General features: G+C 40.5%; 54 protein-coding genes, 1 tRNA gene and 1 pseudogene (2 of these 56 running past the window's edge). 20 read left to right on the top strand and 36 right to left on the bottom strand.

The window, feature by feature from the left end; genetic code table 11:
• The 3 genes from C2M33_RS07570 to C2M33_RS07580 form a co-directional block, all read right to left on the bottom strand.
• On the bottom strand, positions 1–173 hold the 5' end (the start) of the coding sequence (locus C2M33_RS07570) for a GFA family protein (RefSeq protein ID WP_105174149.1). Its footprint begins 238 nt before the window's first position; the window shows 173 of its 411 coding nt (coding positions 1–173); its start codon is at positions 171–173; the stop codon falls past the left edge of the window.
• 21 nt (positions 174–194) lie between these two features.
• Positions 195–626, bottom strand: a complete 432-nt coding sequence (locus tag C2M33_RS07575; protein WP_105174150.1) for a DUF3859 domain-containing protein — start codon at positions 624–626, stop codon at positions 195–197.
• An 82-nt stretch (positions 627–708) separates the two neighbouring features.
• Positions 709–1188 carry a GNAT family N-acetyltransferase gene (locus tag C2M33_RS07580; RefSeq protein WP_158685575.1) on the bottom strand — a complete coding sequence of 160 codons (480 nt, stop codon included), beginning with the start codon at positions 1186–1188 and terminating at the stop codon, positions 709–711.
• Between the two features lie 80 nt (positions 1189–1268).
• Here C2M33_RS07580 and C2M33_RS07585 point away from each other — a divergent pair, with 80 nt between their 5' ends.
• Positions 1269–1472, top strand: coding sequence for a hypothetical protein (locus C2M33_RS07585; protein ID WP_105174152.1), 204 nt, complete (start codon positions 1269–1271; stop codon positions 1470–1472).
• A 38-nt stretch (positions 1473–1510) separates the two neighbouring features.
• On the opposite strand, the gene htpX is transcribed toward C2M33_RS07585, so the two are convergent.
• The 5 genes from htpX to bioB form a co-directional block, all read right to left on the bottom strand.
• The gene (gene htpX, locus C2M33_RS07590; RefSeq protein ID WP_054561446.1) at positions 1511–2371 is read right to left on the bottom strand and encodes a protease HtpX; all 861 of its coding nucleotides are present in this window, start codon (positions 2369–2371) and stop codon (positions 1511–1513) included.
• Between the two features lie 174 nt (positions 2372–2545).
• Complete coding sequence (bioD, locus tag C2M33_RS07595) at positions 2546–3229, bottom strand: dethiobiotin synthase (RefSeq protein ID WP_105174153.1); 684 nt, start codon at positions 3227–3229, stop codon at positions 2546–2548.
• A gap of 13 nt (positions 3230–3242) precedes the next feature.
• Complete coding sequence (locus tag C2M33_RS07600) at positions 3243–4034, bottom strand: methyltransferase domain-containing protein (protein WP_105174154.1); 792 nt, start codon at positions 4032–4034, stop codon at positions 3243–3245.
• Positions 4031–5164 (bottom strand): aminotransferase class I/II-fold pyridoxal phosphate-dependent enzyme, encoded by a 1134-nt coding sequence (locus C2M33_RS07605; protein ID WP_105174155.1) that lies wholly within the window; start codon positions 5162–5164, stop codon positions 4031–4033. The genes C2M33_RS07600 and C2M33_RS07605 overlap by 4 nt, the downstream gene beginning before the upstream one ends.
• 7 nt (positions 5165–5171) lie before the next feature.
• Positions 5172–6212: a biotin synthase BioB gene (gene bioB / locus C2M33_RS07610; RefSeq protein WP_105174156.1), complete on the bottom strand. Its 1041-nt coding sequence runs from the start codon at positions 6210–6212 to the stop codon at positions 5172–5174.
• Positions 6213–6310: 98 nt separating this feature from the next.
• On the opposite strand from bioB, the gene bioA reads away from it, so the two are divergent.
• On the top strand, positions 6311–7606 hold the full coding sequence (gene bioA, locus C2M33_RS07615; protein ID WP_105174157.1) for an adenosylmethionine--8-amino-7-oxononanoate transaminase: 1296 nt from the start codon (positions 6311–6313) through the stop codon (positions 7604–7606).
• A 33-nt stretch (positions 7607–7639) separates the two neighbouring features.
• Here bioA and C2M33_RS07620 read toward each other — a convergent pair whose 3' ends face one another.
• The gene (locus C2M33_RS07620; protein WP_054553905.1) at positions 7640–8074 is read right to left on the bottom strand and encodes an ATP-binding protein; all 435 of its coding nucleotides are present in this window, start codon (positions 8072–8074) and stop codon (positions 7640–7642) included.
• Positions 8075–8345: 271 nt separating this feature from the next.
• Here C2M33_RS07620 and asnS point away from each other — a divergent pair, with 271 nt between their 5' ends.
• Positions 8346–9743, top strand: a complete 1398-nt coding sequence (asnS, locus tag C2M33_RS07625) for an asparagine--tRNA ligase (protein ID WP_105174158.1) — start codon at positions 8346–8348, stop codon at positions 9741–9743.
• Positions 9744–9888: 145 nt separating this feature from the next.
• Positions 9889–10821, top strand: a complete 933-nt coding sequence (locus tag C2M33_RS07630) for a PstS family phosphate ABC transporter substrate-binding protein (protein WP_105174159.1) — start codon at positions 9889–9891, stop codon at positions 10819–10821.
• A 73-nt stretch (positions 10822–10894) separates the two neighbouring features.
• Here the strand turns inward: C2M33_RS07630 and C2M33_RS07635 are convergent, their stop codons facing one another.
• Both C2M33_RS07635 and C2M33_RS07640 read right to left on the bottom strand, forming a co-directional pair.
• Positions 10895–11821 (bottom strand): electron transfer flavoprotein subunit alpha/FixB family protein, encoded by a 927-nt coding sequence (locus C2M33_RS07635; RefSeq protein ID WP_105174160.1) that lies wholly within the window; start codon positions 11819–11821, stop codon positions 10895–10897.
• The gene (locus C2M33_RS07640) at positions 11822–12571 is read right to left on the bottom strand and encodes an electron transfer flavoprotein subunit beta/FixA family protein (RefSeq protein WP_063705098.1); all 750 of its coding nucleotides are present in this window, start codon (positions 12569–12571) and stop codon (positions 11822–11824) included.
• Positions 12572–12764: 193 nt separating this feature from the next.
• On the opposite strand from C2M33_RS07640, the gene C2M33_RS07645 reads away from it, so the two are divergent.
• The 6 genes and pseudogenes from C2M33_RS07645 to C2M33_RS07670 all read left to right on the top strand — a co-directional run bounded on the left by C2M33_RS07645 (position 12765) and on the right by C2M33_RS07670 (position 19427).
• Positions 12765–14411: an electron transfer flavoprotein-ubiquinone oxidoreductase gene (locus C2M33_RS07645; protein WP_105174161.1), complete on the top strand. Its 1647-nt coding sequence runs from the start codon at positions 12765–12767 to the stop codon at positions 14409–14411.
• A gap of 102 nt (positions 14412–14513) precedes the next feature.
• Entirely contained in the window at positions 14514–14978 is a 465-nt protein-coding gene (locus C2M33_RS07650; protein ID WP_054561436.1) for an acyl-CoA thioesterase, read from the top strand.
• A 238-nt stretch (positions 14979–15216) separates the two neighbouring features.
• The gene (locus C2M33_RS07655) at positions 15217–15789 is read left to right on the top strand and encodes an outer membrane beta-barrel protein (protein WP_105174162.1); all 573 of its coding nucleotides are present in this window, start codon (positions 15217–15219) and stop codon (positions 15787–15789) included.
• Between the two features lie 108 nt (positions 15790–15897).
• Positions 15898–16601 (top strand): annotated as a pseudogene (gene tsaA / locus C2M33_RS07660) (tRNA (N6-threonylcarbamoyladenosine(37)-N6)-methyltransferase TrmO).
• Positions 16602–16727: 126 nt separating this feature from the next.
• Positions 16728–18452 (top strand): proline--tRNA ligase, encoded by a 1725-nt coding sequence (locus tag C2M33_RS07665; RefSeq protein WP_105174163.1) that lies wholly within the window; start codon positions 16728–16730, stop codon positions 18450–18452.
• 141 nt (positions 18453–18593) lie between these two features.
• The gene (locus tag C2M33_RS07670) at positions 18594–19427 is read left to right on the top strand and encodes a UDP-2,3-diacylglucosamine diphosphatase (RefSeq protein WP_105174164.1); all 834 of its coding nucleotides are present in this window, start codon (positions 18594–18596) and stop codon (positions 19425–19427) included.
• On the opposite strand, the gene C2M33_RS07675 is transcribed toward C2M33_RS07670, so the two are convergent.
• The 4 genes from C2M33_RS07675 to C2M33_RS07690 all read right to left on the bottom strand — a co-directional run bounded on the left by C2M33_RS07675 (position 19424) and on the right by C2M33_RS07690 (position 25435).
• Positions 19424–22462, bottom strand: coding sequence for an ATP-binding protein (locus tag C2M33_RS07675; protein WP_105174165.1), 3039 nt, complete (start codon positions 22460–22462; stop codon positions 19424–19426). The two genes, C2M33_RS07670 and C2M33_RS07675, sit on opposite strands and share 4 nt — an antisense overlap.
• Positions 22463–22636: 174 nt before the next feature.
• Positions 22637–23845 (bottom strand): ABC transporter permease, encoded by a 1209-nt coding sequence (locus C2M33_RS07680; protein WP_063705085.1) that lies wholly within the window; start codon positions 23843–23845, stop codon positions 22637–22639.
• Positions 23838–24626 (bottom strand): ABC transporter ATP-binding protein, encoded by a 789-nt coding sequence (locus tag C2M33_RS07685; RefSeq protein WP_063705083.1) that lies wholly within the window; start codon positions 24624–24626, stop codon positions 23838–23840. The genes C2M33_RS07680 and C2M33_RS07685 overlap by 8 nt, the downstream gene beginning before the upstream one ends.
• Complete coding sequence (locus tag C2M33_RS07690; protein WP_105174166.1) at positions 24623–25435, bottom strand: DUF3025 domain-containing protein; 813 nt, start codon at positions 25433–25435, stop codon at positions 24623–24625. Before C2M33_RS07690 ends, C2M33_RS07685 begins: the two co-directional genes overlap by 4 nt.
• Before the next feature lie 110 nt (positions 25436–25545).
• On the opposite strand from C2M33_RS07690, the gene C2M33_RS07695 reads away from it, so the two are divergent.
• Positions 25546–27171 (top strand): M28 family metallopeptidase, encoded by a 1626-nt coding sequence (locus tag C2M33_RS07695; RefSeq protein WP_105174167.1) that lies wholly within the window; start codon positions 25546–25548, stop codon positions 27169–27171.
• Between the two features lie 71 nt (positions 27172–27242).
• Entirely contained in the window at positions 27243–28415 is a 1173-nt protein-coding gene (locus C2M33_RS07700) for a putative manganese transporter (RefSeq protein ID WP_105174168.1), read from the top strand.
• Positions 28416–28465: 50 nt separating this feature from the next.
• Here C2M33_RS07700 and C2M33_RS07705 read toward each other — a convergent pair whose 3' ends face one another.
• From C2M33_RS07705 to seqA, 6 genes are all read right to left on the bottom strand, one after another.
• The gene (locus tag C2M33_RS07705; protein WP_105174169.1) at positions 28466–30025 is read right to left on the bottom strand and encodes a dihydrolipoyllysine-residue acetyltransferase; all 1560 of its coding nucleotides are present in this window, start codon (positions 30023–30025) and stop codon (positions 28466–28468) included.
• 8 nt (positions 30026–30033) lie between these two features.
• Positions 30034–31011, bottom strand: a complete 978-nt coding sequence (locus tag C2M33_RS07710) for an alpha-ketoacid dehydrogenase subunit beta (RefSeq protein WP_063705073.1) — start codon at positions 31009–31011, stop codon at positions 30034–30036.
• On the bottom strand, positions 31011–32225 hold the full coding sequence (locus C2M33_RS07715; RefSeq protein WP_063705072.1) for a thiamine pyrophosphate-dependent dehydrogenase E1 component subunit alpha: 1215 nt from the start codon (positions 32223–32225) through the stop codon (positions 31011–31013). Before C2M33_RS07715 ends, C2M33_RS07710 begins: the two co-directional genes overlap by 1 nt.
• Positions 32226–32494: 269 nt before the next feature.
• Entirely contained in the window at positions 32495–33550 is a 1056-nt protein-coding gene (gene astE / locus C2M33_RS07720; protein WP_105174170.1) for a succinylglutamate desuccinylase, read from the bottom strand.
• A gap of 77 nt (positions 33551–33627) precedes the next feature.
• A complete protein-coding gene (gene pgm, locus C2M33_RS07725) occupies positions 33628–35265 on the bottom strand; it encodes a phosphoglucomutase (alpha-D-glucose-1,6-bisphosphate-dependent) (RefSeq protein WP_063705070.1) in 1638 nt (545 codons plus the stop codon).
• A 16-nt stretch (positions 35266–35281) separates the two neighbouring features.
• Positions 35282–35887: a replication initiation negative regulator SeqA gene (seqA, locus tag C2M33_RS07730; protein ID WP_063705069.1), complete on the bottom strand. Its 606-nt coding sequence runs from the start codon at positions 35885–35887 to the stop codon at positions 35282–35284.
• A gap of 131 nt (positions 35888–36018) precedes the next feature.
• Here seqA and C2M33_RS07735 point away from each other — a divergent pair, with 131 nt between their 5' ends.
• From C2M33_RS07735 to fur, 5 genes are all read left to right on the top strand, one after another.
• Positions 36019–36783, top strand: coding sequence for an alpha/beta fold hydrolase (locus tag C2M33_RS07735; RefSeq protein ID WP_063705066.1), 765 nt, complete (start codon positions 36019–36021; stop codon positions 36781–36783).
• A gap of 99 nt (positions 36784–36882) precedes the next feature.
• A complete protein-coding gene (locus C2M33_RS07740) occupies positions 36883–37104 on the top strand; it encodes a DUF2788 domain-containing protein (RefSeq protein WP_036968243.1) in 222 nt (73 codons plus the stop codon).
• A 2-nt stretch (positions 37105–37106) separates the two neighbouring features.
• Positions 37107–37385 carry a LexA regulated protein gene (ybfE, locus tag C2M33_RS07745; RefSeq protein WP_004586673.1) on the top strand — a complete coding sequence of 93 codons (279 nt, stop codon included), beginning with the start codon at positions 37107–37109 and terminating at the stop codon, positions 37383–37385.
• 14 nt (positions 37386–37399) lie between these two features.
• Positions 37400–37927, top strand: coding sequence for a flavodoxin FldA (fldA, locus tag C2M33_RS07750; RefSeq protein ID WP_063705064.1), 528 nt, complete (start codon positions 37400–37402; stop codon positions 37925–37927).
• A gap of 190 nt (positions 37928–38117) precedes the next feature.
• A complete protein-coding gene (fur, locus tag C2M33_RS07755; protein WP_063705061.1) occupies positions 38118–38561 on the top strand; it encodes a ferric iron uptake transcriptional regulator in 444 nt (147 codons plus the stop codon).
• 67 nt (positions 38562–38628) lie between these two features.
• On the opposite strand, the gene C2M33_RS07760 is transcribed toward fur, so the two are convergent.
• The 7 genes from C2M33_RS07760 to C2M33_RS07790 all read right to left on the bottom strand — a co-directional run bounded on the left by C2M33_RS07760 (position 38629) and on the right by C2M33_RS07790 (position 43861).
• Positions 38629–39246, bottom strand: coding sequence for an FKBP-type peptidyl-prolyl cis-trans isomerase (locus tag C2M33_RS07760; RefSeq protein ID WP_063705059.1), 618 nt, complete (start codon positions 39244–39246; stop codon positions 38629–38631).
• Between the two features lie 74 nt (positions 39247–39320).
• Positions 39321–39722, bottom strand: coding sequence for a hypothetical protein (locus C2M33_RS07765; protein ID WP_105174171.1), 402 nt, complete (start codon positions 39720–39722; stop codon positions 39321–39323).
• A gap of 51 nt (positions 39723–39773) precedes the next feature.
• Positions 39774–39864 (bottom strand) — tRNA-Ser (locus C2M33_RS07770).
• Positions 39865–39938: 74 nt separating this feature from the next.
• Positions 39939–40316: a hypothetical protein gene (locus C2M33_RS07775; protein WP_063705056.1), complete on the bottom strand. Its 378-nt coding sequence runs from the start codon at positions 40314–40316 to the stop codon at positions 39939–39941.
• Between the two features lie 199 nt (positions 40317–40515).
• Positions 40516–41064 (bottom strand): NAD(P)H nitroreductase, encoded by a 549-nt coding sequence (locus tag C2M33_RS07780; protein ID WP_105174172.1) that lies wholly within the window; start codon positions 41062–41064, stop codon positions 40516–40518.
• Positions 41065–41127: 63 nt separating this feature from the next.
• Entirely contained in the window at positions 41128–41838 is a 711-nt protein-coding gene (locus C2M33_RS07785) for an HvfX family Cu-binding RiPP maturation protein (RefSeq protein ID WP_105174173.1), read from the bottom strand.
• Positions 41839–41899: 61 nt separating this feature from the next.
• The gene (locus tag C2M33_RS07790) at positions 41900–43861 is read right to left on the bottom strand and encodes an oxidoreductase (protein ID WP_105174174.1); all 1962 of its coding nucleotides are present in this window, start codon (positions 43859–43861) and stop codon (positions 41900–41902) included.
• 199 nt (positions 43862–44060) lie between these two features.
• Here C2M33_RS07790 and sppA point away from each other — a divergent pair, with 199 nt between their 5' ends.
• Both sppA and ansA read left to right on the top strand, forming a co-directional pair.
• On the top strand, positions 44061–45926 hold the full coding sequence (gene sppA / locus C2M33_RS07795) for a signal peptide peptidase SppA (RefSeq protein WP_105174175.1): 1866 nt from the start codon (positions 44061–44063) through the stop codon (positions 45924–45926).
• 60 nt (positions 45927–45986) lie between these two features.
• A complete protein-coding gene (ansA, locus tag C2M33_RS07800; RefSeq protein WP_063705045.1) occupies positions 45987–46997 on the top strand; it encodes an asparaginase in 1011 nt (336 codons plus the stop codon).
• A gap of 53 nt (positions 46998–47050) precedes the next feature.
• Here ansA and gndA read toward each other — a convergent pair whose 3' ends face one another.
• Positions 47051–48424 carry an NADP-dependent phosphogluconate dehydrogenase gene (gene gndA / locus C2M33_RS07805; RefSeq protein WP_054553937.1) on the bottom strand — a complete coding sequence of 458 codons (1374 nt, stop codon included), beginning with the start codon at positions 48422–48424 and terminating at the stop codon, positions 47051–47053.
• Positions 48425–48845: 421 nt separating this feature from the next.
• Here gndA and pyk point away from each other — a divergent pair, with 421 nt between their 5' ends.
• Complete coding sequence (pyk, locus tag C2M33_RS07810) at positions 48846–50279, top strand: pyruvate kinase (protein ID WP_063705043.1); 1434 nt, start codon at positions 48846–48848, stop codon at positions 50277–50279.
• Positions 50280–50358: 79 nt separating this feature from the next.
• Here pyk and C2M33_RS07815 read toward each other — a convergent pair whose 3' ends face one another.
• The 7 genes from C2M33_RS07815 to rplT form a co-directional block, all read right to left on the bottom strand.
• Entirely contained in the window at positions 50359–51183 is an 825-nt protein-coding gene (locus tag C2M33_RS07815) for a LytR/AlgR family response regulator transcription factor (protein ID WP_063705040.1), read from the bottom strand.
• Positions 51180–52253, bottom strand: a complete 1074-nt coding sequence (locus tag C2M33_RS07820) for a sensor histidine kinase (protein WP_063705038.1) — start codon at positions 52251–52253, stop codon at positions 51180–51182. The genes C2M33_RS07815 and C2M33_RS07820 overlap by 4 nt, the downstream gene beginning before the upstream one ends.
• 154 nt (positions 52254–52407) lie before the next feature.
• On the bottom strand, positions 52408–53964 hold the full coding sequence (locus tag C2M33_RS07825) for a SulP family inorganic anion transporter (RefSeq protein WP_105174176.1): 1557 nt from the start codon (positions 53962–53964) through the stop codon (positions 52408–52410).
• A 144-nt stretch (positions 53965–54108) separates the two neighbouring features.
• On the bottom strand, positions 54109–54567 hold the full coding sequence (locus tag C2M33_RS07830) for an Lrp/AsnC family transcriptional regulator (protein WP_036968198.1): 459 nt from the start codon (positions 54565–54567) through the stop codon (positions 54109–54111).
• 146 nt (positions 54568–54713) lie between these two features.
• Positions 54714–55355, bottom strand: coding sequence for an MBL fold metallo-hydrolase (locus C2M33_RS07835; protein ID WP_105174177.1), 642 nt, complete (start codon positions 55353–55355; stop codon positions 54714–54716).
• Between the two features lies 1 nt (position 55356).
• On the bottom strand, positions 55357–57153 hold the full coding sequence (locus C2M33_RS07840; RefSeq protein WP_105174178.1) for a M14 family metallopeptidase: 1797 nt from the start codon (positions 57151–57153) through the stop codon (positions 55357–55359).
• A 198-nt stretch (positions 57154–57351) separates the two neighbouring features.
• A protein-coding gene (rplT, locus tag C2M33_RS07845) for a 50S ribosomal protein L20 (protein WP_036968189.1) crosses the window boundary here: on the bottom strand, positions 57352–57671 show its 3' portion. Its footprint extends 40 nt past the window's final position; the window shows 320 of its 360 coding nt (coding positions 41–360); its start codon lies beyond the right edge, outside the window — the gene reads right to left on this strand; it ends in the stop codon at positions 57352–57354.

A 57671-nucleotide genomic window follows, 5' to 3' on the forward strand; every position in this document is an offset into this window, starting at 1 on the left:
AAATGCTGCTTACCTTCTGAGAGGTTAAAACCATCTCGTTGAATAAAGCCATTGGTTGCGTAGGCTGTGCCTGAGTTTTTACGACATAAAGAGCAATGGCAATGAATAATTGAGTCTATGCCACCAGCAACCGTTACTTTTACTTTGCCGCACAAACAACTTCCTTGATACATAGTCCCTCTCAAGTTTAAAGATTAATAACCGCGATGCTTCCAAAACTCAGTGGCAGAACCTTCGGCTTCCTTTAATAAGTTAAAGGATTTATCAGCAATTATATGGCCATTTAACTCAATAGTCATGCGCCAAATACCGACTTTATTATCAACAGGCGCCCATATCGTATCACCTAAATAAAACTGCCAATCGTTTGTTTTAACGTACTGTTCTCCCTCAAACGGTGGCATGATCTCGCCATCCTCATCGGGGATATCTGGGTGGTAAACGCAAAATTTAATTTTTTGTCCTTTGGCCTTTTTAATATTAACAATAAAGCCAAATTCAATATCTAACTGTGCAGGAACGTCTGTTGTAAATTCGGTGATTTGAGGCAGGTCTTTTTCTTTTGCATCCCAATGACTGTAAATACCGTAACTTTCAATACTGGTAATTGGTTTGGCCTTTGCCATAGTTGCTGGCGCTCCTTTGTGAAAATAAGGCGCTATTTTATAGTAGCAACTCTAGCAGAACAAGATTGTACTATTATAGTAATTAGCAAACGTACTTTACCCAGTGCGCGTCATGTTGTTGAAAGCCGCATTTAGTCAAAAGTTTAATACTGGCGCTGTTATTTGGGTTAATTAAGGCGACCACACTGTTTAGTGGTGTCGTTACAAAGGTCGTCAGATTTTCAAATAGCATATCTAATACCTTTTGCATTATTCCTTTGCCAAAGTATTGCGATGCCAATTCAAAGCCCAACATGCCCTGCCCGTCAATTATGTTAAATAAGCCCACGCTACCAATAACTTGCCCACTAGTTCGTAAAACAATAACTAAACGAATGCCTTGTTGAGTATAAAAACGTTCTATGTCGCCTTGAATAAAATCATACACGTCACCTTTCGTTATATCAGTGCCGTAATCATTAAACGATTGTACTTGCGGATCTTTTAAAATATCCCAAATTGCTTGGCAATCTTTATGACGAATGGGGCGTAAGTCAAAGGCTAAGTCATCGTGGCTAGACACGTTAATTTCTTCTTTTTGCTTTATGAGCAGGCATTATTGTCTTACTATAAACGCAATTTCAAGCAATTAGATTAAGTTCGATGAGTAAAGAATTTAAAGTAATTCAACCTACCACCACAGTGTACTGTAAAGAGCGCGGCGAAGGCTGGACCTTAACAGGGATCACCAGTATTGATGAACACACATCTGTGATGTTCGATGGTGTAAGGTATACCTTACCGGCCCGTGAAATTGTTGAGGTATTGTTGCCACAACAACTCGAGCGAGAGAAAAACCAAGAATAAAAAAAGCCAGCATCAAGCTGGCTTTTTCGTGTTTTAAATTAACGTAATGCGTTAATACGCTCATCAAGTGGTGGGTGTGATGAGAATAACTCAGCAACACCTTTACCGCTTGCAATACCAAATGCCATCATTGAACCTTCTAGTTGTGATGGGTGGTTTTGTTTTAAACGCTCAAGGGCGCTTCGCATTTTATCTGCACCTACTAGCTTAGCTGCACCGGCATCCGCAGAGAATTCGCGTTTACGGCTATAGTAAGCAACTATCACACTTGCTAGAACACCAAATAACATTTGGAAAATCATATCGAACAAGAAGTATGTCCAGCTACTACCGCCCTCTTCTTCATCACTATTAAGGAAGTTATCAACAATACCTGCTAATACTTTCGCCATAAAGATAACAAAGGTATTCACTACACCTTGGATAAGTGTCAGCGTTACCATGTCACCATTTGCAATGTGTGACACCTCATGAGCCAATACCGCCTCAGCTTGATCTTGATTCATGTTATGTAATAAACCTGTGCTCACAGCCACCAGCGAGTTGTTCTTACTTGGGCCGGTCGCAAATGCGTTCATTTCAGGGCTATCGTAAATAGCCACTTCTGGCATCGCGATACCTGCTTTTTTCGCTTGCGCTGCTACCGTCGAAACTAACCATTGTTCTGTTTCAGAACGAGGTTGTTCAATAACATGTGCACCGGTTGATTTTTTTGCCATCCATTTCGACATAAATAACGAAATAAACGAGCCACCAAAACCAAACACCGTTGAAATAACTAAAATGCCGCCTAGACTGCGATGGCTAATACCCAGTACGCTCATCACAATAGACAACACAATACCTAACACTAGCATTACCGCTAAGTTAGTCAGTAGAAACAAAAATACACGCTTCATAAAAACCTCAGAATAAACATACCAATTGTATTAACTAACGACATGGTTAAAAATCGTTAGTTAATAAAATTATCTGGGTGTTCTACCAACTCAGTTTAGGGCTTATGCAATTGGTTGCAAGGAACTAATTGCAACCAATTGTGACAGAGTATGTCAAAAGTAACAACTCAATTATTATGGGTTGATAGATAAAATTTCAAGTAAGGTTTTGTAAATTTTTAATTTAGGGGTGCCGTCTGTATACGGACTAATCGCCAAAAGCGGGAAAGGTAATGCTGATTTTAGTGTTTCTAAATTGGCCTCTTGTTCACGCATATTTGGGTCGACATGATTTGCAATCCAACCCACACAATTTACACCGAGCGCTTTAAAATGAGCTGCTGTCAGTAATGCGTGATTTAGGCAACCTAGTTTCATACCCACAACTAAAATTACATCCAGCTGCTGTGATTTAACCCAATCACTGAGCAAATCGGTTTCGTTGATAGGTAAACACCAACCGCCGGCACCTTCTGTAAGAATATAATCGGTATTGAGGGCTTTTACATTCGCATAAGCAGCATCGAGCTTGTCAAATGTCAGTCTGTCACCTACTTGGGCAGCTGCAATATGCGGTGCAATAGGCGGCTCATAGGTAAAGGGGTTAACTATGTTATATTTAACCCCAATTGATGAGCTTTCCATTAAGGTTAATGCATCATCATTCACTAGCTGACCAAATGCTTCTTCTGCACCTGCTGCAATGGGTTTAAAACCCACCGCACGCTGTTTATGTTGCGCTAGTAAGTTTAGTAATAAACTGGTGACATGGGTTTTTCCGGCATCGGTGTCTGTACCCGTAATAAAAAATTCTTTCATTTTTGAGTTAATTCTATTTTTCTAGTTCTAAAAGGACAACTTGATAGCTCACTCTAGCATGCCCATCAACCAGAGGGTATGCCTTACAAACACTATTAAGTGCCTGCCTTGTTAATAACCCATGGCGCTTTTGCTTAGTTTGCAATGAGGTAGCACCAATCGCTTTTATCGAGCGCAGTGCTTCTAATGGAGAGTTATAGGCGTCTATATAACATCTATCGGCTGCAAAATTCAGTTTAAACCCCGCCAATTTTGCATACTCAATAATGTGACTAGCACAATGAAACTGATTAATATGGCTTTGCTCGTCTAAACAAGCAAATGCCTGTTTGATCTCTTTGAGCGATCCATCTACCACGCAGCTTAAATAAACCTTACCGCCCGCTTTTAGTGAATAAAAAAGACTTTTAAGTAGTGCTTCTAAATCAGCAGACCATTGCATTGCAAAATTACTAAACACACAATCAAGGGAGTTTTGCTGTAATGGTAGGTTATCCATATCAGCACAGACTTTTAAACAACGCGGGTTTTGCTCTGTGCTTAGCATGGAATGACTTAAATCCATTGCCAATACCGTATCAAAATGTGTTTTAAGCATTGCCGTGTTAACTAAAGGTCCAGCCCCTAAATCAAGGCAAGTACCCTGCTGATGCTTACTTGCCATCATTTTAAATAAGTGCGCAGCCGCTTGTTTTTGAACATTAGCATGGCTCGCGTAATTTGCAGCCGCTTTAGAGAACTTAGTTTGTGTTGTTAGCTTATTACTGTGTAGAAAGCTTAAAGGCGCTTGCAGTTGAACACTCATAAACACTCCACTAGCGAATCAACCAGTTTTTTTATATCGTAAGCTTGATGCGCGCTACTTAGGGTTACCCTAAGTCGTGCCGTATTAAAAGGCACCGTGGGCGGTCTAATAGCGGTTAACCACACGCCTTTATCTTTAAGTTTATTAGCAACGGCAAGCGTGTGTTCTGCATCGCCCAATACCAAAGGCTGAATAGCCGTTGTTGATTCCATTAATGCTAAGTTATGCTCTTTGGCAAGCGCTCGAAAGTAGGCAATATTCTCTGTCAGCTTAGCCCGTCTCTTATCCGCCTTTAATAACTTTTCGAGTCGCTCTAGAGTACAACTTGCCATCAGTGGTGACATCGCCGTTGAATAAATGTATTCGCGATTAAACTGCAGCATGTAATCAATCATTTGTTTTGATGCAAGCAGGCAAGCACCACTACTTGCTAGTGCCTTGCCAAAGGTGATGATCAGTAAATCAGGCTTGATTGCCTCACAACTTCCTAAACCTTGCTCGCCCAATACGCCAAAGCCATGAGCATCGTCAATCATCAGCCACGCGTTGTATTGTTTAGCGAGTTTACAGAGTGCTTCAATGGGGGCTTGATCGCCATCCATCGAAAACACCCCTTCACTTACTATGAGCTTATGCTTTGCTTTTGACTTTTGTAACCGAGATTCTAAATGCTTAAGGTCGTTATGATTAAAGCGCACCATGGCAGCGGCACAATGAAGTCCGCCATCAATTAAGCTGGCATGATTGAGCTTATCTTGAAATATTGCCGATGATTGCGAAACGGTTTTATCTTGAAACAATGCTTTTAATACGCTGCTATTAGCACTAAATCCGCTATTAAATAACATGGCGCTTTCATAGCCTAATAACTCGCATAAACGCTGCTCAAGCGTTTGCTGCGCTTGATTATAACCATTTACTAGCGCTGAACTGTGGCTACCTAGTTGCTGCGCTTGTATTTCAATAAAATCATCCGCAAAGCCAAGGTAGTCATTACTGGCAAAATTTAAATACTGTTTGCCTGCAACCTGAATAAAGCGCCCGCTTGATTGCTCAACAAGTTGACGCTTTCTCAGTAATGCATCTGCTTGTCGCTCAACAAGATGCTCGGCAATAAAATCAAAAGCCATTTAATTGCTACGCTTCGTAAAATAATTCAGATGTTGCTTTATCGGCAACCTTTGATGAAAGTGATGCTTCTACTGCTTCATCTGAGTAATCTTCACGTGTTTCTGGGTTCATGCCTAATTTTTTAATTAGCATCATATCTGCGTCTGCTTCAGGGTTTTCTGTAGTCAGTAGTTTATCACCGTAGAAAATTGAATTAGCACCAGCAAAGAAACACAGAGATTGCATTTGTTCATTCATCGCCGTACGACCAGCTGATAAACGAACATAACTTTTCGGCATCATAATACGTGCAACTGCGATAGTACGAATAAACTCAAAGTGGTCTAAGTCTTCGACATCTTCAAGTGGCGTGCCTTTCACTTTAACCAACATATTAATTGGCACACTCTCTGGCTGTTGCGGCAAATTAGCTAATTGCATTAATAAACCAAAACGGTCAGCAGCTTGCTCGCCCATACCAACAATACCGCCAGAGCATACTTTCATGCCGGCATCGCGCACGTTATCAATGGTATTTAAACGGTCTTGGTAAGTACGTGTTGTAATGATCTGTTGGTAATACTCAGGTGATGTATCTAGGTTATGGTTGTAGTAGTCAAGACCCGCGTTTTTTAATGCATGAGCTTTGTCATTATCTAACATGCCAAGGGTCATACAGGTCTCAAGCCCAAGCTCTTTCACTTCTTTGACCATTTTTTCGATGTATGGCATGTCACGTTCTTTCGGATCAGACCACGCAGCACCCATACAAAAACGAGTTGCGCCTTTTTCTTTGGCAACACGCGCTTGCTCAACCACTTTTTCTACTTCCATAAGGCGTTCACGGTCTAAGTCTGTTTTATAATGACCTGACTGAGGACAATATTTGCAATCTTCTGGGCAAGCACCGGTTTTAATCGATAACAAAGTAGAAATTTGTACTTCATTTGGGTTGAAGTTTTCACGATGCACACTGGCCGCTTTAAATAACAAATCATTGAACGGCATTTCGAATAATGCTTTTACTTCTTGGTGAGTCCAATCGTGACGGACAACTGCGTGCTCCATAATAGTCTCTTTTTTTAAATTATTGGGACGGTAAGATTGGCTTAGTCTACGACTTGACGTAACATTGTCAACGAATCGAAGCGATATAAAGTTTACATATGATTAATAAACAACCAATAGATTTAGATTTTGATCGTGAGCATATTTGGCATCCTTATACTTCTATGACTCAGCCCCTTCCCGTGTACCCAGTCAGTCATGCCAATGCAAATCGTATTTTCTTAGAAACAGGCGAAAGCCTAATAGATGGTATGGCCTCTTGGTGGAGTGCTATCCATGGTTACTGCCATCCTGTTTTAAATGAAGCGATCACCAAGCAAGTTAGCAAAATGAGTCATGTCATGTTTGGTGGCCTAACTCATGAGCCCGCTGTTGAGCTGTGTAAAAAGCTAGTCAGTATCACACCTAAGTCTCTCGATAAGGTGTTCTTAGCCGACAGTGGCTCTGTGAGTGTTGAAGTTGCCATAAAAATGGCCTTGCAGTACTGGCTTAGCCAAGGTTATACCGGCAAACAAAAACTAATGACACCGCTTAAGGGCTACCATGGCGATACCTTTGCAGCCATGAGCGTTTGCGACCCGGTTAATTCAATGCACAGCATGTACTCAGGCTTTTTACCTGAACATGTTTTTGTGCCTGCGCCGAGTGCTAAATATAATGGCGAGTTTAGCCCTGCTGAAGCTGATACACTTGAAAGCTACTTTGCCGCTCACCATCAAGATGTTGCGGCATTTATCATTGAACCCATTGTGCAAAATGCTGGGGGCATGAATTTTTACCATCCCGATTACTTAAAACACCTGCGCATTCTTTGTGATAAGTATGATGTTTTACTTGTTTGTGATGAAATCGCCACAGGCTTTGGCCGCACTGGCACCTTGTTCGCTGTTGAGCACGCCTCCATAGAACCTGATATTTTATGTATTGGTAAAGCATTAACGGGTGGCATGATGACGCTCTCAGCGACATTAACCACCAGCAAAGTCGCTGTGGGTATTAGTGAAGGTGAAGCCGGCGTATTAATGCATGGCCCAACTTTTATGGGTAACCCGCTTGCCTGTGCTACAGCCTGTGCGAGTATTGATTTACTGCTCGAGCAACCGTGGCAAGAGCAAATTGAACACATAAATGATGTACTGACAGCGCAACTTGCAAAGTGTAAGCAGCTCGATGCAGTCGTTGATGTGCGAACATTGGGGGCAATTGGTGTTGTAGAGCTTAATCAAGCTGTTGATGTAGCAAAAATTCAACGCTTTTTTATCGAGCAAGGTGTGTGGATCCGCCCGTTTGGCAAGTTAATTTATTTGATGCCGCCTTACATAAGCGACGAACAAAGCTTAACTAAGCTGTGTAACGCTATTTATGAAGCCATAGAACAGCAGGCGTATTGCTAAAAAGGAAGCTAACGCTTCCTTTTCCTTTAAACTTTACCATTCAAACATATAAGCCATTTTGCTTATCATGCGAAGTGGCACTTTATGTTCACAGCGCTTGGCATAAAGGTGCTGTAATGATTTATCTTTAATTTCACCTACGATCACTTCTTTTACTTGATAACCCAGTGCAGTAGCCGCTTGCGCATAGGCAATGAATTCCCATTTTTTGATATTGGTGTTATCGACAATCACTAACGGGATTTCTTCAGCTAGCGCATTAATAAAACGGGCTAAGTTTAAGTTGTGATATTCAGGCAGCTTGTACTTATCAAATTGATACTCACCTTCGCTATTGTAAAAATAATCATCTGTTGCGCACACTACATAATCACTTTCATTGCCAGCCACCAGCTCATCAGCTAGGCTTTGCGCATAATATGATTTACCCGAGCCGGGTAAGCCGCGAAGAATAAAAACTTGTTTCATAGCACCTGATATACAAATTAATTAAAGATTAAAGGACCATTATCCTATTGAGAATTGTTAATAATGCCACAAAATAACCGATTAGCGCAGCGAGAATTTAAATAAACGCAAATTTTACGCAAAATATTGCTGCTATTTTACTCAATTGAAGAAAAACTACTAAAGAGTATGCCTGAATAGTTTTTTTATTTGATTTACGAGGGTAAGATAGTCGATTCAAGTGCAATGCACAGCATTATTATATTAGGCAACTTATATCATTGGAGTGAAGATGAGCCATTTAGCGATTTCAGAGCTATTAGAAGGCAAGGTTGCGGTAGACAGCCAAGTAACAGTAAAAGGCTGGATCCGTACACGCCGCGATTCAAAAGCAGGAATTTCATTTTTAGCCGTTCATGACGGTTCGTGTTTTGATCCTATTCAAGCGGTAGTACCTAATTCACTCAATAATTATGATGAAGTAACACGTTTAACAGCAGGTTGTTCTGTATCTGTAACGGGTGTTCTTGTGCCTTCTGCGGGTCAAGGTCAATCTTTCGAAATTCAAGCTAACTCTGTTGAAGTGTTAGGTTGGGTTGAGAATCCAGATACTTACCCTATGGCTGCGAAGCGTCACAGCATTGAATATTTACGCGAACACGCTCACCTTCGTCCTCGTACTAACATCATGGGCGCAGTAACACGTGTACGTAACTGTTTAGCACAAGCTATTCACCGTTTTTACCACGAGCAAGGTTTCTATTGGATCAGCACACCTATCATCACAGCAAGTGACTGTGAAGGCGCTGGTGAAATGTTCCGTGTATCTACATTAGATATGGAAAACTTACCACGCACAGATAAAGGCGACATCGATTACAGTGAAGATTTCTTCGGTAAAGAAGCATTCTTAACAGTATCTGGTCAGTTAAACGGTGAGACATACGCATCTGCAATGTCAAAAATCTATACCTTTGGCCCGACGTTCCGTGCTGAGAACTCAAATACATCTCGTCACTTAGCTGAGTTTTGGATGGTTGAACCTGAAGTTGCATTCGCAGATTTAGAAGATATCGCAAAACTTGCTGAAAACATGCTGAAATATGTTTTCAATGCAGTATTAACTGAGCGTCGCGATGATATGGAATTCTTTGCACAACGTGTTGAGAAAACAGCTATTTCTCGCTTAGAAGAGTTCGTAACTAAAGATTTCGCACAAGTTGATTACACCGATGCTATCGAAATCTTAAAAGCATGTGGCAAGAAGTTCGAATTCCCTGTTGAATGGGGTGTGGATTTACAATCTGAGCACGAACGTTACCTTGCTGAAGTACACTTTAACGCACCAGTTGTAATCAAAAACTACCCGCGTGATATTAAAGCCTTCTACATGCGTCAAAACGAAGACGGCAAAACAGTGGCAGCGATGGACGTAGTTGCACCAGGTATTGGTGAAATCATCGGTGGCTCTCAACGTGAAGAACGTCTAGATGTATTAGATAAACGTCTAGAAGAAATGGGCTTAAACAAAGAAGATTACAGCTGGTACCGTGACCTACGTAAATACGGTACGGTTCCACATTCTGGTTTTGGTCTAGGTTTTGAGCGTTTAGTTGCTTATGTAACAGGTATGGGCAACGTACGTGACGTAATCGCCTTCCCACGTACAAAAGGCAGCGCGACGTACTAATAAGTAACGTCACATAATCTAAAAGCCGCTCACGAGCGGCTTTTTTGTGTCTAAATCATTCAATATTTTATAAATTTTCATTAGCAAAGCCAGACATATTGCCTATATTGATAGGTAGCTAACTATTAAGGAGTTTGTGTCTACTATGCTATTTCGCTCTATGAAAGCCCTTTTGCTATCTACAACCCTTATCTCTGCACATAGTGCGTATGCAATAGAAGAAAATATTAATTCGAAGCCAATATTTATTGCAGGCTCAACCACAGTGACAGAATTATTAGTCGATATAAAAGACGACTTAAGCCAAGAGTTTGGCAATAGCATACAAATTAGACCAATGGGCAGTGACAAAGGGATTAAAGCCATTGCTGATAATGTAATTGATATTGGTACCAGCTCTCGTTACTTAACAAAAGAAGAGCAGCAACGTTGGCCCTTTTTACGGCAAATAATCATAGCCCAAGACGCAATTGCATTTTTTGTAAATAAAAACTTAAACATCACTGAGCTAACGACTAAAATGCTAAGCGAGATTTACCAAGGTAAACTAAACAAATGGTCGGCGGTGTCGCCTTATACTCCCGAGCTCAGTACAAAAAATGATGAGATCCTGCTATTTAGTAAAGGCACTAGTCATGGTAGTTTTGATGTATTTTTGGAATATTTAAACTTAGATTATATTCAAGAGCCAGGCAGTAATTACATACGCCTAAAAATGGCAGGTAACAGAGGCTTATTTTCAGAACAAAAAGTGGAACTTTACGATCAGTTCAATCAAGCGCTGGGTATAGTGCAGCGTATTCCAAATGCCATTGCCTACGATTCATATGGCGCTATTAGTAAATTAGAAAATGACAGACGAATTAATAAAGTGACATTACTTGAGATTGATGGTGTAAGCCCTTCAGTTGAATCAATTCAAAATGGTGACTATGCCTTTGTAAGGCCGCTGGTACTTATCGTAAATACTCAATCCCCCCGCTCTAAAAAGATTGGCGACAAGCTAGCCGTGTTCATCAAATCAACTAAATTACAACAAAAAATGCTTGAGTTTGGTTACCTTCCTGTAAAACAGTAATCTCTAGCTATAAACGAAAAAAAGCTGCGCACCTAAAAGGTGAACAGCTTTTAACAACCAGAATCGTTATGAATTACAGAGCGGTTTCTAGCTCTGGTAATACATCAAATAAATCAGCAACTAAACCATAGTCTGCGACTTGGAAAATTGGCGCATCAGGGTCTTTATTGATGGCAACAATCACTTTAGAGTCTTTCATACCCGCTAAGTGTTGAATTGCACCACTGATACCTACAGCAATATATAAATCTGGCGCAACAATTTTACCGGTTTGACCCACTTGCATATCGTTTGGTACAAAGCCAGCATCAACAGCAGCACGTGAAGCACCAATGGCTGCGCCTAGTTTGTCGGCAATCCCATTTAATAACGCAAAGTTTTCACCATTTTGCATACCACGACCACCTGAAATAACCACAGGTGCAGCAGTAAGCTCTGGACGCTCAGATTCAGTTTGTTCTTCTGATACAAACTCACTCAGACCAACAGAACCTTTACCAGCAACACTTGTTACAGCTACTGGCGCTTGCTCTTGTGCAACATCAAAGCTACTTGCACGAACAGTAATAACCTTTTTGCTATCCAATGATTTAACTGTCGCAATTGCATTACCTGCATAAATAGGACGCTTAAAGGTATCTGCATCAATAACGTCGATGATTTCAGAGATTTGCGCTACATCTAAAAGTGCTGCAACACGTGGCATAAAGTTTTTACCCGTTGTTGTTGCACTTGCGACAATGTGTGAATAGTTATCAGCTAAAGATAAAACCAAATCAGCTAGGTTTTCTGCAAGTTGATTTGCATAAGCTGCATCATCAGCAATAAGTACGTTACTAACACCTGCAATTGACGCTGCTTGCTCGCTCATTGCTGATAAGTTTTCGCCTGCAAGTAGTAAATCTACATCAAAGCCTAGTTTAACAGCAGCTGTAATCGTTTTATTGGTTTCAGGCTTTAGAACACCTTTATCGTGTTCGGCTATCACTAATGTTTTCATTTAGATCACCTTCGCTTCTGTTTTTAACTTTTCTACCAATGTTGCTACATCTTCTACGATGATGCCGCCACTGCGTTTTTCTGGCTCGTTTACTTCTACCAGCTGTACGCGAGGCGCAAGATCTACACCTAGGCTATCAGCAGCAATTACATCAAGAGGTTTACGCTTTGCCTTCATAATGTTTGGTAATGAAGCATAGCGTGGTTCATTTAAACGTAAGTCTGTGGTTACGATAGCAGGTAGTTTAAGAGCAACTGTTTGTAAGCCACCGTCTACTTCACGCGTTACATTAACGGTACCTGCTTGAACATCGACTTTAGATGCAAAGGTACCTTGGCCACGACCCGTTAAAGCAGCAAGCATTTGACCAGTTTGATTGTTGTCAGAGTCAATCGATTGCTTACCTAAAATAACCAGCTCAGGTGATTCTTGCTCTACAATCTTGCTAAGTAATTTAGCAACATGTAAAGATTCAAGCTTTTCTTCTGTTTCAATATGAATGGCTTTATCAGCACCGAGTGCTAAAGCCGTGCGTAATTGCTCTTGAGATGATTTATTACCAATAGTTACAGCAACAACCTCAGTGGCCGTCCCTGCTTCTTTTAAACGAATAGCTTCTTCAATTGCAATTTCACAAAACGGGTTCATCGCCATTTTTACATTAGCTAGATCAACATCCGTTTTATCGGCTTTAACGCGTGCTTTGACGTTGTAGTCAATTACTCTTTTAATTGGAACGAGGACTTTCATCGTGACTCCATCAATTGTGTGTTCTCAAAGTTGACCTAAACGTCAACTTATTTATTTTATGAATTCAGACTACTTCCTGTTGACGTAAACGTCAACCTAAAATAACCTTAAAGTATTCACAGCCTGTAACGTTTCATTTGCAAGTATGAAATAAGGTTCTTTATAGCAGGTCCGTCACCGAGAAGAGGTTTATATGGTCGAACGCGAAACCATGGAATTTGATGTAGTCATCGTAGGCGCAGGCCCAGCAGGTTTATCAACTGCGATTAGATTGGCTCAACAAGCACAAGAAAAACAACAAGAATTAATGATCTGTGTGGTAGAAAAAGGCTCGGAGGTGGGCGCACACATTTTATCGGGCGCGGTTTTTGAAACCAAAGCACTGGATGAGTTATTACCCGATTGGCAATCATTAGGCGCTCCAGTTACCACTAAAGTAACGCAAGATGATATTTACTGGTTCAATAACAGTGAAAAAGCCACTACCATCCCCCACTTTGCTAGCCCTAAAACATTCCATAACGAGGGCAATTATATTGTCTCTATGGGTAATGTATGTCGCTTTTTAGCAGAGCAAGCGGAAAACTTAGGGGTAGAAATATTCCCTGGTTTTAGTGCTCACTCTTTGATTATTGAAGACGAAACAGTGAAAGGCATTATCACTGGCGATATGGGTCTTGATAAAGACGGCAACGAAAAAGATGGGTACATGCCGGGTATGGAGCTTAGAGCAAAATATACGGTATTTGCTGAAGGCTGCCGCGGTCATTTAGGTAAAGAGCTAATCAAACACTTTGCCCTTGATAAAGATGCGTCACCACAGCATTACGGTTTAGGGTTCAAAGAAATTTGGCAAATCGACCCGAGTAAACACAAAGAAGGCACTGTAGTACATGGTACAGGCTGGCCTTTAACTGGTGATACCAGTGGTGGTGCATTTATGTATCACAGCGATAATAATCAAGTTGTGGTTGGCTTAATTGTCGATCTTAACTATTCAAACCCCCATTTAAGCCCGTTTGATGAATTCCAGCGCATGAAACATCACCCTGTTTTTAAAGATGTTTTAGAAGGCGGTGAGCGTATAGCCTATGGTGCAAGAGCAATCGCCAAAGGTGGCCTGCGCTCATTACCAAAAATGCACTTCCCGGGTGGTTTACTTGTTGGTTGTGATGCCGGCACATTAAACTTTGCCAAGATCAAAGGTAACCATACCGCAATGAAATCAGGCATGGTCGCTGCTGATGTGATTGTAGCAGCCCTTAGCGACGGAAAAGAAAATACCGATTTAGCAGAATATAAAACGGCCTTTGAACAAAGCTGGGCGTATAAAGAGCTCTATCAATCGCGTAATTTTGGACCTGTTATGCACAAATTGGGTAAGTTCTTAGGTGGTGCTTATAACACACTAGACCAAAACCTATTTGGTGGCAGCTTACCGTTTAACTTTGAAGATAACATGCCAGATCATGCCACCTTAGTTTCTGCTGATCAGGCCGAAAAAATCGACTACCCAAAAGCAGATGGCAAACTAAGCTTCGATAAACTTTCATCGGTGTTTTTATCAAATACCAATCATGAAGAATCGCAACCATGCCATTTAAAGCTAAAAGATAACTCGATTCCAATTACAGTGAATTTGGTGCAATTTGATGAACCAGCGCAACGCTACTGCCCTGCTGGTGTATACGAAATACAAGAAGTCGAAGGTGAAAAACAGTTTGTGATTAATTCGCAAAACTGTGTGCATTGTAAAACCTGTGACATAAAAGACCCAAGTCAAAACATTACTTGGGTAACACCTGAAGGCGCTGGCGGGCCAAACTACCCTAATATGTAACGCACGTTACTCATTTAATTAAAATTTATCCTAAATTGCAGGGGCTTCGGCCCCTTTTTTAGGCTATGCTGAAACTGTCGTGAATTAATAAGTGAGTAAAGTATGCCGTCTTCAAGTGTAACCTTTCGTTTTTTAGCTGAACCTACCGATGTCAATTTTGGCGGTAAGGTTCATGGTGGTGTAGTAATGAAGTGGATTGACCAAGCTGGTTACGCCTGTGCTGCAGGTTGGAGCGGTCATTACTGCGTTACTGTGTCTGTTGCGGGTGTAAAGTTTCAGCGCCCTATTCTGGTTGGCCAAATAGTCGAAGTGAAAGCCAGTATCGCCCACACGGGTAAAACCAGCATGCAAATCTTTATTCAAGTACGCTGCGGAGACCCAAAAACGCAAAATCTGGTTGAAACCAATCATTGTGTTATTAGTTTTATAGCAATGGATGAAGCAGGTTACCCAATCGAAGTACCTTCATATACTGCCGTGACAGACGAAGAAAAGAAAATTGAAAACTATGCGATAAAAATGAAAGAGATCGCGATAGAAACAGAAACCCTTTTACAAAAAGCCTAAAAACTTAAAGCAACAAAAAATTATAAACTGTACCTAGTAACTTCTACAGAGCACCCTGAAATTGTTACGACTGCCAAACTGAATGGCTGATTACAGTTTCAACAAACTGCGCAAAATCCGCTGATTAAAGCCTAAAAACAATACTTTAGGCTTTAATTTTGTATTGGCATTGCCATTGCAATACTCCTTGTGAATGACGCGAAACATTCGTTTATTTATTTTATAAAGGAGCTATTAAATGATTAAAGCAATTTCACTTTCTGCACTTTCTTTAGCACTGCTAGGTTTTAACAATGCTGCACATGCAGATATTACCGAAATGGATTCTCCGCGTATTTATACCGGTATCGGCTACGGCCAATATTCTTTCCAATTTGAAGACAGCGAAAATGACACTGACTTCGATGATGATTCACAAATGCTTAAAGGCTATATCGGTACTCAGTTTAACAAGTACTTAAGCCTGGAACTTGCCTATCAAAATTTTGATGAAGTAAGTGATATCGATTCAAAAGCTGAAATTGACGGTGTTTCACTTGCAGCACGTTTGGCAGCACCAATTACAGATAGCTTTTCTGTATATGCCAAAGGTGGCTGGCTAGAATGGGATGCTGAAATCGAGCAAGATTTAGGTGAGCTTGGTAGCATTAGTGCTGACTCAGACGGTGGTGATGTGTTTTATGGTGCAGGTATTGAATATGCTTTCACAACAAACATGCAAGTTCGTTTAGAGTATGAACGCTATGAACTAGAAGATGACATTGACCCAGATATGGATGTAGCGTCTGTATCATTCCAATACATGTTTTAATTTAGACTACACAGTCTAAATATTTAAAAGGCAGTCTCGACTGCCTTTTTTTGCGCTTACATGTAATGCATGTAAAATGTCGGCAGATTTTCTTAACGACAATGCACAATGAGCGAATACCAATTAACTGCCGTCGGCCACATTCAATCTCCTTACAAACAAAAGTTTGCCATACCTCGCCAACCTCGTTTGGTTCCTGAAGCGAAAGCAAAGCTGGTATTTAGTAGCGATTTTAATCGTGAAGAGTTTGTACGCGGCCTCGATGAATTAGCCATATTTGGCTACTATTCAGATTTCATGAAACCGCTGATAAGGGGTATTCAGCGATGGTGAGACCCCCTCGCCTAGGCGGTAATGAACGTAAAGGTGTATTTGCGACACGTGCCACCTTTCGCCCCAATGCAATTGGCATGAGTGCCGTAAAATTAGAGGGCATCGAATATAAAAATGGTCAGTTAAGCTTGTTGTTATCCGGTATCGATTTACTTGATGGCACACCAATTTTAGATATTAAGCCTTACTTACCCTATTCAGATGCCATGACGGATGCCAGTGCTGGTTTTGCCGATACCCGACCAGAAACCGATATGAGTGTCGAGTTTAGCGATGAAGCCCTTGCGTTTATCGAAAAACAGACCGAACAACCTGAATTAAAAGCGTTTATCACCAATGTATTAAAGCAAGATCCTCGCCCAGCTTATAAAAAACAACGCGAGTCTGATCAAAGCTATGGCATGACCCTATATGATTTTAATATTAGGTGGCATGTTCAAGATAATCATAATACAGTGACCAGCATTGAAAAATGCTAGCTTTTTTGCACTTTTTTTAACACATAGCGCTTTAGTGTCAGTGCGTCCACTGGTAAACTTAGCGCCTTGTTACTACTCAAACGTCTTGAGTAAACGATAATAATTTTAACACTACTTGGAATAGAGATGCGTACCAGTCAATATATACTCGCAACACTTAAAGAAACTCCGTCTGATGCAGAAATTGTTTCTCATCAATTAATGCTACGAGCAGGCATGATCCGCCGCGTTGCGTCGGGTTTGTATACATGGTTGCCCTCTGGTTTACGCGTACTTAAAAAAGTAGAAAACATTGTACGTGAAGAGATGGATAAAGCAGGCGCTATCGAAATGTTAATGCCAATTATCCAACCAGCTGATCTGTGGGAAGAGTCAGGTCGTTGGGAGCAATTCGGTCCTGAATTACTGCGTATCAATGACCGTCACAACCGCCCATTTGCCCTTGGTCCAACTCACGAAGAAGTGATCACTGATTTTGTGCGTAAAGAAGTGAGCTCTTATAAGCAATTACCACTTACTTTATATCAAGTACAAACAAAAGTACGTGACGAAGTTCGCCCTCGCTTTGGTGTAATGCGTGCCCGTGAATTCACCATGAAAGATGCTTACTCATTCCACTTAAGTGATGAGTGTTTAGAGAAAACTTACCAAGTAATGCACAAAGCTTACTGTAATATCTTCGAGCGTCTTGGTCTTGATTACCGCCCTGTTATCGCGGATACCGGCTCTATCGGTGGTAGCGTTTCACATGAGTTCCATGTACTTGCAGAGTCAGGTGAAGATGCAATCGCATTTAGTGATGCAAGTGAATACGCTGCAAACATCGAAAAAGCAGAAGCATTAGCACCGGCTGAAGAACGCCCAGCAGCAAGCAAAGAGCTAAAATCGTTCCCAACGCCTGATGCAAAAACCATAGCTGAGCTGAAAGAACATTATGGTGTTAAACCTCATCGCGGTGTTAAGACATTAATCGTGTATGGTGCGCCAGATGAAAACGAACAACGTGGTTTAGTTGCCCTTGTATTACGTGGCGACCATGAGTTAAACGAGCTAAAAGCTGAAAAACACCCACTAATAGACTCACCGCTTGAAATGGCGAAAGAAGAAGATATCGTTGCTGCTATTGGTGCAAAACCAGGTTCATTAGGTCCAGTAGGTCTTACAATGCCAATCATTGTTGACCGCTCTGCTAATGTTTTAGCTGACTTTGTTGCGGGTGCAAACAAAGATGGCGAACACTTCAGTGGTATCAACTGGGATCGCGATGTAGAAAACTACGAAGTAGCCGATATTCGTAACATCGTTGAAGGTGACCCAAGCCCTTGTGGTCAAGGTACACTGCAAATCAAACGTGGTATTGAAGTGGGTCATATTTTCCAACTAGGCACTAAATACTCAGAAGCAATGAAAGCTGGCGTACTGAGTGAGTCTGGTAAAAACCAAATAATGACAATGGGTTGTTATGGTATTGGTGTTTCACGTATCGTCGCGGCGGCAATTGAGCAAAACAACGACCAATACGGTATTAAATGGCCACAACCAATCGCACCATTTGACTTAGCAATTGTACCAATGAACATGCATAAGTCTCATCGTATTCCTGATATCGCTGAAAACCTATACAAAGGCTTGAAAGAAGCCGGTTTAGACGTGTTGTTTGATGACCGTAAAGAGCGCCCTGGTGTAATGTTTAACGATATGGAACTGCTAGGTGTACCTTTCACACTCGTTATTGGTGAGCGTAACCTAGACGAAAACAAGGTTGAACTTAAAAACCGTCGTACTGGTGAAAAGTTAATGCTTGATTTAGACACTGCAGTGGCAGAGATCGCAGCATTGACTAAAGGCTAATTTAGTCAGCTCTACAAAATATAAAAAACCGCTTCGGCGGTTTTTTTGTTTTATTAATTGTCATAGATGTTTCGTTAAAGCGTCTTTTAACTGTCATCGTTCCTGCCTAGCATTTACTTTATTACACCATGAGTAAATGCCATGAATAACACCACTTGCAGTAGTAAAACCCACTATCCTGCCGTTTGGATTTCCGACGTTCACTTAGGCTACAAAGACTGCCAAGCTCAGTACTTACTAGACTTTTTAAATGCTATTGAATGCGATGTACTGTATTTGGTCGGTGATATTGTTGATTTATGGTCAATGAAACGGCAATTTTTCTGGCACCCAAGCCATTACGATGTGCTGGCGCTTATTCAACAAAAAGCGAAAGATGGCACGCGCGTCATTTATATACCGGGAAACCATGACGAAACCTTTCGCCATTATGCTAATGATTCATTATTCGGTATCGAAGTACATAAGCAATATATCCATACCACAAAAGCCAATAAACGGTTTTTACTTCTACATGGCGACGATTTTGACTCAGCAACGCGTTACAACAAATTAATCAGTATTGCAGGCGATGCAGGATACGACTTTTTACTATTTTTAAATCGCTGGACTAATCGCATTCGCCGTTTATTTGGTGGTAATTATTGGTCATTGGCCTCTTGGATCAAAGCGCGAGTGCATAAAGCGCGCGAAGCGATTGATGCATTTGAAAAAGCGGCCATTCACGAAGCAAAAAAACAAGCCGTCGATGGCATCATTTGTGGGCATATTCATCACCCAACCGTTAAAGTGGTTGATGGCATTTTATATTGCAATGATGGTGACTGGATTGAAAACTGTACTGCGTTAGTTGAAAACAGTGCTGGCCGTATTGAGCTACTACATTGGAGTGAAACACAAAAAGTGATTCACTCTGCAGACATTAGTACACTGACACCTAAACCTGCATTTAATAAAAACCAAGATGCCGCTTAGGCTTTCAGCCACATTGAGAGCTTTTTGCGCAATGTGGCTTGTTTAATGGGCTTGGTAATATAGTCATTCATGCCAACACTTAAGCATTTTTCTCTATCGCCAGCCATGGCGCTTGCGGTCATCGCAATGATCACCACATCTTGATACCTTGGGCCTGTTTTACCTTGTCGGATTGCTTTAGTACAGTCATAACCGTTTAAGTTTGGCATTTGGCAATCCATTAAAATCAGATCAAACTGAGTATCACTGTTGTTTAACACCTCAATTGCTTCTAGACCATCACTGGCAGACTCAATATGCACATGGCTATCTCTTAAAATCGCTTTGCTCACTTCAATATTGATCATGTTATCGTCGACAATAAGCACTGAACGAGCTGTTAAATCAAGCTCAATACGTTCCTTGTCATCAAGGGATTTACGCTCAATTACAGCGTCTTTATCATTGAACAACACAGCCAGTTTATAAGCCAATTCATCCGGGGTCACTGGTTTTGCTATAACCGTACAGTTACCTGGTAATGTTTGCTTTTGCTTAAGCGATGCCATTACACCTAAAATTAATACATGTTTATCTGGATAGTGTGATGCTAAACCTAAAACAGTATTAAAATCAGGGTGTTTGTGATCGATAATCAGTAAGTCTAATTGTTTAAAGGCGTTTTCAGATACATCGGATAAACGTGTTATTGTAGGTCGTTGATGCTGGCATAGTGTTTCTAGTTGCAGCTCAACATTGCTAGCTAGTAAATCATAGTGAAGCGCACAGCCTACTTGTTTATCATTAAGTAGATTGATCTGATGTTGGCCTTTTGGCGATTCACTTATTGATACACAAATACTTGCCCAAAATCGGCTGCCCTGACCTTTTTCACTCTCTACGATAATATCGCCCCCCATTAACTGAGCGAGTTTTCGACTGATTGAAAGTCCTAAGCCACTACCGCCATAATGGCGCGTTGTACTTGAGTCTTCTTGTGTAAACACTTCGAACAATTTACTTTGGTTTTCTTTTGAAATACCAATACCTGTATCTTCAACAACAAAGCTTAGGCAAAGCGTATTATCTGAATGCAGCTGCTCTTTTACCGTTAAGCTAACATGACCCTTGTGGGTAAATTTAAATGCATTACTCAATAAATTATTGAGAATTTGTTTTAAGCGGTGGCTATCACCCATCACGGTTCGCTGAGTAATAGCATGCGAATCAAACAGTATTTCAAGGCCTTTTTTCTGTCCTTGTACAGCCATCGACGTTATTAAATCACTGCACACTGAAACAACATCAAACGCGTGACTATCTAAATCAAGTTTACCAGCTTCAATTTTTGAAAAATCGAGGATGTCATTGATCAATGTCATCAATGAGTTTGCACTGGTATTCGCGTAGTGTAAGTATTGCATTTGCTGAGTAGATAATGGCTCTTCTTCAAGCATTTCCAGCATACCGAGAACACCGTTCATCGGAGTGCGGATTTCATGGGAAATATTAGCGACAAATTCACTTTTCGCTTTACTGGCCGCTAATGCTTCTTCGGTCGCCTTTTCAAGTTCTGCTGTGCGACTTTTTACTTTTTCTTCTAAAGTTACATTAAGCTTTTCAAGTTGATGTTGAGCACATTTTAGTGAATCGATATTGCGCAGTATGGCAGCTATTTGGTACTGCTGTTTTGCAGCATCAAAGACTGGTGCCATAGTGATAGAAAAGTAGTGTGTGTTATCTTCGCTAATGTGGACCGCTTCAAACGAGCATCGCTGTCCCTCTTTTATGGCTTGTCCAATCCCTTGAAAATCTTCATCATTATAATTAAATAAAGTATCAAAATGGGTCGTTTGTTCTTTGATACCAAAAAATGTTTTTGCTGTTTCATTGGCATTACAAATAACGCCATTTGGCTGAACCATAATGATGGCATCTGTTGAGCTTTCAATTATTTTGCTGTTTTTTTCTTTTAAAAAACTGAGCTCAATTTTTCTGTTGATGTCACGTTGATACACTATAAATAACATCATGACTGCAAAAATAATTAAGCATAATATGCCAATAAACCTTAATCGCTTTTGATGTATTTCATTGAGTAATGTATCTGTATTTATTGAGATAGCCAGTGTCAGTGGCTGCATTTGAACGCCATTGTTAAACTCAATAATTTTCTGAACATATAATTTTTCGGGCAAGTTAACTACATCAAAAAAATCAACGCCTGCCATTTGTTGTTCAGTGCTAAATTCTTCAGACCAATAATGAGCATCATCCAGCTCAAAACTAAAACGATATGATTCCTTTGGATGATAGATAAATTGTTGCTGCGCATTTAATAAATACACTGACAGATTATCAGCGGTGTTACTGGTAAGCTTATTAAGCAAATCGGCTGCATAATAGTTGAGGATCAACACTGCAAACGCCTTACCTTCATTATCTTTTACTAATTTGGCTATTCGATATGTGCTGATATAAGGCTGTTGTAAACGGCCATTTTCACGATTGTAGTTAATGGGTGAAATGTAAATTTGGCCATTTTCAAGCTTTGCCGTAATTTGCATGTAATCACGTTGGCCTTTGTGTTGTAACTTGTCATCAGCCACTCTATAAGCCTGACCATTTAAACTATCAACCCGCACAACTTCTTTGCCATTATCAGCAATATAAATGTACCGAGCTTGTGCGAGGTCTTTATCTGTTGACATAAAACCAGTAAAGATTTTTGCTAGGCGGTCTTTCCATGCTGAGATAGGCGTGCCTAAAACGGGATCGATATTTTGATCATTTGTAGCACGCATGATTGCAAGCACTGGCGGCGTTGAATCTAAAAAGTTAAGTGCTGAAATATTCTCTCTTAAACTTGTTTTTAATACACTTTCTTTAGTGTCGAGCTCTCGCTGCATCTGTTCAAAGGTGCGAGTGAACACATCTTCTCGTAGATCATATTCATATTTTACAGTAACAAAAATGCCCAATACTAAAAGAATACATAATGCCAGTATTGGTAATTTATGACGTTGATAGAAATGCGCTGAATGTCCAGAATCCATTGAATCGAAAGCCTTCTTTTCTACTCTGCATTAGAGTATAGGAGAGATTGATAGCAAAGGAGGAGTATACAGAAAAAATATTAATTAATAAGGACTAGCAAGCACTTAGATAAGCTCATAAACAAATAAAGCACCAAAATGGTGCTTTATCATTAGGTAAAATCAATAAATCGCTTATCTAAACAAGACATCTTCTTTATTAAACCATTTAACACAAAATGCGAGTAATGCACCTGCGACAATCACTGTCGCTAGGAAAATTAAACCCACAAGTGTGTAATCGACGGTGCCTTTAATGATTTCTTTTATTGCCAACGCAACGTTTGTCACAGGAATAAAAGCGGTTTTGCTCGTCAGTTCAACATTCGGCATTAAAGCAACCATAATTGGAAAAATGACACCCATGCTTAGTGGTGCCATGTAGTTTTGTGCTTCTTTAAAGGTTCGCGCATAAATAGAAATAGCCAGCGCTAATGATGAGAAGATTGCAGCTATAGGCAATAACAACACAAAAATCAGCCCTAAATCTAATACCGTTAAAGAGCTAAATGCGTTTTTAACAACAGCTAAATCTACAAATGCAATGGCCACTGATATCCACACCCCCATACTGAGTACGGTAATGGTGGTTGTTGCAATTGAAGAAGCAAGTAAGGTTACAAACTTACCTAACACCAGCTGTGTACGGGTGATTGGTGTAAGTAGAAGGGTTTCGAGTGTACCACGCTCTTTTTCACCAGCACCGAGATCAATCGCCGGATATGTTGCGCCCATTAATACGAGAGGAATGAGTAGGTAAGGAATAAATCCGCCTATTTTTTCACCGAGATTTTCACGTTTATCAGCAGTGTCGACCTTCACCACTTTAATAGGCTCAATAATGGCGGCTTGCTGCTGCTCTGATACACCAAAACTTAACAGCTTTGTCGTGCGCAGTTTATCGCCATACTCTTTTGCAAGCTCTTTTACACGGTCAAACAAAAAGTTAATTGCCTTAGCGTCGTTATATACAACTTGCCATTCGCTTTGCTTGGCATCATCTAGTGTTTGCTTTGCGTCTGACGGTAAATAGATCCCCATGTCGATGGTGCCTGCTTTAACCGCTTTGGTGAGCTCTTCTACCGTATTAAAGGTTTCGTCGCCTTTATATAAAGCAAAGCTTTTATGGTAAAACACCTTATCTGTAAACTCTTGTGCATAGTTACCATTAATAATGGCGTAAGTGTGGACCTCTTGTTCTGCCTCTAACGCCGCTTGTGAACTGATAAAGGCCATAATTGCAAATAATAATGGGAAAACAGCAACTGGTAATGCGACCACGAAAATCAATGTTTTACGGTCACGTAACAGCTCTCTTAATTCCTTTTTAAATACTTCAAACATTACGACTCTCCGTCAAAATATTCATAAACGCTTGGTTTAGCTCTTCGCTTTGACCCGTTTGTTTAAACTCATCTAAAGTGCCATCAAAGCAACTGATACCTTGGTTTATCACCGCAACACGGTCACACAGTAAGGCAACTTCATCTAAATGGTGCGTTGAGAAAATAACCGGTGTGCCCTGCTCTTTAAGGCCGCGAATAAAGTTAATTACGGTTTGTGTAGTCATAATGTCTAAACCAGTCGTTGGCTCATCGAGTATAACCACGTCAGGGTGATGAACGACTGCACGAGCAATATTGGCTTTTTGCTTCATACCCGTTGAGAGGTTTTCGGCGCGTTTATCAATAAAATTGTGCATATCAAGCAAGGTGAATAACTCGTCACAACGTGCTGCTACTGCTTTTTTACTCATGCCATGTAAGCGGGCAAAATACTCAACGTTTTCTTTTACCGTTAAACGACCGTATAAGCCTGTACTACCAGATAGAAATCCAATTGATTTGCGGCCAACTAAAGGTTTTTTAACAATATCGTGACCAGAAATGGTGATGCTGCCTTCATCGGGTTTTAAGGCTGTTGAAATCATTCTAAGGGTGGTTGTTTTACCAGCACCATTTGGGCCGAGTAAACCGAGTACTTCACCTTTGTTACATTGAAAGCTGACGTCTCTTACAGAATGAAAAAACTCTTTATCTTCACGGGGGTCTATGTTGTCCGTTTTATTTTTTTTATGATCTTTTGTTAGCTTAAACTTCTTTTTAAGCCCTGCCACTTCAATCATGTGCGTTTCCTTCGTTTCGGTCTAAAGTAATCAGTGTTACTGTAAAATTCTGGATTTTCATTGTCAGTCCACCATCCTGGTACGCCTAACAAGGGTAAAGGTGATAAGTTTTTATTATCACGTAAACAATCATCGACTTTTATCATCTCATAAAGCCGTTGATCTAGATACGCATATTGCTCGCTTAAATCTTTACAAAGTATGTCATTAGGTACAATTACAAATAATGCTTTACCCGTTAAACCAATATACGGCTGAGTAAGCATTTCGTAATTAGCATGACCAAACATAAATGGCCTAATACTTTTACCCCATTGTTCACGTTGTTCTACAAAGGCCTGCTGCCATTGGTGGTCGCGTAATTGTTGCTGCCAGCTTTGCTCAGTAATCGCGAGAACCACGCCGCATTCATCAAATAAAGTAAGCGCATTGCGGTGTTTACTACGCTCTTTTAGACCATGCAGTTTAATTTCTTCAATATGCTGATGATTGATCAAGGCTTTGGTTTTTGGGAATAAACACCAAATAAAGCCACCAAAAAGGTCATGCCAATTTTGTTGTCTTGTTGGTACTTGCCCTGTCTCAAATATGATTTGCTCATAATAACGGGTTTCATCTGCAAACTTTTCATCTTCAACAAAACTAATCGCAGTGCCTTGTGACGTTTCGGCATTGAGGTATTGACTAAACCATTGGCAAGATGGCCAATCTGACAGTTTATCGATCTTAAATAGTGTTGCTAGGTCACTAAAAGCACCCGTTGTAAGGTATTGCGTTGACCATTGCTCAGGAGCAGTAAATCGTTTCATTGCTTAATTTTTAACTTCTTGATGTATTGTGGGTAGTTTACCGTAAAAACTGGTTCTCATTAATAGAACCTCATATACTAATGCCACCATAAAACAAAAAAAGAGCTATTATGAAACGCTATTTTCCACTCACAGTACTTGCAAGTGCCATTCTTGCTGGCTGTGCTTCAACAAGTATCACATCAAGTGATGTCGAAAAAGCCTATCAAAGCATTAACGCAGAGCAACTTGCAGAGCACATTAAAGTGCTTGCATCTGACGAGTTCGGTGGTCGTGCACCATCATCTAAAGGTGAAGAGCTCACGCTTGCCTATTTAACAGAGCAATTTAAAGCACTTGGTTTCGAACCGGGTAACGGTGATAGCTTTTTACAAGAAGTACCGCTTGTTTCACTTGAAGCAGACTCAAACATGGTTCTTAGCATTGGCGGTAAAGACTACCAATACAAAAAAGACATGGTAATGGGTAGCAGCCGTATTAGTGCAAAACAAAGTATTAAAGATTCTGAATTAGTATTCGTTGGCTACGGTGTTAATGCACCAGAGTACAACTGGAACGACTACGAAGGTTTAGACGTCAAAGGCAAAACTGTTGTGATGCTGGTAAACGATCCGGGTTTTGCAACTAAAAACCCTGATTTATTCACGGGCGATGCCATGACCTATTACGGTCGTTGGACATACAAATATGAAGAAGCAAGCCGTCAAGGTGCAGCAGGTGCGATTATCATCCACGAAACAGCACCGGCTTCTTATCCATGGTCTGTAGTTGAAAACTCATGGAGCGGTGAGCAATTTGGTTTCCAAAAAGAAAATAACAACATGGATCGCGTTGCTGTTGAAGGCTGGGTAACAACTGATGTTGCTAAAGAGCTTTTCACAAAAGCAGGCTTAGATTTCGATACCATGAAAGCTAATGCGGCAAAAGGCGCTTACCATGTTGATATGGGCGACCTAACTGCGAGCGTTGAAGTAAACAACACAATCAAAAAATCAATTTCGTATAACTTTATCGCGTCGTTACCGGGTAGCGAAAAGCCTAATGAGCACATCATTTACTCTGCTCACTGGGATCACCTTGGTACTGATAAAACCCGTAAAGGCGACCAAATCTATAATGGTGCCCACGATAATGCGACAGGCACAGCGGGTTTAATTGAAGTTGCAGAAGCATTTGCTACTTTACCTGAGCACCCTAGTCGCTCAATGACATTCTTAGCTGTTACTGCAGAAGAGCAAGGGCTACTTGGCTCAAAGTATTACGCTGCACACCCAGTGATCCCTGCGTCGCAAACTGTTGCTAACATCAATATGGATAGCTTAAACCTATTAGGTAAGGTAAAAGACATCAGTGTTGTTGGTATTGGTAAATCAGAAATGGATAGCCTGCTAGAAACAGCTGCAAAAGCACAAGGCCGTACAGTATCTGGCGATCCTAAACCGTCTTCAGGTGGTTACTACCGCTCTGATCACTTTGCATTTGCAAACATGGGTGTCCCAGCAATGTATGCCGGTGGTGGTAGTGAAGCTCTTGATGAAGAAACGGCAAATTACCGTAAGCGTATGAGCCTAGTGCTTCGTGGTTGTTACCACCAGCCATGTGACCGTTACCGCGATGAGTGGGATTTATCAGGTGCCGTTCAGGACCTTCAGTTATTCTATCAAGTAGGTTTTGATATCTCTGAACGTAAAGAATGGCCGACTTGGAATGCGACTTCAGAGTTTCAACGCAAATAAACACAAACGAGATTGATTTTCATTTAATTTAATAATACAGTGTAACCTGATTAATTGATAGGTTGCACTGTATGCTTTCATTGACACAAACGAGGTTTTTTCCACACAAAGCGAGGTGTTATATTACGGACAATAAACGCTTATTTTTACCTCTTTTATTGCTAATAGCCCTAGCAATACCTGCAACCCGAGAGTTTACCCTACAAGCATTAAGTGATGCTTTTTTTCAAGTATCTGTGTTTGTTGCAGCCACCTTATTAATCTATTACTACCTTATTGATCGACTTCCTCAATTGCAGCTTAGCTATTTACGCGCTAAATCAGGCATTTTAGAGGTGGGCTTTGCGTCTATTTTAGGTGCTTTACCTGGCTGTGGGGGTGCGATAATCGTTGTAACCCAATTTACCAAAAAACAAGCTAGCTTTGGCTCTGTTGTTGCCGTATTAACAGCAACCATGGGCGATGCCGCATTTTTACTTTTAGCAACCCGCCCGCTTGATGGTTTATTAATGATGTTAATCGGTGTTGCTGTGGGTATTATTAGCGGTCAGATAGTTAATACCTTTCATAACCCCAATCAATTTCAACCTGATGAAGCAGGTGAATACAGCGAGCAGCCACAATGCCAACCAAGCGCTTTGAAGTTTAGCCGACCTATTTGGAAATTTACCTTAGTACCAAGCTTAATTATTGCTTCTGTCATAGCGACCAACTCTGACCTGAGCGCATTTAGTCATAGCGTTAACACTGGCATCACCCTGTTTGGCTCAATCATGGCGTTATTTACTGTGGTTGTATGGGCACTTTCATCAAATGGCAGCAGCTATAAGCAAGTAACCAGTGAAGAAGCGCCTTGCACACCTCCTTCTAAACTCACGAAAGTGTTAATGGACACGCACTTTGTCACAGCTTGGGTTGTTGCCAGTTTTATGCTGTTCGAAATTCTCGTTAATCTAGTTGGCGTTGATTTAACTGCCTGGTTTTCTGAGTATGCTTATCTGGCACCGCTGGTGGCTGTGGCTATTGGCTTATTACCTGGCTGCGGGCCACAAATCGTTGTAATGACACTGTATATACAAGGTATTATTCCATTTAGTGCGATGGCAGCCAATGCAATTTCAAATGATGGCGATGCCCTATTCCCAGCTATCGCCTTAGCACCAAAAGCTGCACTAATGGCGACAGTGTATTCAACAATACCTGCGCTGTTACTCGGTTATGGGCTGTATTTTTACGGCATATAATCCGTAGCATTAAAAAAACCAGCCGAGGCTGGTTTTTAATGCTTACTGATTTAGCTCATCGCCATCATCATTTTTGCAGGATCTTCTAAATAAGACTTCCACAAGTTGTTAAAGCGAGCAATTGTTCCGCCATCAATCACACGGTGGTCACCAGACCAACTCACTTGCATAATTGCTGCTGAAATCACATTACCTTGCGCATCAAAGCGAGGTAAATGTTGCAGCTTACCTAAAGCAACAATCGCTACTTCAGGTTTATTGATGATCGGGGTTGCAATTGTGCCACCAATCGCACCGATGTTAGAAATGCTAATAGTGCCGCCTTTCAAATCATCTGGTGAAACACGACCATCACGTGCCGCTTCAGTTAAGCGGGTAACTTCGTTAGCAACATCGACAATGCTCTTAGATTGACATGATTTAATGTTTGGTACGAGTAAACCAATCTTAGAATCAACGGCCATACCGATGTTATGATCAACAAAGTAAGTCAGCTCGCTACAATCATCATTCACTTGCGAGTTAAGTACTGGGAATTGCTTAATCGCTAACGACAGTGCTTTGATAAAGAACGGCATCATCGTGAGCTTAACGCCCTGTTGCTTGTACTGCTCTTTTAGCTCACTTCGCATTGCAATCAGTTTAGTTAGGTCAATTTCATCACAGAAAGTAAAGTGAGGAATTGTAGAAACTGAGGCAACCATTTGCTTCGCCATTGCCGCTTTAATGCCTTTAATTGGCTCAACACGACGACCACCAGCAGACGCTGTAGTTGATACAGGCTCTGCCGCTTTTGGCGCAGCTTGTTGTGATGCTGCTTGGCTTGGCGTTTCATTCAAGAAATCTTCGATATCTTGTTTGTAAATACGGCCATTTTTACCAGACCCTGGTACTTGCGTTAAATCAACATCAAGTTCGCGGGCTTTACGACGAACAGCCGGTGAAGCAACTGCTTTCTTATTAAGTTGTTTGCTAGAGTTTGTTGAAGCCGCAGGCTTCTGTGCAGGTTTAGTCGCTGCATTTGTTTGTGCTTTAACTACCGCTGAGCTTACATCTGGCTCTGCGCTTTGGCCGGCAATGCTCATTTGGAATAATGGGCTGTGAACCGCTGCAATATCGCCTTTTTGATAATAAAGCTTTTCTACTTTACCTGTGTATTTAGCCGGAATTTGTACCAATGCTTTGTCTGTCATTACATCACACACAGCTTGGTCTTCAACGATTTCGTCGCCTTCACTAACTAACCACTCAACAATTTCACACTCAACAATACCTTCACCGATATCTGGTAAAATAAAGTCTTCTAAGTGTTCAGCCGACCCTGTTGTAACTGCTGGAGCTTGCATTTGTTCACTTTGTGTTGGTGCTTCGCCATCAACATCCATCGCAAATAGTGGCGCATGAACTTTTGCAATATCACCTTTTGCATAATAAAGCTTACTGATCACACCATCATGAACAGCAGGAATTTGCACAAGCGCCTTGTCGGTCATAACATCACAAATAGGCTGATCTTCTTTTACTGACTCGCCCTCTGCCACTAACCATTCAACAATTTCACACTCTACGATGCCTTCGCCGATATCTGGCAAGATAAAATCTTTAGACATACTGACTCCTAAAACTCTACTGATTGCTTAATCGCAGCAAGCACTTTAAGTGCATCCGGCACATATTCTTTTTCAAGTGCTAATGGGTATGGTGTATCTAAACCACACACGCGAGCAATTGGCGATTCAAGGTGTAAGAAACACTCTTGTTGAATTGTTGCAACGATTTCTGCACCAAAACCATTGGTAATAGGTGCCTCATGGCTAACCACTAAACGACCCGTTTTGGTCACTGATTTAGCAATAGTCTCAACATCCCACGGTAAAATGGTACGTAAGTCGATTACTTCACAACTAATACCTTGCTCTGCTGCTTTTTTAGCGGCATCTTCGATGATTTCCATCTGCGCACCCCAAGCAAGTAAAGTAACATCAGTGCCTTCTTGTACGATTTCAGCTTTACCAAGCTCAATGCTGTAATCTTCTTCTGGTACTTCGCCAGTTGATGCACGGTATAAACGTTTCGGCTCAAAGAAAATAACAGGGTTATTGTCTTTAATTGAAGCACGTAGTAAGCCTTTTGCTTGATACGGGTTACGCGGTACAACCAACTTCAAACCCGGTGTATGAGCAAAATAAGCTTCTGGTGATTGAGAGTGATATAAACCACCCGCAATACCACCGCCGTAAGGGGTGCGAATTGTTAGGTTGCCAACATTAAATTCATTACCACTACGGTAACGGAATTTAGCTGATTCATTCACGATTTGGTCAAATGCAGGAAAAATATAATCTGCAAATTGAATTTCGGCTAATGCCGGCGCACCAAATGCCGCTAAGCCATTGGCAAAACCTAAAATACCTTGTTCTGTTAATGGTGTATTGAACACACGGTGCTTACCATATTTTTCTTGTAAGCCTGATGTAGCACGGAATACACCACCAAAATAACCAACATCTTCACCAAAAATACAGGCATTTGGATGCTCTGCCATGGTGATATCAAGGGCAGAGTTAATTGCATGAAGCATGTTCATTTTAGCCATTACTTTAATCTCCCTGCAGTTGTTGGATAAGCATCAGGATGCTGCAAAATATGCTCTTTTAATTGTTCGTATTGTTTTTGCAGTGATGGAATTGGCGTATCGTATACGTCAGAAATAAGCTCTTCTAAAGCAGGTTTTGCAACCTTCTCTGCACGCTTAAGAGCCGCTAAGATCTCTTCACGAATAGCTTCTTTATCTTTAGCGTCTTGCGCCTCGTCTAACCAACCTTGCTTTAATAACCATTTGCGGAAACGCTCGATTGGGCAGCCTTTATGTTTCGCTTCTTCATCTTTACTACGGTAACCGCTTGGATCGTCACTTGTAGAGTGAGCACCTAAACGATAAGCAATTGATTCAATTAAAACAGGTTCACCTTGAGTGGTAACAATCTCACGGGCTTTTTTGGTTGCAGCATACACAGCAAGAGCATCAGCACCATCAACACGGATTGTTTTAATGCCATAACCGACACCACGTGATGCAATACCATCGCCTTTAAACTGCTCTTCTGCAGGTGTTGAAATCGCATAGCCGTTATTACGTGCAAAGAAGATAACCGGTGCTTCGTGAACTGCGGCCATATTTAAACCAGCATGGAAATCACCCTCAGAGGCAGCACCTTCACCGAAATAACAAATAGTGATGTTATCAATTGTGCTATTTAACTCGCCAGTTTGGGCATCGATATGACGTACTTTTTGACCGTACGCATAGCCTGTTGCTTGTGGAATTTGTGTACCAAGCGGTGATGAAATGGTCATGTAGTTAAGTTCGCGAGAGCCATAGTGAATTGGCATTTGGCGGCCTTTACCTAAATCTTTTTCATTTGAGAACATTTGGTTCATGAATTGGTCAAGACTAAAACCACGATAACGTAGAGCAGCTTGCTCACGGTATTGGGCCATGATCATGTCGTTTTGATCAAGGGCTGCTGCTGATGCAGTTACAGCCGCTTCTTCACCTAAACATTGCATGTAAAAGCTTACGCGACCTTGACGCTGTGCAGCCTGCATACGCTCATCCAGCGCACGAATAAAACGCATTGTCTCGTATAAACGGATTGCTGTTGCTTTGTCGATATCAGGTGCGGTTGCACCTTCGTAGATGTCGCCTTCCTCATTAAGAATGCTTAATGTAGGGATCGTTAATGCGTGACCATCAATAAATGACAGTTCATGATTAATGTTTAGCGATACGTTATTTGGATTACTCATAACCTACCTTCTTTCGTTGTCAGAAACCTACGCCACTGCCCTTATTTGTATTTTTATCAGCATAAGCTGTAAGGATAAAGTTTGCGCAATATTCAATCTAATTAAATTAAACTGCCGTCACTTTACGTTAACGTAAGTTGTTATTCAACTAATCATAGACGAATAGGCGCTAAATGGCTAAAAACGCATGGAAAGTTAACTATACAACAAAATAAAACCTTAAAAGTCATACAGTTAACTTAATTTAGGTGGGTGTTAATGCAGAGATTTTAAATAAAGTTGCTATCAACTTGCATTGGGATAACGGTAAGCAAAGCGCGCTGACCCAAGGCCACATCTGCGTTTGGGAAGATAATTGCTTCACCGTCTACATCCGCTTCATATCTGGTCTGACCATCTACAGCTAATAATTCCCCCTTCGCAAACCCGGTGAAATTTTCGACATCATCAGCAAATGGAAAGCTAAAATCTTCTGAAGTACGGTTTATTGTTCTATAAACTGAAAACAACTCAAAGTCTTCTGCATTGAATTCTTTGTATTGAATCGATTCTTGGCTAATTAATGCAATTAAAGTTTGTTCGGTTTTCTCAAATCGTGACATATCGTTTTCACCAAATGGCTTTACTTGGCCTAGTTCAACAGTAAACGAATCAGCGCCATGTACAAACGATGAGTAGTAACTAAAGGTGGTAGCTGCAGATTTCATCATTAATACTGTATTTACGCCACAGCTAAGTAGAAATTGCAGTTGTGATTTTTTCCATGGTTTACCATGTAAAAAAGGATACACTGCGAACTTTTCATTTTTAGAGCCACGAATTGCCGTATGTAGATCATAATGAAAACGCTCACTCCCCTCGCTGCCTCTAGCAAAGAAATCAGCAACCACATCTTCAAGTAGCTTTGCACGCACTCGCTCAGGGTTTGAGGCAATACCTTCTATAGTATGATGACCATTAAACAAGCGGTTTAAGTTTTCATCGACAAAACGTTTACCGATATTAATTGATTTAGGATTACCATAAATAAACAAAACACGCTGCTTTAGTTCAAGTTCGTTTGTAATGATTGACTTGATTAATTGATCGCAGATCTCAATTGGCGCAGTTTCGTTACCATGGATAGCACTTGAAAGCACAATATCTTTGTTTGTTTGCTGTGTTGGTTGAAACTCAATGATACCCGTATCATGAATTGTGACCTCTGTGCCATTTTCAAGGGTGAATGACGTTGGCTCAAGTGAAAATTCATTGTTGCGAGTGAGTGTTAAGAAGTCGCCGGTAGATTTTAATTCGTCAAGATATGAAGGGGTTGAATAGCTCATTGTTCTATCCTAAAAATGCGTGAGAGTAGAATACAAAAACGGCTGATAATATCAGCCGTTTTGATAGATGAAAAAAATTAGCTAATTACTGAATCAACCAGTTTCTTTGCTTCTTTTTCTAATAATGCTAGATGTTCTTCACCTTTGAATGATTCAAGGTAAATTTTATAGATGTCTTCGGTACCTGATGGACGTGCTGCAAACCAACCATTTTCAGTCACAACCTTTAAACCACCAATAGCAGCATTGTTACCCGGAGCATGAGTCAGCTTTTGTGTAATAGCGTCTCCTGCTAACGTGCTAGCAGTCACATCATCTGCTGATAACGCTTTTAAACGTGATTTCTGCTCAGCATTCGCTGGTGCATCAATACGTTTATAAATAGGTGCACCGAACTCTTGTTCAAGCTCTTTGTAAAGCTGCGACGGTGTTTTACCCGTTACTGCTAAAATCTCAGCAGCAAGTAGACCTAAAATAAAGCCATCTTTATCTGTGTTCCAAACTGTACCATCGAAGCGTAAGAATGACGCCCCTGCACTTTCTTCACCACCGAAAGCAAGCGTACCTTTGCTTAAGCCTTCAACAAACCACTTAAAGCCTACTGGGACTTCTTTTACTTCGCGGTTATTACGTGCAACGACTTTATCAATCATACCGCTAGATACGAGCGTTTTACCAATTGCAACATCGTTTGACCATTCACGGTTATTTAGTAAGTAATCAATAGCGACCGCTAAAAAGTGATTTGGGTTCATTAAACCGTCAGGCGTAACAATACCGTGACGGTCATAATCAGGGTCGTTGCCAATGCCAATATCGTAGTCATCTTTTAATGCAATAAGGTTTGTCATTGCATAAGGAGATGAACAATCCATACGGATTTTGCCATCTTTATCTAAAGGCATGAACGAGAATGTTGGATCAACAGACTTATTTACGACCGTTAAGTCTAAATTATATTTTTCTGCAATAACTGGCCAGAAATTGATACCTGAACCACCAAGTGGATCCACACCAATTTTGATTTTTGCATCGCTAATCGCTTTTAAATTAACGATATTAACTAAATCATCAACATAAGGTGTAATCAAATCTTGATACTTAATAAAGCCAGAGCGTGATGCTTTTGCATAAGGGAATAACTCCACTTCTACCAAATCTTCTAACAATAATTGGTTTGCTCTGTCTTCAATCCACTTTGTTACATCAGTATCAGCTGGACCACCATTTGGCGGATTATATTTAAAGCCGCCATCTTCTGGTGGATTATGTGAAGGTGTTACCACAATACCATCAGCAAGTTCATTTGGGTTTGCTTTGTTATGGCAAACAACAGCATGGCTGATCACGGGTGTTGGTGTGTAGTCATCATTTTCTTGTGCTATGACTTGTACTTCGTTCGCTACAAGTACTTCAATTGCAGAATTAAAAGCTGCTTCACTTAACGCGTGAGTATCTTTACCTAAGAAAAGTGGGCCAAAAATATTGTTTTCTTTACGGTAATCACAAATTGCTTGCGTGATCGCTAAAATATGCGATTCATTAAATTTTACATCGAACGAACAACCACGATGGCCAGACGTACCAAATGCAACGCAATGTTCTGGATTTTGTTCTAGGTCTGGTTCATTTAAGTAATAAGCTGAGATCAGTTTTGGTACATTCACTAAGCTTTCTTGCGGTGCAGGCTTGCCTGCATCTGGATGAATCGCCATATTATTTCCTTATGGATTATAAGTAATCACGTATTTTTTCTGCTTCATCTGCGCTGTAACCTAAGCACAGTGCTACTTCGTGAAGCATCATTTTCTTTCTGGTTGTGTTTGAATTTGTCATCACCCAATACTCTGTATCAGTGATATTTTTTGGATTCATGCTGCTACCGCTTTCAAGTAATGCTTCTTTACTTGTTGCAAAATACACACGGTCACGGCCTTTAATCTCAAGCACATTTGCAAAATCAGTTTTATGCGTTCTATAAAGAGCCGCAAGAATAAATAAGAAACGACCAACAACACCTTTTTGCATTGCGAGCTCTTCTTTATTAAGAACATTAAACACATTACCTTTAACTTGTGTCGGTGCTGTGACAGTCTCAACTGCATGTTCTGTATCTTCAGTGCTCGATTGCGGGCTTAATTCTTGTTTTATTTCTTCTTGTACTTCAACAACTGGGGTTTCTTGTTCAGTTTTGGTAGTCGTTGTTTCAACTGGGGCATTAGTGCCATCAGAGAGGTTTAATAAACGACGTAAAATGGTTGATGCACTTTCACCAATACTTTGCGTGTTACTTGCGATGTATTGATATAACTCGTCGTCTATGTCGATTTTTTTCATGTTATTCCTGTCTTTACGGGTCACATTTTAAAAGTTCTCAATGATTATACCTAAGCTCGCAGCAATTCTCTATGTTTTGCAATTTGTAATTTCACTAGGCAAAATACTGCCATTAAAATTAGGAGTTGAAAATGCTATTAAACTACCAACAAATGGGTCAAGGTTCAGACGTTGTATTGATCCACGGTTTGTTTGGCTCGCTTGAAAACCTCAATGTTATTGCTAAAGCTTTATCTGAAAATTACCGCGTAACAAATATCGATTTACGCAATCATGGTAAGTCATTCCACAGCGATACGATGAATTATCACACTATGGCGAAAGATGTCAGTGAGTTACTTGAACATCTCAATATTAGTAAAGCGCACATCATAGGTCACTCAATGGGTGGCAAAGTAGCCATGCAATTAGCTCTTAATCACCCACAGCTTATTGATAAACTTGTTGTGTTAGACATCTCTCCTGTTGCGAATAACCCAAGGCACAGTGCTATTTTTGCAGGCCTTAACGAAGTTGCACAATCGAATGTCACAGATAGAAAAGCAGCTGATGAAATTCTTGCCAAACATATTGATGAAATGGGTGTCCGTCAGTTTTTATTAAAAAGCTTTGCCAAGAATGAGCAAGGTCACTATCAATGGCGCTTTAATTTAGCGGTTTTATACCAGCAATATGAAAATATTTTAGCGCAAGTTGATGAAAATGATTCTTGTTTATGTGATACTTTATTCGTTAAAGGTAATGATTCAGACTATATTTTAGCAGAGCACCGCCCTGCTATTATGGCGTTATTTCCTAATGCGAAAGCAAAAATTATTCATGGTGCAGGTCACTGGCTTCATGCGCAAAAACCACTTGCTGTAAATAAAGCAATCAGTGATTTTTTAGCGCAATAATAGGCCTGATAAAATTCGCTGTTTTTGATCGTGCGCACTAAATTATTACAAATTTGTGTGCTATAGTACGCGCCGTTTAATTTAAAGGTTTATACGTTGATGGTCAGTCAGTTAATTAACGAATTTGATACCTTAGGGTTGTATTTTGGCTTAGCCGGTATTTTCTTTTTTATTGGAATGGCAATTCAAGACGTCCTTAAAAAAGGTGATGTACCACGATTTGGCCGATACATCGTTTGGTTAGTGCTATTTTTAGGCTGTTCTGGGTTTATAGCGAAAGGACTTATTCAAGTCTTCTGGCAAGGCGCAGGTGTGGGCTAGACATGGCAAAGTCAGAAACAGATAGAACAACACCCGATTTATTTGAATACGAAAAGCGTCCAGGTAGGCCGAAAACAAATCCCCTACCTCGCGATATGCAATTAAAAGTAAACAAACGTAATCAAATAAAGCGAGATAAAGCACGTGGTTTAAAGCGTGTAGAATTTAAGGTTTCATCACAGTTATATCAAGCGTTAAGCGATATGGCAGATGCGCAGAATATTAGCCGTAGCGCGTTGATTGAAACAATTTTACAAGAAAGATTGGCTATTGATAGATAGAAGGTTTTAAATCCATGTCAAGCGTAGGTATTTTTTTCGGAAGCGACACAGGCAATACTGAACACGTAGCTAAAATGATTCAAAAAGAATTAGGTAAAAAGCTTGTAGCGGTTCATGACATTGCAAAGAGTTCTAAAGAAGAGATTGCTGAATTCGATTTATTGTTATTCGGTATTCCAACTTGGTACTACGGTGAAGCACAATGTGACTGGGATGATTTCTTCCCTGAATTAGAAGAAGTTGACTTCGAAGGTAAACTAGTTGCTATTTTCGGCTGTGGTGACCAAGAAGACTATGCAGAATACTTCTTAGATGCAATGGGCATGATCAACGATATCGTTACTGAGCGTGGCGCAATTGTAGTGGGTCATTGGTCAACTGAAGGCTACGATTTTGAAGCGTCAAAAGCACTAGTAGATGACGGCCATTTTGTTGGTTTAGGTATTGATGAGGACCGTCAACCAGAATTGACTGAAAAGCGTGTTAAAGACTGGTGTGCTCAGGTTTATGATGAAATGTGTTTAGCGGAACTTGCTGATTAATAACAAGTACTACTCGCATTTACTAGCTGATGTAAAGATGCACAACCAGTTCATATTTGTCTGAAAAATCGGCAATTAAACGAATTGTTCTTTGCACTTAATAACTAGGCACGTTATTCTAATAGTTGCTAATGTGTCGTGTGCATCTTTATGATGCCTAGTATAACTAAATAAAATTGAGACAGATTGAATGACTGATCACAACTTGGAATTAAAAAAAGCAGGGTTAAAAGTAACCTTGCCACGTATTAAAATTTTAGAGATTCTACAATCTCCGGACAACCAACACATCAGCGCTGAAGATGTCTATAAAATTCTTTTAGACAAAGGCGAAGAGATTGGTCTTGCAACTGTCTACCGTGTTCTTAACCAATTTGATGATGCAGGTATTGTTTCTCGTCACCATTTCGAAGGTGGCAAGTCAGTATTTGAATTATCTGGTAGCACTCACCATGACCACTTAGTGTGCCTAAAATGTGGTAAAGTTGTTGAGTTCGAAGACGATACAATTGAACGTCGTCAAGAAGAAATCGCAAAAGAGAATGGCATCAAGCTTACTAACCACTCTCTTTACCTTTATGGTGAATGCGAAGACACCGCTGCGTGTAAAGAATACGCTGAAGCAAATAGCTAATTCGCTATTCCTTCAGACATAAAAAAACCTGCATTAAGCAGGTTTTTTTATGTCTATTAGAAATCGATTAGATAATTTCTAATAACTCAACGTCAAAGATTAGCGTTGAGAAAGGAGCGATTGCTGCACCTGCACCGCGCTCACCGTAAGCAAGCTCATGAGGTACGTATAAACGCCATTTTGAACCAGTGCCCATCATTTGAAGTGCTTCAGTCCAACCTTTAATAACGCCACCTACTGGGAACTCAGCTGGTTGACCACGCTCATAAGAGCTATCAAATACAGTGCCGTTGATTAATGTGCCGTGGTAGTGCGTACGAACAGTTGAATCAGCAGTTGGTTTTTCACCTTCACCTGCAGTTAATACTTCAAATTGAAGACCTGATTCAGTAACTGTGATCTCTGGACGCTTCGCGTTTTCTTCTAAGAATGCGATACCTTCAGCTGCAAGAACTTTTGCTTCTTCTTCACGACGAGCTTGGATCTCAGCATTGATTTTCTCGAAAGCTGCTTGAATTGCTGGGATTTCAACTTGGAAATCGTTACCAGTGTATGCGTCTTTCATACCTTCAAATACAGAATTTAAGTTTAAACCTTCGAATGGATTTGCTTTTAATTGCTCACCCATTTGTAAACCAATACCGTAACTTGCTTTTTCAGCGTCTGTTGTAAAATTATCTGACATGTTTTTAATTCACGTTTATTTAGTTAAAAGACGTGCCCATACTAACATAAAAAAACGACGAATATCGCTTAGTTTTACTGCGTTTGCTCAGTGTTTGCACTAATTCGCTGCTTTATTTTAGCAATCACAAATGTAGAAACAGGTAGTGTGGCAATCATTGAGGCAATAAAAATCCCATTCATTAACCCCTCTTTACCGAACATAACTAAAGGCACAGCAATAAGACCCACAGTTGCAATAACAGCAGCAGCAATTAATGGCCAATGTTTATCATACTTACCGATCAAATGACCGACTAATACATTAAAGCCGATACCATAAGCAATCGAAGACAATAAACCGTAGTCGGGCTGCGCATCATGGGCCATAGCGACAAGCACATTAATGCCGCTGTGATAAAAATAAGAAAAGATACACCAAAGCAAAACATGTTTAATTATGCGCATTTGTGTAGAAGAAGACTCGCTTGTAGACATTACTTATCTCCAGATAGCAAAAAACCGCCAATTAGGCGGTTTTTTAAATAATGGTGGAGAGATAGGGATTTGAACCCTAGAGGGGCTACAAACCCCTGCCGGTTTTCAAGACCGGTGCATTCGACCACTCTGCCATCTCTCCGTACGGCGCGCATAATAGTGTTTACCGCGTTCGTTGTAAAGTCTTAATTGTAAAAAACTTTAAAAAAGTAATTTTCAGTAATACTGTTTAGGCCGTTTTGCAATTAATGAACAAATTAAGCAAACAATTAAACTAACTAAAGCAAATCCAGAGCCCTGCACTATCACATCAATTTTATTAAGATTGTAACTTGGTATGATGACTAACGCGAAAGCGGGTAAACAGGTGATCGTTAAAACGTAGCAACAAATTTTAAAAGCGCGGCCAAAATCGAATCGTTTAGTACTTTGCATCCACCATGTAAGTAGAAATAATACTACTACAGCAGATAAGCCAAGGTAATGAGGTTGCTTCGTAGACATAGCAACTAAGAAGGTTACTACAGCGCCTATTACGCCCCAAACTGACCAAGCGAACCAATTTTCTTTTTCACGTAAAAATAAGTTTCCCATTGTTCTCGTCTTCTTTATCGTTATTTTTTTAAGACCATCCATACGTTAACAAAAAATAACCGATTAAAAAACACACTGAAGAAGAATTATTTCGTTTTTTGCATCCGTGCGCTTCTTACAGCTAAGCTAAATCTGAAAAAACTAACATAAGTAAGCTTAATAGTGTCTGACTGCTTAACTGTATAAAAGTTCCTACTATTTATAAATTCTCAAAAAACGACTCAGGTTTGTGCCTAATAGGTTTTTTAATGTCAATTTCTGGCGTACCTAAATAGAGGTAACCTACAATTTCATCGTCTTCTTTACAGCCAAGTGCCGCTTTAACAGCAGGGCTTTGTGCAAAATAACCTGTGCGCCAAATTCCCCCTAAACCTTGAGCAAATGCGGCTTGTTGCATAGCGAGTACTGCACAGCCCGCACTTTGAACCTGTTCGATACGTGGCACTTTTGGATTTTCTTTCACATCCGCAATGGCAATGATCATCATAGGTGAACGCAGCGGTAGCTCTTTAGCACGCTCAATGGTTCTATCATCTTGGTTTTCAGCAACAGCGGCTTGATGGTAAATTTCACCCAATTTAGTACGTGCGTCGCCTTCAACCACAATAAAACGCCAAGGCGCAATACAACCATGATCGGGTACTTTAATGGCTGCACGCTTAATTATGTCAAGTTGTTCAGCTGTAGGCCCTGGTGCGATAAGGCGAGGATCTGATTGTCGAGTTTGTAATAGCGTTAAAGCGTCCATGAATATTCCGTAAATGCTTAAGTACGACGCCCCTTATTAATAGGGGCAGAAAGCCCAAGCTTATCATTGATCTTTATGAGCAATAAAGCTATTCGATACTTTTCTAGTTAACCAATAATCAATACTGACGAAACGACCACCGCCTGTAAAAAATAAACTTAATAACATCACAAAATAGATAGCCGAAAACTCAATACCATTATTTAATATCACTGGTTTCCCTTTTGCATAGAGGTACTCTGTATAACCATGTGTTTCTAGCAACTCACGCATTTTCGTTAATCGCTCACTGGCTTCATTTGAATTAACTAAACTAGCTTCACTTCCTGGTATTGCAAGCCAATTCAGCACTCTTGCAGGGCTCGTGCTGGCATCTGTGGGTGTTACAGCAAACCAGCCATTACTAGCATGCACGGTCGTCGCAGCAACCAACATAGTGATCATCAACGGAATTGCGGTTAAACGAGTAAATAAACCCAATAATATAAAGATCCCTCCTAAAAACTCAGTCCATGCAGCTAAAAAAGCTAATACAGAGGGCATGGGTAGGCCTAAACCCCATTCACTATTGCCGAACCAAGCAACAATATCTTCTGACGCTAAAAAGTATTGATAGATGTGAGTTACATCACCGCTCAAAGCTAGTTTATTAAAGCCGGCAATGATCATCACTGGGGCTAAGATCAAGCGAATTAACAGGCTGGGAAGCCCATCTAGAAACTGCAGTTTATTTAAGATGCGTTGGTAAAGGGGTATTAGGTGTGTGTTCAACATAGCGGTCTCGTGACTAAATAGATTAATCACACAGACCGCACGTTTTCTAGTTTACTTTCAATTAAATTTTACGAGCAACTTGTAGCGCTTCAAAGATCGCACGTTTAGCATCGATAGCAGCAGCTAGTTTTGCGCCACCAATCACGTGAACTTTAGCGTTTTCGGTTTGATTGTCGAACGTTTCAGTATTAGACACCTGACCAATACAGGCAATCACAGTATCAACATCGAGGATTTGCTCTTCACCTTTTACAGTAATCTTCAAACCTTGCTTATCAAAGCTTAGATACTGACACTCAGCGATTTGTTTAACACCGTGCTGTTTGGCAACTTGACGATGGATCCACCCCGTTGTTTTACCCAGTTCACTACCAAACCGCCCTGCACTTCGCTTAAGCATGTAAATTTGGCGATTGTCTTTTTCGGGCGCGGCTTCGCATTCAATACCCCATTGAGTTTTGAACTGCTCAATTGTTTGTCCTTTGTGTTCACTTAAAAAGGCAACCATATCAAAACCGATACCACCGGCACCTAAAATCGCAATTTTCTCACCGAGTTCTACTTCACCACGAATGACTTCATCGTAAGCGAATACTCGTTTGCCATCACTGCATTCGATTTTCGCTTCGCGCGGACGCACACCTGTTGCAAACACCACATCATCGTATTGATTAAGCATATTGTCGGTAAATTCAGTGCCTAGCTGTAAATCGACATTTAAACGCTTTAATTCATTAGTAAAGTAGTTAAGGGTATGGTTAAAGTCTTCTTTACCCGGTACTTGCATGGCTAAATTAAATTGGCCACCCATTTGTTCTTTACGTTCAATTAAAGTCACTTTGTGACCTTTCGCTGCTAAGTAACAACTTGCAGCAAGGCCTGCAGGGCCTGCACCTACAACCAGTACTAATCGAGAAGATGGTGCTTTTTCAAGGCTATAATCTAATTCAAACGCAGCTTGTGGGTTAACCAAACAGGTAGCACGTTTATTTTTAAATACATGGTCTAAGCAGCCCTGATTACAGCCAATACAAATATTAATTTGCTCAGCTTTATTATTCGCGTACTTATTAAAGAACTCAGGATCAGCCAATAAAGGACGTGCCATTGAGATTAAATCAGACTCGCCTGCTTCTAAAATTCCATTGGCAATTTCTGGAGTGTTAATACGGTTAACCGCGATAACTGGCACTGATACCGTATCTTTTAAGCGTTTTGATGCTTCTTTAAAGGCACCTGCTGGTACCATACTGGCAATGGTTGGTACACGAGCTTCGTGCCAACCGATACCAGTGTTAAAGATATCAACGCCAGCTTGTTCAAGAGCCAGGGCTTGTTGCCTTACTTCATCAGGTGTTGATCCATTAGGAATTAAATCCATCACAGACAAACGAAATATAATAATGAACTTTTGACTTACTTTAGCGCGTACAGCTTTAACAATATCTACCGCCAAACGCATACGGTTTTCTAGACTACCACCATAGTTGTCTGTTCTTTTATTGGTGTGGTTAGCCATGAATTCATTAATCAAATAGCCTTCAGAACCCATAATTTCAACACCGTCATAGCCTGCTTTTTCAGCCAGTTTTGCTGAGTTTGCAAAGTCTTTGATGGTTTTTTTAATCGATCCTAACGACATTTCTTTAGGTTTATATGGATTAATAGGAGCCTGAATCGAGCTTGGTGCTTGATTGAATGGATGATACGCGTAGCGACCTGCATGCAATAATTGTAAGCAAATTTTTCCGCCATGTTGATGCACAGCATCTGTATATGCTTTGTGCTTGATCACATCATAAAAAGAATTAAATGTTGATGCGAACGGAGATAACTTGCCACGAATATTTGGGCTGTAGCCACCTGTAATAATTAAGCCCGTGCCACCTTTAGCACGTGCTTCGTAGAATGCACGTAAGCGTTTACGGTTATGCCAGCCTTCTTCTAAGCCGGTATGCATTGAGCCCATAACCAAACGATTACGAAGTTCGGTATGCGGTAATTGTAATTTTTGTTCTAACATTGTGTGCCCCGTTAACTGGTCGAACCTCTATTTGAAATAGATTCTGCGGCAATAACTTAGAATAATCAACTTTTCACTCGTAATTAATCTGTAGCAAATTGTCGTTTTAAACACTCTGTTACTATTTAACAGTTAATTTTAAAGTTATTCTAAGCTAAGATGAGTTCACTACTAAGCTGTACTGAATTAAGGATTTATTTTGCTAGCAAAGATATTTAAAGGCATTTGGACCGGGATTAATTTTTCCCGCCGTTTGGTCCTAAACATATTATTTCTATTACTAGTAATACTCTTCTTTGTCGCCATAACAGGTGAAGAAGATCAAGTAAAAGTAGCAGACGGAACCGTGCTACGCCTAAACTTAAATGGCCCTATTGTTGAAGAAAAAACCTATGTTGATCCTGTAGAAGCAGCCATCAACGATGCAACTATGGGCAAAGAAGCGCCATCAGAAATTCTTCTTGATGATGTCATTGAAGTGATCAACGAAGCAACTAAAGATGATCGCATCACTGTTATGCTTCTTGACCTACAAAAAATGCCAAGCGCGCACATTAATAAGCTAAAACAAATAACTAAAGCAATTGATGCGTTTAAAGATGCAGGCAAGCAAGTTATTGCGACGGGCTACTACTATACACAAGCACAATATTATATTGCTGCCCATGCCAATGAAGTGTCTATGCACCCATATGGTGGTGTGAGCATTGAAGGCTATGGTATGTTCCCACTGTACTTCAAAGACGCGCTTGAAAAGTTAAAAGTGACTCAACATATTTTCCGTGTGGGAACTTATAAATCAGCGGTTGAACCATTCATTCGTAATGATATGTCAGATGCGGCAAAAGAAGCGAACAGCGTTTGGTTAACTGCACTTTGGAACGAGTACAAAACTGACGTTGCAGCGAGCCGTCCATTCGATGAAAGCAATTTTGATGAAGATATGGATGTTTACCTTGCAAAAATGCAAGCAGTTGACGGTAACTCAGGTCAGTACGCGTTAAATAATCAATGGGTTGATTCTTTAAAAACATCGCAACAAATTCGCCAGCAACTTATTGAATTAGTCGGTGCTGAAGAAACAGGTAAAACATTTAAACAAGTAAGCTTCCGTGAGTATTTATCACTTGTAAAACCGCCTGTTGAGTTCGATAACCCAATTACTGAAAAAGTAGCTGTTGTGGTAGCTAAAGGCACCATTGTTGATGGCGAACGTAAAGCAGGTGAAATCGGTGGTGACTCTACAGCTGCCCTACTTCGTAAAGCACGTCTTGATGATAAAGTGAAAGCGGTTGTGCTTCGTATCGATTCAGGTGGTGGTAGTATGTTTGCCTCTGAAGTTATTCGTGCTGAAGTATTAGCACTTAAAGCAGCAGGTAAACCGGTTATCGCATCAATGAGCTCAGTAGCTGCGTCAGGTGGTTATTGGATTGCATCAGCTGCCAATGAAATTTGGGCAGCCCCTAGCACAATTACAGGTTCAATTGGTGTGTTCGGTACTTTCATGACGTTTGAAAACACCATGGCTGAGTTAGGTATTTACTCTGACGGTGTTGCAACAACTGACCTTGCTGGCTTCTCTATTGCACGTCCACTAGATGAGAAGATGTCAAACATCATTCAAATGAGCGTTGAAAATGCATATAAACGCTTTTTAAATGTCGTAGCTGAAGCACGTAACATGACCCCTGAGCAAGTGGATAAAATTGCCCAAGGCCGTGTATGGATTGCAACTCAAGCAAAAGAACTGGGTTTAGTTGATAAACTTGGCGATAAGCAAGATGCAATTAAGGCTGCTGCTGAGCTTGCTAAACTTAATCATTATGATGTTAAGACCATCAAACAGTCATTAACACCACAAGAGCAAATGCTGCAAGATATCTTTGGCACAGCGGCTGTTAAGAGTTTCTTTGCTAAGTCTGATTCATCACACTCAGTACTAGCAACACAAGCTAACTTACAAAGCCTTATTAATCAGTTAAGTAGTGAAATTGATAACCTAAAAGATTACAACGATCCACAAGGCGTTTACGCTCGTTGTTTAGTGTGTAATGTAATTCAATAAGTTACTTAGCTAAACGATTTTAGGTATACTAAGCCCAGTTATTTAACTGGGCTTTTTTTTATGAAACGTAAACGTATATATATCGCCTATACGGGTGGTACCATCGGTATGAAAAAATCGAGCCGCGGCTATGTACCGGCAGAGGGTTTTTTAACCGAAACAGTGGTCAATAATGCAGAGTTTAATCGTGATGAAATGCCTTTGTTTGATATTCACGAATATTGTCCACTCATTGATTCTTCAGATATGTCCCCTGCCCACTGGCAATTAATTGCTGACGATATTAAGAGTAAATACCAAGACTATGATGGCTTTGTGGTTTTACATGGCACCGATACCATGGCCTACACGGCTTCTGCTTTGTCTTTCATGTTCGAAAACCTAACGAAACCTGTGATTGTGACAGGCTCGCAAATTCCCTTGTCGCAACTTCGTTCTGATGGCCAAGTCAACTTACTGAATGCAATGTATTTAGCCGCTAATTATCCAATTGCAGAAGTAAGCCTGTTTTTCAATAATCAATTATTCCGTGGTAACCGTGCGACAAAAGCCCATGCTGATGGCTTTGATGCGTTTGCATCACCAAACCTTGAACCATTAGCACTATCAGGAATTAATATTCAACTAATCAAAGGTCAACTTAGCCCTTACGTTGATAACGAACTACAGGTATCGAATATCACGCCACAGCCTATTGGTGTACTTTACTTATATCCTGGGATCAGTCCTGAGGTGGTGAAAAGCTTAGTTAATGACAATATCAAAGCACTTGTTTTACTGAGCTTTGGTGTGGGTAATGCCCCGCAAGATCCCGCATTTTTAGATATTCTTAATGACGCAAGCAAACGTGGCATGGTGATTGTTAACCTAACACAGTGTCTAAAAGGCCATGTTAATATGGGCGGTTATGCAACCGGTAATGCTTTATTAAACTGTGGCGTGATCAGTGGCTACGATATGACATTAGAAGCATGTTTGACCAAGTTACACTACCTATTTAGTCAAAAGCTTGAAGTAGAGACGATTCGTCACTTGATGCAAGATAACCTACGCGGTGAGTTAAGCCGTTAAATACAGTAGATACAAAAAAGGCACCTACGGGTGCCTTTTTATACTTTTGATAATTAACGAACTTTTTCGTCAATCTCAACTAAGTCAGTTAAATGGCAAATCTCACCACTGTGAGTTTTAATGCCATGCTCACCAAAGTAGTCACGTTGTGCTTGTACAAGATGACCATTACTCGGCGTTGTTAACGTTGCGATGTAAGTTTGTGTTGCTGTTAACACAGGGAAAGCTAAACCAGATGCAACGGCTGCACCCGTTACCTTACGTAATGCTGCTGATTCACGCTGCATAGAATCAATAAATTCTACACCTTCAGCGACATTGTCTAAGTAATCAGCGCGGATGATACAACCTGCGCGCCAAGTTTGTAGCGTTTTAGAAAGATCAACTTTCCACTGATGCGCACGTGACGCACCTTTGATAAGTGCTAAACCTTGACGATAAGCAAGTAAACTTGCCAATGTGAATGCATCTTTTAACTCAGCTAAATCTAAATCAACCGTATCCGTTGCTTTAGCAGCGTAAGTCATTTCTTTTGCAGCATGCGTATCACAGGTATTTGTTAAGTGACGAGCTTGAACAGCTGCAACTAGTGATGGCACTGCAATACCAAGCTCTAGGGCATTTTGTGCAGTCCATAAACCCGTGCCTTTCGCGCCAACTTTATTGTCGATTAAATCAACGAGCGGCTCACCTTCTGTCGTTTCAAGGCTTAAGATATGGCTTGAAATTGACAGTAAGTAGCTATTTAAAGTGCCTTCTGACCATTCATTGAAGATGTCAGCCACTTCTTTTGGTGAACGATTAGTACCTAAACGCAGTAATTGATACATTTCAGCAATTAATTGCATTAACGCATATTCGATACCGTTATGAACCATTTTCACAAAGTGACCACTTGCAGATTGACCTACACGCGCGAAACATGACTCGCCTTTGTAGCTTGCCGCTACTTTTTCAAACCACGGCTCAACACGCTCCCAGCCGCCTTCTGAACCACTTGCCATCATTGCAGGGCCGTGACGTGCACCTTCTGCACCGCCAGAAATACCCATAGTGGCAAATTCAAATTTGTTTTGATATTTAAGTTTACGGCTAATGCCATCTTTATAGTTACTGTTGCCGCAATCTACGATAATGTCATCACAGTCAACACCTGCTTCTGCAAGCTCTGTACATACTTTATCAACCAATTCACCAGCAGGAACTAAAAGTAGAATCGAACGAGGCGGCTCTAAGCGTCTAACCATATCATTTAAATCAGACACAATATGTAAACGGTCTGCCAAACCTAGTGCTTTCGCACAGCTTAGTAACTCGGCACCCGCATCTGGGTTTTTATCATAAGCTACTAATGTCAGCCCTTTTTCAATCAGGTTGAGGGCAAGATTTTTACCCATAACGCCTAACCCTACTAATGCAACTTGCATTTAGTGTCCTCCTCGGTAACAACTATTGGTTAGTTAATCAAAATAATTACGCGCGCATTATACCCAAGCAGCCCAAAAATGCGAGCTTGTAAGCCAACTTGAGATAAATCATCGAAATCATGAAGCGACGTTGCACTCAGTATATCAAAATTACTAAGGCATCGGACCAGATTTTTATAATACCCTTTAAAAAGGTATGTGTATTGACGCTACCTGACACCGGTGTCATAATAACGTCATTCACCCTTTGTATACTCTATAATTAATACAAAGAGCCAGATCCTCATAAGTAAAAACAATCATTTTTTACTTATGAGTTCTACTTCGTGCAGATGTATAAGCCAATGAAGAAGGTTTATAGCACGACATTTTAATAGATAACCATCAATTCGCTAAAAATTTAAGCGCACAGGAGAATTTGATGCTAAGACGCACAAAAATTGTTGCGACCCTTGGACCGGCAACCGATCGCGATAACAACCTAGAAAAAATTATTCGTGCAGGTGCAAATGTGGTTCGTTTGAACTTCTCACATGGCGTAGCACAAGATCACAAAGACCGCGCAGATGCGGTACGTAGCATTGCTAAGCGTTTAGGCAAACACGTTGCTATCCTTGCAGACTTACAAGGTCCTAAAATTCGTGTATCAACGTTTAAAGACGGTAAAGTAAACCTTGAAGTAGGTGCAAAATTTACCCTTGATGCAAAAATGGAGAAAGGTCAAGGCGACGTTAATGCTGTTGGTATCGACTATAAAGAATTACCAAATGATGTTAAATCAGGTGACTTACTTCTTTTAAACGATGGCTTGATTCAATTAACAGTCGATAGCGTTGATGGTGCCCTAGTACACACAACAGTAACTGTTGGCGGTGTGCTTTCGAACAATAAAGGTATTAACCGTTTAGGTGGTGGTTTAACAGCCCCTGCTTTTACCGATAAAGATAAAGAAGATTTAATCACAGCGACTGAAATCGGTGTTGATTATATTGCTGTTTCATTCCCACGCAGTGGTGATGATATGCGTTATGTTCGCTCTTTAGCAGAAGCTGCGGGTTCAAACGCACAACTACTTGCAAAAATCGAACGTGCAGAAGCAGTTGAAACTGTTGAAGCAATTGACGATATCGTTCTAGCATCTGACGCAGTAATGGTTGCGCGTGGTGACTTAGGTGTTGAAATTGGTGATGCAGCGCTTGTTGGTAAACAAAAGCTGATTATTAGCCGTGCTCGTTCACTTAACCGTACTGTTGTGACTGCAACACAAATGATGGAATCTATGATCGATAACCCAATGCCAACACGTGCTGAGGTTATGGACGTTGCAAACGCCGTATTAGATGGTACTGATGCCGTTATGCTATCAGCTGAAACAGCTGCTGGTGACTACCCTGAAGAAACTGTAGCGACTATGGCTCGCGTTTGTTTAGGTGCCGAATCACAAAAAGAAACACACGTTTCTAAACACCGTTTAGACAGCCGTTTTTCTTCAAATGCAGAATCAATTGCGTTATCGGCGATGTATGCAGCTAACCACCTTGATTCTGTAAAAGCGATTGTGACACTGACTGAATCAGGCAGCACAGCTAAATTAATGTCGCGCATTAGTTCTGGCTTACCAATTTATTCGTTATCACGCCATGCAAGCACACTTGGTCAAACGGCACTTTACCGTGGTGTTTACCCTGTATTCTTCGATTCAACGAAATGTGAAGATGACAGCATGGTACGTGACGCATTAAACACACTTGTTGAGCAAGGCTCGCTTGTTGCTGGTGATACTGTGATTTTAACTCACGGTGATGCGATGGAAACGATTGGTGCGACAAACACGATGAAAATTGTAACCGTTTAAACGGTTACAATTATTCATTAAAAAAGGCGCAATTTATTGCGCCTTTTTTGTTTTTAGCTGATTTAGTTTTAAACAGCTATTAGCTCGCCAGAGCTGCTTTCACTTTGTCGCGATAACTACGGCTTACTTTTAATTCTTGGCCGTTATCTAACACTAAAAGATACTCACCGCTCACTTGGGTAACAAGTTTGCTAATTTGTTTTGTATTCACAATTGCGCTGCGATGAACACGCACGAATAATTGTGGATCAAGCTCTTGTTCAAGCTCTTTCATTGTTTTACGAAGAATATGCGTTTGCCCGTCTTGGCAATGTAGACACATATAATCACCAGCCGCATCGACCCATTGAATTGTCACCACAGGGACACGAACAATCTCGCCCTGCTCTTTTACTGCTAACGATTCAGGATAACGACGATCAGCTAGGCTATCGCCCGTTGCTAACTTCTTTAAAATTTCTTCGCAATTATTACCGGTAATACCTGCAACAAAGCTCGCTAGTTTTTTCTTATGGGCGTTATCTTGTTGCGTTTTTAAATAGGTATGCACTTTTTCTACCGCCTGTTTTAGTCTGTTGTCATCGACTGGTTTAAGAATATAATCCAACGCATGAATCTCGAATGCTTTAACAGCAAACTGATCAAAAGCTGTAACAAATACAATTGCTGGTAATGGGTTAACACTTTCACTAAGTGCACGTGCCACCTCAAAACCGTTCATATTTGGCATTTGAATATCTAAGAAAACCAATTGAATATTGCCTGATACGCATTCATCAATTGCTTCTTGACCATTGCTACATAAACGAATGACTTCTATATCGTCAAACTCAGATAGTCGAACAGCTAAGCCTTTACGTGCTAACGGTTCATCGTCAACGATCAAAGTTCTAATTTTGCTCATTTCTTAACAGCCTTTTCAAACGGAACGCGCAGATTAACTTTTAATCCACTTGGCGTATTGTCAGAGAGAACGAATGAGTAGTTGTTCTCATAAAGTGTTTTTAAGCGGTCCTGTGTATTTGCTATGCCAACGCCTTGTGAATTAACCAGTTGGCCATTTTTTAGCTCAGTGCCAGGACCATTATCGCCTACTTCCAATAATAGTTCATTTGCAAAAACTTGTGCTTTAATATCAATCACACCGCCTTCATTTAATTGCGCTATCGCATATTTAATCGAGTTCTCGATAATAGGCTGGAGGATCAAACTTGGTACTAAGGCTTCTTTTGCCTGTTCGCTTACTTCGACGTTAACTTGTAAACGTTCATCAAAGCGTACTTTTTCAATCTCTAAGTACAACATCAAAGCGTGAATTTCTTGCTCTAACGGTACTTTCTTAATCGGATCGGTATTGAGTGTGTAACGTAAAAAGTCACTCAATTTAGATACCATTAAATTCGCATCTTTGTTCTCTTTAACCAAAATTAAGGTTGAGATGGCATTTAAAGTATTAAATAAAAAGTGTGGATTAAGTTGATAACGCAGCATTTTAAGCTGTGCTTCGTGCGCCATGGTGGTTGCTTTAAGGGCTTTTTGGCGCTCACTTTGCAACAACTGGTAGTACTTAATACCAAAATACAAGCCACTCCAACAAAGTATGATATAAACCGAATCTAAGCCTTGTTGAAAGTAATAAAACCATTCATTTGGTCGGTAACCGTGACGGTAGATTTCCCATAAATTGAATTTTTGAACAACAGCCCACAATGTACCGGTAACATAAGAGGCCCCAAATACAACAAGCATCAACACCCATGGCGAGGCATTCCAGACTTTACGATACATATAACGCAAAGGTACTGTCATTAAACAGCCTGCGTAAGCGTTTAATACAATAACAAATACGTAAATATCACGCATTTCAAAGACTTTAGAGCCGATATAATTAACTAACGCATACCCTATCCAGCCTGCAATTTGCAGGACCCAGAAAAAGCGTTGTCGATTATCAACTAATGATTGCCAATTCAAAATATCAGATTACCTTTCATAATTATTTTTATTATACCGATAGTCACGAGAACAAAGCACTGCCGCCTATCTTAATTTTTAATAGCCTTACCGCATTCTGCAGATATAAAAAAAGCGAAGACGATCCCGCCTTCGCTTTTCCTAAGCTTGATTTTTAAGCTAATTTATCTGATGCCACTTTATAATGTGGATCTTCAATGACATTTACTTCAACTAAATCACGTGCTTTATGCAATAACTGAATACAGTCTGGGCTTAAGTGACGCAAGTGTAATTGTTTACCTGCTTTAGCATATTTATCAGCTAGGCTATCAATTGCTTCAATTGCGCTGTGATCAGCGACACGGCTGTGTTTAAATTCAATGATCACATCTTCTGGGTCATTTTTAACATCAAATAACTCAGCAAAATTCTTAACCGAGCCAAAGAATAATGGGCCATGAAGCTCATACACTTTAGAGCCCTGCTCATCAATGTAGTTACTCGTGTAAATGTGTTTAGCATGTTGCCAAGCAAAAACCAGTGCAGACACAATCACACCTACACATACCGCAATTGCAAGGTCTGTCGCTACTGTAACACCTGAAACAAGTACAATAACAAACGCGTCCGATTTTGGTACACGCTTCATCATCTTAAAGCTTGCCCATTCAAAGGTGCCCAATACAACCATGAACATAACACCCACTAGCGCTGCCAGTGGGATCATTTCAATGTACCCTGCTGCAAAAATAATGAACACAAGCAGCATTAGCGCAGCAGTGATACCCGATAAGCGTGAACGACCACCCGAGTTAATATTGATCATAGATTGACCAATCATCGCACATCCACCCATTGCCCCAAAGAAACCACAGGTAATGTTTGCAGCACCTTGGCCAATACACTCTTTATTACTTTGACCGCGGGTTTCGGTAATTTCATCAATTAAGGTCAGCGTTAATAACGACTCAATTAAGCCAATCGCCGCTAAAATTAATGCATATGGAAAAATGATTTTAAACGTTTCTAAGTTAAACGGGACCATTGGAATATGGAATTCAGGTAAGCCACCGGCAATGGTTGCCTGCTCATTACCAGTCATACCTTTTAAGAAATCAAGTACAGTGCGCGCTTCTAAATCAAAGCCAATCACGATTGCAGTCACGGTAACAATCGCAACTAATGATGAAGGCACGGCTGTGGTTAACTTAGGTAAAAAATGAATAATGGCCATGGTTAAAGTCACTAAACCAAGCATGATGTAAAGAGCTTGTCCTTCCATCCACTGTTGACCACCCATGCCATCAGGCACTTTGAACTGACCGAGTTGCGCTAAGAAAATAACAATCGCAAGACCATTAACAAAACCCAGCATAACTGGGTGAGGTACCATTCGGATAAACTTACCCAGCTTAAAAATGCCAGCAAGTATTTGCAGTATCCCCATCAGCAAGACGGTTGCAAATAAATACTCTACGCCATGATCTAATACTAAACTTACCATCACAACGGCTAGTGCACCTGTAGCACCAGAAATCATACCTGGACGACCACCAAAAATAGCCGTGATTAAACCAACAATAAATGCGGCATATAAACCAACCAAAGGCTCAACATTAGCAACAAAAGCAAACGCGACTGCTTCTGGTACCAAGGCTAACGCAACGGTCAGGCCTGATAATATATCGTTTTTAGCAGAGCTTGGCGCTTTGCTGAGTAAGTTAAACATTAAAATCCTCTTTGTAATGAGTGCATTTCGGCAAGGCGCAGAATTCTAGCAAAATCCGCAAAAGTTAACAATTATTAACAACAAAACGGCTAGTACCGAAAAGCACTAACCGTTTTTGAAAAAATAAAACGTAGTAGAAAAAGATTAAAGAGGTAAAGACGTACTACGCTTAACGCAAGTCATTGTTACGTTCGAGTGAACCTCTTGAACAAATTCAAGGTTTAGTAGGTTATCACGGACAAATTGCTCGTAGCCCTCAATACCTTTAGAGATAATACGAAGCATAAAGTCCATCGTACCCGCCATGCTGTAACACTCAGTCACTTCATCATAGCTCATGATCAAACGCTCAAATTCAGCGAGGTTTGTTCTGCCGTGATTAGATAAGCGAACATGGGCATAAACCAACATATCAAAGCCAAGCTTTTTCTCATCAAGCAAAGCAACTTTACCTTTGATATAGCCATCTTGCTCAAGCTTAGCGATACGACGCCAACATGGAGATTGAGATAAACCAACTTTATCGGCAATTTCTGCCGTAGATAAGCTAGCATCCTGCTGTAATAATGCCAAAATTTGGCGATCTACTTGGTTCAGAGACATTTTATTTCTTTTTCTGTAAAAATACTGGTTAAATTATATAACTGATTTAAAAATCAGTCTGCCTATTTTCTACTATTTATGCAAAAAAATTGCAATTTTATACCGATCCACTTAATCAAATAACTAGCTGTTTGTGCGAGTTGACATTAACCAAATCGACCACTAATAAATGGATTTGTTCTTCGCTCGTGCCCTACGGTGGTATTCGGACCGTGGCCTGGCAAAATAGCAACGTTATCTGAGAAAGATAAAATCTCAGACTTAATTGATTTGAGTAATTGCGCACTATCCCCTTTTGGAAAATCAGTACGACCAACAGAGCCTTGAAAAATCACATCACCCACAATCAGCTGTTCTGAATCTTGATGATAAAAAACAACGTGACCAGGTGTATGCCCTGGGCAATGACGTACGGCTAATGCAAGTTCACCTACTGTGATAGTGTCGCCATGAGCTAACCATTTGGTTGGATAAAATGGCGCGATGGCTGCAAAACCAAACATTTGTGCTTGCATTGGCAAAGCGTCAAACCAAAATTTATCGTCTAGATGTGGGCCTATGATATCGACGCTGAAGTGATCTGCGAGTTGCTTTGCAGCACCCACATGGTCTAAGTGACCATGAGTCAAGTAAATTGCCTCTAACTCACAATTTAACGCAGCTAGTTCCGCTTGCAGCTTCTCTGCATCACCACCTGGGTCTACCAGTGCAGCTTTATTCGTTTGCTCACAAATGATAATGCGGCAATTTTGCGCAAAGCCAGTAACAGGAACAGCGAGTACCTTCATGTTATTGTCCTTTTTGTAACTGCTCAAACGCCATTAAAATTGGGTATTTTAAATAGCCTTGATCATAAAACGGTGTACGCTCATAAAGCCAATGCAAACGTGCATCTGCATCTTTTGCAAAGTTTTTATCTTCGCGAATTTTTTTATCGAATTCTAAAGCCAATGCTGGTTTTTCTTTAAGCATTTGGCGTGCGTACGGCATTAACGCGTAATTCTCAACGTATTCAGTGCGCTGAAAAATAGTATTAAACTCACCCCAAGCAAAGAATGAATCAGGCGCTTCTGGGTGTAATAAATGCGTAGCCAGCTCAGAGTATGGTTGATCGGTTGAAACCTTGTACCAACCCGTCATATCAACATTTTCAACGGTATTGTATTCAAATGTCGCCTCTACACGAAAGCGCCCTTCAAAGGGAGCCTTTGCAAATGCATAATCCGCAACGCTTGCTTGAGTTAATGTCTCAGAAACAGATTCATTGAGTGCCGTTACTTCTACGCCATGTAATTTAAGTTTACTAACCAATTGGCTGTACGCAGGCGGAATATAAAATGCGGTTGGCACATTTACGGTCTTTTTAACGTCTTTTTGCCAGTAAATAGGCAAGGCGTCATAGTTTTTAGCTTCACCTAAGTATTTAACTTCAGGCTGTCCTGACAATGCGCTTTCAGTTCTTGAATAAGCGATACCTTTAAATTCGATGGTATCTGCTTCTTTTGCATAACCACGTTCAACGACTAACTGCGTTGGTTTGAAATCGAGCTCTTTTTTAACTGCATCATTCAGTGCTTTTTCGTTTGCAGCTAAGGCATCAATTGCGCCATCGATAAACACATACGTACCTAAAACACGCTGTTTATACGGTTTTAATGAATGGTTTTCAACCAAAATAGTTGGTAATGAACGTAAATCCCCCCAACCATTCGAGAAACGAGGTGTTGCAACCCAACCTGCTAAGCCTTTTTTAAACTCGCGCTTGTCCATTACAAACACCAGTGGACCTGGAATATGCCCAGCTTTTTCTAATTTTGCATCAATAACAGGTTTAAATAGGTTATCAAGCGCCTCTGAAACGCTCGGTGACTCACTAGAAAAAACAGGATTGTAGCCGTAGGTCACGTCATACTGATAATCAGCGCCATCTGTTACATGAACATCCACGTATAAATCTGGCTTAAATTGATTAATCACTTGCATCACACCGCGTACTTCAGGTGTATCAAGCTTAGTGTAATCACGATTCAAATTTAAATTTAAACCATTCGTTCTAAAACCCATTTCAACTGGGCCACGCTGATTAATACGGTTATATTGGCTACTACGCTCGTGACCATCAACGTTTAAAATAGGAATAAACAGAATATTGACTTTACTCAGTATGTCTCGGCGTTTACCTGTAGCAATATCGCGTAACAGCATAAACATGGCATCTTTGCCATCTATTTCACCGCTGTGAATACCTGCTTGAATGAAGATAGTTGGTTTAGTATCTGCAACAAGTTGTTTTGCATCAAATAAACCTTGTTCATTCGCCACTAACATTTTCACCGCACGACCCGCACTGCTAGTTGCAATGGTCGTGACTTTGAATTGCGTTGGGTTTGCTGCAACGAGGCGGTCTACAAACGCCATTGTGTCTGTGTAGTTTGGAGATAATGTGCCATTGCTTAACTCAAAATCAGTGGTCAATGGTCCTTTTTCTTGCATTAAAGACACACTGTCGCCTTGCCATGGCAACAATGGGGGTAGGTGGCTGTCTAAAGTTACTGCAGCAGATAAAAACACTAAACTCGCAAACATATCACTCTCAAGTGCGGTACTTATTTCTATTGGGGAAATTATAACAACTAATCTGAATGGATTGCGTAAACTGCGGTGATTCAACAAAAAAATGGAGCAAACGACATACGCTATGCAAAATCGTTGTTATTTATGAATTTTATTTAAGATCAAAAAAAGGAGCACTAGGCTCCTTTTTAAACTTTATGAAAAGCGAAATTAAGCCGCTAGGCCTTCTTTTGCTTTTGCAACAAGCGCTGCGAATGCAACTTGGTCGTAAACAGCGATATCTGCAAGGATCTTACGATCGATTTCTACAGAAGTCTTTTTAAGACCATTGATAAAACGGCTGTATGAAAGACCGTTTTGACGAGCTGCTGCATTGATACGTGCAATCCAAAGTTGACGGAAAGTACGTTTCTTAGCACGACGGTCACGGTAAGCGTATTGACCCGCTTTAGTAACTGCCTGGAAAGCTACGCGGTAAACACGTGAACGTGCTCCGTAGTAACCTTTAGCTTGTTTTAAAACTTTTTTGT

This window comes from Pseudoalteromonas sp. T1lg122 (assembly GCF_002964825.1).
Taxonomy (GTDB): domain Bacteria; phylum Pseudomonadota; class Gammaproteobacteria; order Enterobacterales; family Alteromonadaceae; genus Pseudoalteromonas; species Pseudoalteromonas gelatinilytica.

Excerpts from the sequence above, each read along its gene's own strand:
- C2M33_RS07575 (WP_105174150.1), bottom strand. The coding sequence starts at position 626 with ATGGCAAAGGCCAAACCAATTACCAGTATTGAAAGTTACGGTATTTAC.
- C2M33_RS07585 (WP_105174152.1), top strand. The coding sequence starts at position 1,269 with ATGAGTAAAGAATTTAAAGTAATTCAACCTACCACCACAGTGTACTGT.
- htpX (WP_054561446.1), bottom strand. The coding sequence starts at position 2,371 with ATGAAGCGTGTATTTTTGTTTCTACTGACTAACTTAGCGGTAATGCTA.
- bioD (WP_105174153.1), bottom strand. The coding sequence starts at position 3,229 with ATGAAAGAATTTTTTATTACGGGTACAGACACCGATGCCGGAAAAACC.
- C2M33_RS07600 (WP_105174154.1), bottom strand. The coding sequence starts at position 4,034 with ATGAGTGTTCAACTGCAAGCGCCTTTAAGCTTTCTACACAGTAATAAG.
- C2M33_RS07605 (WP_105174155.1), bottom strand. The coding sequence starts at position 5,164 with ATGGCTTTTGATTTTATTGCCGAGCATCTTGTTGAGCGACAAGCAGAT.
- bioB (WP_105174156.1), bottom strand. The coding sequence starts at position 6,212 with ATGGAGCACGCAGTTGTCCGTCACGATTGGACTCACCAAGAAGTAAAA.
- bioA (WP_105174157.1), top strand. The coding sequence starts at position 6,311 with ATGATTAATAAACAACCAATAGATTTAGATTTTGATCGTGAGCATATT.
- C2M33_RS07620 (WP_054553905.1), bottom strand. The coding sequence starts at position 8,074 with ATGAAACAAGTTTTTATTCTTCGCGGCTTACCCGGCTCGGGTAAATCA.
- asnS (WP_105174158.1), top strand. The coding sequence starts at position 8,346 with ATGAGCCATTTAGCGATTTCAGAGCTATTAGAAGGCAAGGTTGCGGTA.
- C2M33_RS07630 (WP_105174159.1), top strand. The coding sequence starts at position 9,889 with ATGCTATTTCGCTCTATGAAAGCCCTTTTGCTATCTACAACCCTTATC.
- C2M33_RS07635 (WP_105174160.1), bottom strand. The coding sequence starts at position 11,821 with ATGAAAACATTAGTGATAGCCGAACACGATAAAGGTGTTCTAAAGCCT.
- C2M33_RS07640 (WP_063705098.1), bottom strand. The coding sequence starts at position 12,571 with ATGAAAGTCCTCGTTCCAATTAAAAGAGTAATTGACTACAACGTCAAA.
- C2M33_RS07645 (WP_105174161.1), top strand. The coding sequence starts at position 12,765 with ATGGTCGAACGCGAAACCATGGAATTTGATGTAGTCATCGTAGGCGCA.
- C2M33_RS07650 (WP_054561436.1), top strand. The coding sequence starts at position 14,514 with ATGCCGTCTTCAAGTGTAACCTTTCGTTTTTTAGCTGAACCTACCGAT.
- C2M33_RS07655 (WP_105174162.1), top strand. The coding sequence starts at position 15,217 with ATGATTAAAGCAATTTCACTTTCTGCACTTTCTTTAGCACTGCTAGGT.
- C2M33_RS07665 (WP_105174163.1), top strand. The coding sequence starts at position 16,728 with ATGCGTACCAGTCAATATATACTCGCAACACTTAAAGAAACTCCGTCT.
- C2M33_RS07670 (WP_105174164.1), top strand. The coding sequence starts at position 18,594 with ATGAATAACACCACTTGCAGTAGTAAAACCCACTATCCTGCCGTTTGG.
- C2M33_RS07675 (WP_105174165.1), bottom strand. The coding sequence starts at position 22,462 with ATGGATTCTGGACATTCAGCGCATTTCTATCAACGTCATAAATTACCA.
- C2M33_RS07680 (WP_063705085.1), bottom strand. The coding sequence starts at position 23,845 with ATGTTTGAAGTATTTAAAAAGGAATTAAGAGAGCTGTTACGTGACCGT.
- C2M33_RS07685 (WP_063705083.1), bottom strand. The coding sequence starts at position 24,626 with ATGATTGAAGTGGCAGGGCTTAAAAAGAAGTTTAAGCTAACAAAAGAT.
- C2M33_RS07690 (WP_105174166.1), bottom strand. The coding sequence starts at position 25,435 with ATGAAACGATTTACTGCTCCTGAGCAATGGTCAACGCAATACCTTACA.
- C2M33_RS07695 (WP_105174167.1), top strand. The coding sequence starts at position 25,546 with ATGAAACGCTATTTTCCACTCACAGTACTTGCAAGTGCCATTCTTGCT.
- C2M33_RS07700 (WP_105174168.1), top strand. The coding sequence starts at position 27,243 with ATGCTTTCATTGACACAAACGAGGTTTTTTCCACACAAAGCGAGGTGT.
- C2M33_RS07705 (WP_105174169.1), bottom strand. The coding sequence starts at position 30,025 with ATGTCTAAAGATTTTATCTTGCCAGATATCGGCGAAGGCATCGTAGAG.
- C2M33_RS07710 (WP_063705073.1), bottom strand. The coding sequence starts at position 31,011 with ATGGCTAAAATGAACATGCTTCATGCAATTAACTCTGCCCTTGATATC.
- C2M33_RS07715 (WP_063705072.1), bottom strand. The coding sequence starts at position 32,225 with ATGAGTAATCCAAATAACGTATCGCTAAACATTAATCATGAACTGTCA.
- astE (WP_105174170.1), bottom strand. The coding sequence starts at position 33,550 with ATGAGCTATTCAACCCCTTCATATCTTGACGAATTAAAATCTACCGGC.
- pgm (WP_063705070.1), bottom strand. The coding sequence starts at position 35,265 with ATGGCGATTCATCCAGATGCAGGCAAGCCTGCACCGCAAGAAAGCTTA.
- seqA (WP_063705069.1), bottom strand. The coding sequence starts at position 35,887 with ATGAAAAAAATCGACATAGACGACGAGTTATATCAATACATCGCAAGT.
- C2M33_RS07735 (WP_063705066.1), top strand. The coding sequence starts at position 36,019 with ATGCTATTAAACTACCAACAAATGGGTCAAGGTTCAGACGTTGTATTG.
- C2M33_RS07740 (WP_036968243.1), top strand. The coding sequence starts at position 36,883 with ATGGTCAGTCAGTTAATTAACGAATTTGATACCTTAGGGTTGTATTTT.
- ybfE (WP_004586673.1), top strand. The coding sequence starts at position 37,107 with ATGGCAAAGTCAGAAACAGATAGAACAACACCCGATTTATTTGAATAC.
- fldA (WP_063705064.1), top strand. The coding sequence starts at position 37,400 with ATGTCAAGCGTAGGTATTTTTTTCGGAAGCGACACAGGCAATACTGAA.
- fur (WP_063705061.1), top strand. The coding sequence starts at position 38,118 with ATGACTGATCACAACTTGGAATTAAAAAAAGCAGGGTTAAAAGTAACC.
- C2M33_RS07760 (WP_063705059.1), bottom strand. The coding sequence starts at position 39,246 with ATGTCAGATAATTTTACAACAGACGCTGAAAAAGCAAGTTACGGTATT.
- C2M33_RS07765 (WP_105174171.1), bottom strand. The coding sequence starts at position 39,722 with ATGTCTACAAGCGAGTCTTCTTCTACACAAATGCGCATAATTAAACAT.
- C2M33_RS07775 (WP_063705056.1), bottom strand. The coding sequence starts at position 40,316 with ATGGGAAACTTATTTTTACGTGAAAAAGAAAATTGGTTCGCTTGGTCA.
- C2M33_RS07780 (WP_105174172.1), bottom strand. The coding sequence starts at position 41,064 with ATGGACGCTTTAACGCTATTACAAACTCGACAATCAGATCCTCGCCTT.
- C2M33_RS07785 (WP_105174173.1), bottom strand. The coding sequence starts at position 41,838 with ATGTTGAACACACACCTAATACCCCTTTACCAACGCATCTTAAATAAA.
- C2M33_RS07790 (WP_105174174.1), bottom strand. The coding sequence starts at position 43,861 with ATGTTAGAACAAAAATTACAATTACCGCATACCGAACTTCGTAATCGT.
- ansA (WP_063705045.1), top strand. The coding sequence starts at position 45,987 with ATGAAACGTAAACGTATATATATCGCCTATACGGGTGGTACCATCGGT.
- gndA (WP_054553937.1), bottom strand. The coding sequence starts at position 48,424 with ATGCAAGTTGCATTAGTAGGGTTAGGCGTTATGGGTAAAAATCTTGCC.
- pyk (WP_063705043.1), top strand. The coding sequence starts at position 48,846 with ATGCTAAGACGCACAAAAATTGTTGCGACCCTTGGACCGGCAACCGAT.
- C2M33_RS07815 (WP_063705040.1), bottom strand. The coding sequence starts at position 51,183 with ATGAGCAAAATTAGAACTTTGATCGTTGACGATGAACCGTTAGCACGT.
- C2M33_RS07825 (WP_105174176.1), bottom strand. The coding sequence starts at position 53,964 with ATGTTTAACTTACTCAGCAAAGCGCCAAGCTCTGCTAAAAACGATATA.
- C2M33_RS07830 (WP_036968198.1), bottom strand. The coding sequence starts at position 54,567 with ATGTCTCTGAACCAAGTAGATCGCCAAATTTTGGCATTATTACAGCAG.
- C2M33_RS07835 (WP_105174177.1), bottom strand. The coding sequence starts at position 55,355 with ATGAAGGTACTCGCTGTTCCTGTTACTGGCTTTGCGCAAAATTGCCGC.
- C2M33_RS07840 (WP_105174178.1), bottom strand. The coding sequence starts at position 57,153 with ATGTTTGCGAGTTTAGTGTTTTTATCTGCTGCAGTAACTTTAGACAGC.